Source organism: Ligilactobacillus ubinensis (assembly GCF_024160875.1).
Taxonomy (GTDB): Bacteria; Bacillota; Bacilli; order Lactobacillales; family Lactobacillaceae; genus Ligilactobacillus; species Ligilactobacillus ubinensis.
The window spans coordinates 30,675-88,345 of the sequence record NZ_JAIULA010000006.1 but is presented as its reverse complement, the minus strand read 5'-3'; the positions used below and the strand labels follow the sequence as shown (position 1 = coordinate 88,345).

The 57,671-nt window shown below is 33.6% G+C and carries 51 protein-coding genes (1 of these 51 only partly in view); 38 read left to right on the top strand and 13 right to left on the bottom strand.

Going from position 1 to position 57,671, the window contains the following annotated elements; all coding sequences use genetic code 11:
- The 6 genes from citD to LB941_RS04460 form a co-directional block, all read left to right on the top strand.
- On the top strand, positions 1-279 hold the 3' portion of the coding sequence (gene citD, locus LB941_RS04485) for a citrate lyase acyl carrier protein (protein ID WP_253359831.1). It extends 15 nt beyond the left edge of the window; 279 of the gene's 294 nt are visible here — the last part of the coding sequence; the start codon falls outside the window, past its left edge; its stop codon occupies positions 277-279.
- Positions 280-281: 2 nt separating this feature from the next.
- The gene (gene citE / locus LB941_RS04480; RefSeq protein WP_253359895.1) at positions 282-1,193 is read left to right on the top strand and encodes a citrate (pro-3S)-lyase subunit beta; all 912 of its coding nucleotides are present in this window, start codon (positions 282-284) and stop codon (positions 1,191-1,193) included.
- Positions 1,183-2,721 (top strand): citrate lyase subunit alpha, encoded by a 1,539-nt coding sequence (gene citF / locus LB941_RS04475; RefSeq protein WP_253359829.1) that lies wholly within the window; start codon positions 1,183-1,185, stop codon positions 2,719-2,721. The genes citE and citF overlap by 11 nt, the downstream gene beginning before the upstream one ends.
- A gap of 95 nt (positions 2,722-2,816) precedes the next feature.
- Positions 2,817-4,217, top strand: a complete 1,401-nt coding sequence (gene citG / locus LB941_RS04470) for a triphosphoribosyl-dephospho-CoA synthase CitG (protein WP_253359826.1) — start codon at positions 2,817-2,819, stop codon at positions 4,215-4,217.
- Positions 4,217-4,999 carry an alpha/beta fold hydrolase gene (locus LB941_RS04465; RefSeq protein WP_253359824.1) on the top strand — a complete coding sequence of 261 codons (783 nt, stop codon included), beginning with the start codon at positions 4,217-4,219 and terminating at the stop codon, positions 4,997-4,999. The genes citG and LB941_RS04465 overlap by 1 nt, the downstream gene beginning before the upstream one ends.
- A gap of 282 nt (positions 5,000-5,281) precedes the next feature.
- Positions 5,282-5,830 (top strand): TetR/AcrR family transcriptional regulator, encoded by a 549-nt coding sequence (locus tag LB941_RS04460; protein ID WP_253359823.1) that lies wholly within the window; start codon positions 5,282-5,284, stop codon positions 5,828-5,830.
- A 122-nt stretch (positions 5,831-5,952) separates the two neighbouring features.
- Here the strand turns inward: LB941_RS04460 and LB941_RS04455 are convergent, their stop codons facing one another.
- From LB941_RS04455 to LB941_RS04445, 3 genes are all read right to left on the bottom strand, one after another.
- Entirely contained in the window at positions 5,953-6,171 is a 219-nt protein-coding gene (locus tag LB941_RS04455) for a hypothetical protein (protein ID WP_253359822.1), read from the bottom strand.
- A 12-nt stretch (positions 6,172-6,183) separates the two neighbouring features.
- The gene (locus LB941_RS04450) at positions 6,184-7,953 is read right to left on the bottom strand and encodes an oleate hydratase (RefSeq protein ID WP_253359821.1); all 1,770 of its coding nucleotides are present in this window, start codon (positions 7,951-7,953) and stop codon (positions 6,184-6,186) included.
- Positions 7,954-8,098: 145 nt separating this feature from the next.
- On the bottom strand, positions 8,099-8,638 hold the full coding sequence (locus LB941_RS04445; protein WP_253359820.1) for a TetR/AcrR family transcriptional regulator: 540 nt from the start codon (positions 8,636-8,638) through the stop codon (positions 8,099-8,101).
- Positions 8,639-8,740: 102 nt separating this feature from the next.
- Here LB941_RS04445 and LB941_RS04440 point away from each other — a divergent pair, with 102 nt between their 5' ends.
- Positions 8,741-9,700 (top strand): NAD(P)H-dependent flavin oxidoreductase, encoded by a 960-nt coding sequence (locus LB941_RS04440; RefSeq protein ID WP_253359819.1) that lies wholly within the window; start codon positions 8,741-8,743, stop codon positions 9,698-9,700.
- A gap of 119 nt (positions 9,701-9,819) precedes the next feature.
- On the opposite strand, the gene LB941_RS04435 is transcribed toward LB941_RS04440, so the two are convergent.
- Positions 9,820-10,734, bottom strand: coding sequence for a LysR family transcriptional regulator (locus tag LB941_RS04435; protein ID WP_253359818.1), 915 nt, complete (start codon positions 10,732-10,734; stop codon positions 9,820-9,822).
- 353 nt (positions 10,735-11,087) lie between these two features.
- Here LB941_RS04435 and LB941_RS04430 point away from each other — a divergent pair, with 353 nt between their 5' ends.
- From LB941_RS04430 to LB941_RS04410, 5 genes are all read left to right on the top strand, one after another.
- Entirely contained in the window at positions 11,088-12,578 is a 1,491-nt protein-coding gene (locus tag LB941_RS04430; protein ID WP_253359815.1) for an FAD-dependent oxidoreductase, read from the top strand.
- Positions 12,579-12,621: 43 nt separating this feature from the next.
- The gene (locus tag LB941_RS04425) at positions 12,622-14,697 is read left to right on the top strand and encodes an FAD-binding protein (RefSeq protein WP_253359813.1); all 2,076 of its coding nucleotides are present in this window, start codon (positions 12,622-12,624) and stop codon (positions 14,695-14,697) included.
- 17 nt (positions 14,698-14,714) lie between these two features.
- Positions 14,715-15,899 carry an MFS transporter gene (locus LB941_RS04420; RefSeq protein ID WP_253359812.1) on the top strand — a complete coding sequence of 395 codons (1,185 nt, stop codon included), beginning with the start codon at positions 14,715-14,717 and terminating at the stop codon, positions 15,897-15,899.
- A gap of 387 nt (positions 15,900-16,286) precedes the next feature.
- Positions 16,287-17,723: a helix-turn-helix transcriptional regulator gene (locus LB941_RS04415; protein ID WP_253359811.1), complete on the top strand. Its 1,437-nt coding sequence runs from the start codon at positions 16,287-16,289 to the stop codon at positions 17,721-17,723.
- Entirely contained in the window at positions 17,698-18,714 is a 1,017-nt protein-coding gene (locus LB941_RS04410; RefSeq protein ID WP_253359810.1) for a zinc-dependent alcohol dehydrogenase, read from the top strand. Before LB941_RS04415 ends, LB941_RS04410 begins: the two co-directional genes overlap by 26 nt.
- Here the strand turns inward: LB941_RS04410 and LB941_RS04405 are convergent.
- From LB941_RS04405 to LB941_RS04395, 3 genes are read right to left on the bottom strand one after another with little or no spacing between them, the layout of a single operon-like run.
- Positions 18,698-19,147 carry a GtrA family protein gene (locus LB941_RS04405; protein ID WP_253359809.1) on the bottom strand — a complete coding sequence of 150 codons (450 nt, stop codon included), beginning with the start codon at positions 19,145-19,147 and terminating at the stop codon, positions 18,698-18,700. The two genes, LB941_RS04410 and LB941_RS04405, sit on opposite strands and share 17 nt — an antisense overlap.
- Before the next feature lie 28 nt (positions 19,148-19,175).
- Complete coding sequence (locus LB941_RS04400; protein WP_253359808.1) at positions 19,176-20,435, bottom strand: class-III pyridoxal-phosphate-dependent aminotransferase; 1,260 nt, start codon at positions 20,433-20,435, stop codon at positions 19,176-19,178.
- Between the two features lie 28 nt (positions 20,436-20,463).
- A complete protein-coding gene (locus LB941_RS04395; protein ID WP_253359806.1) occupies positions 20,464-21,705 on the bottom strand; it encodes a phosphotransferase enzyme family protein in 1,242 nt (413 codons plus the stop codon).
- A 330-nt stretch (positions 21,706-22,035) separates the two neighbouring features.
- Between LB941_RS04395 and LB941_RS04390 the strand changes: the two genes are divergently transcribed.
- From LB941_RS04390 to LB941_RS04345, 10 genes are all read left to right on the top strand, one after another.
- Positions 22,036-22,926, top strand: coding sequence for an ABC transporter ATP-binding protein (locus LB941_RS04390; RefSeq protein WP_253359892.1), 891 nt, complete (start codon positions 22,036-22,038; stop codon positions 22,924-22,926).
- Positions 22,926-23,681, top strand: a complete 756-nt coding sequence (locus LB941_RS04385) for an ABC transporter permease (protein ID WP_253359804.1) — start codon at positions 22,926-22,928, stop codon at positions 23,679-23,681. Before LB941_RS04390 ends, LB941_RS04385 begins: the two co-directional genes overlap by 1 nt.
- Entirely contained in the window at positions 23,681-24,778 is a 1,098-nt protein-coding gene (locus tag LB941_RS04380) for a sensor histidine kinase (RefSeq protein WP_253359803.1), read from the top strand. The genes LB941_RS04385 and LB941_RS04380 overlap by 1 nt, the downstream gene beginning before the upstream one ends.
- Complete coding sequence (locus LB941_RS04375; protein ID WP_253359802.1) at positions 24,771-25,376, top strand: response regulator transcription factor; 606 nt, start codon at positions 24,771-24,773, stop codon at positions 25,374-25,376. Before LB941_RS04380 ends, LB941_RS04375 begins: the two co-directional genes overlap by 8 nt.
- A gap of 92 nt (positions 25,377-25,468) precedes the next feature.
- Entirely contained in the window at positions 25,469-25,951 is a 483-nt protein-coding gene (locus LB941_RS04370) for a glutathione peroxidase (RefSeq protein ID WP_253359801.1), read from the top strand.
- 169 nt (positions 25,952-26,120) lie between these two features.
- A complete protein-coding gene (locus LB941_RS04365) occupies positions 26,121-26,879 on the top strand; it encodes an ABC transporter ATP-binding protein (protein ID WP_253359800.1) in 759 nt (252 codons plus the stop codon).
- A 24-nt stretch (positions 26,880-26,903) separates the two neighbouring features.
- A complete protein-coding gene (locus LB941_RS04360) occupies positions 26,904-28,694 on the top strand; it encodes an FtsX-like permease family protein (protein WP_253359799.1) in 1,791 nt (596 codons plus the stop codon).
- 53 nt (positions 28,695-28,747) lie between these two features.
- On the top strand, positions 28,748-29,116 hold the full coding sequence (locus tag LB941_RS04355) for a GntR family transcriptional regulator (RefSeq protein WP_253359890.1): 369 nt from the start codon (positions 28,748-28,750) through the stop codon (positions 29,114-29,116).
- Positions 29,113-29,979 (top strand): ATP-binding cassette domain-containing protein, encoded by an 867-nt coding sequence (locus LB941_RS04350; RefSeq protein WP_253359797.1) that lies wholly within the window; start codon positions 29,113-29,115, stop codon positions 29,977-29,979. The genes LB941_RS04355 and LB941_RS04350 overlap by 4 nt, the downstream gene beginning before the upstream one ends.
- Before the next feature lie 2 nt (positions 29,980-29,981).
- Complete coding sequence (locus LB941_RS04345) at positions 29,982-30,767, top strand: hypothetical protein (protein WP_253359794.1); 786 nt, start codon at positions 29,982-29,984, stop codon at positions 30,765-30,767.
- Between the two features lie 68 nt (positions 30,768-30,835).
- Here the strand turns inward: LB941_RS04345 and LB941_RS04340 are convergent, their stop codons facing one another.
- Positions 30,836-31,819, bottom strand: coding sequence for a C-terminal binding protein (locus LB941_RS04340; protein WP_253359792.1), 984 nt, complete (start codon positions 31,817-31,819; stop codon positions 30,836-30,838).
- Positions 31,820-32,152: 333 nt separating this feature from the next.
- Here LB941_RS04340 and LB941_RS04335 point away from each other — a divergent pair, with 333 nt between their 5' ends.
- From LB941_RS04335 to LB941_RS04295, 9 genes are all read left to right on the top strand, one after another.
- Complete coding sequence (locus tag LB941_RS04335) at positions 32,153-33,790, top strand: M28 family peptidase (protein WP_253359790.1); 1,638 nt, start codon at positions 32,153-32,155, stop codon at positions 33,788-33,790.
- Positions 33,791-33,794: 4 nt separating this feature from the next.
- Positions 33,795-34,631, top strand: a complete 837-nt coding sequence (locus LB941_RS04330; protein ID WP_253359788.1) for a dimethylarginine dimethylaminohydrolase family protein — start codon at positions 33,795-33,797, stop codon at positions 34,629-34,631.
- Positions 34,632-34,652: 21 nt separating this feature from the next.
- Positions 34,653-35,480, top strand: a complete 828-nt coding sequence (locus tag LB941_RS04325) for a transporter substrate-binding domain-containing protein (RefSeq protein ID WP_253359786.1) — start codon at positions 34,653-34,655, stop codon at positions 35,478-35,480.
- Positions 35,481-35,527: 47 nt separating this feature from the next.
- A complete protein-coding gene (locus LB941_RS04320; RefSeq protein ID WP_253359888.1) occupies positions 35,528-36,214 on the top strand; it encodes an amino acid ABC transporter permease in 687 nt (228 codons plus the stop codon).
- Between the two features lie 12 nt (positions 36,215-36,226).
- On the top strand, positions 36,227-36,964 hold the full coding sequence (locus LB941_RS04315; RefSeq protein ID WP_275979990.1) for an amino acid ABC transporter ATP-binding protein: 738 nt from the start codon (positions 36,227-36,229) through the stop codon (positions 36,962-36,964).
- A gap of 11 nt (positions 36,965-36,975) precedes the next feature.
- Entirely contained in the window at positions 36,976-38,274 is a 1,299-nt protein-coding gene (locus LB941_RS04310; protein WP_253359784.1) for an aminotransferase class III-fold pyridoxal phosphate-dependent enzyme, read from the top strand.
- On the top strand, positions 38,271-39,638 hold the full coding sequence (locus tag LB941_RS04305; protein WP_253359782.1) for an NAD-dependent succinate-semialdehyde dehydrogenase: 1,368 nt from the start codon (positions 38,271-38,273) through the stop codon (positions 39,636-39,638). The genes LB941_RS04310 and LB941_RS04305 overlap by 4 nt, the downstream gene beginning before the upstream one ends.
- A gap of 15 nt (positions 39,639-39,653) precedes the next feature.
- Positions 39,654-40,766 carry a histidinol-phosphate transaminase gene (gene hisC, locus LB941_RS04300; protein WP_253359780.1) on the top strand — a complete coding sequence of 371 codons (1,113 nt, stop codon included), beginning with the start codon at positions 39,654-39,656 and terminating at the stop codon, positions 40,764-40,766.
- A 415-nt stretch (positions 40,767-41,181) separates the two neighbouring features.
- Positions 41,182-42,024, top strand: coding sequence for a hypothetical protein (locus LB941_RS04295; RefSeq protein ID WP_253359777.1), 843 nt, complete (start codon positions 41,182-41,184; stop codon positions 42,022-42,024).
- A gap of 63 nt (positions 42,025-42,087) precedes the next feature.
- Here LB941_RS04295 and LB941_RS04290 read toward each other — a convergent pair whose 3' ends face one another.
- Both LB941_RS04290 and comA read right to left on the bottom strand, forming a co-directional pair.
- A complete protein-coding gene (locus LB941_RS04290) occupies positions 42,088-42,747 on the bottom strand; it encodes a histidine phosphatase family protein (RefSeq protein ID WP_253359775.1) in 660 nt (219 codons plus the stop codon).
- Positions 42,744-43,511, bottom strand: coding sequence for a phosphosulfolactate synthase (gene comA / locus LB941_RS04285; RefSeq protein ID WP_253359773.1), 768 nt, complete (start codon positions 43,509-43,511; stop codon positions 42,744-42,746). Before comA ends, LB941_RS04290 begins: the two co-directional genes overlap by 4 nt.
- Positions 43,512-44,069: 558 nt before the next feature.
- Here comA and LB941_RS04280 point away from each other — a divergent pair.
- Genes LB941_RS04280 through LB941_RS04270 form a run of 3 tightly spaced genes read left to right on the top strand, consistent with a single transcriptional unit; the run spans position 44,070 to position 46,860 of the window.
- Complete coding sequence (locus LB941_RS04280; protein WP_253359770.1) at positions 44,070-44,876, top strand: pyrroline-5-carboxylate reductase family protein; 807 nt, start codon at positions 44,070-44,072, stop codon at positions 44,874-44,876.
- A gap of 5 nt (positions 44,877-44,881) precedes the next feature.
- Entirely contained in the window at positions 44,882-45,652 is a 771-nt protein-coding gene (locus LB941_RS04275; protein ID WP_253359768.1) for a VOC family protein, read from the top strand.
- A gap of 20 nt (positions 45,653-45,672) precedes the next feature.
- Positions 45,673-46,860 carry a M20 metallopeptidase family protein gene (locus LB941_RS04270; protein ID WP_253359766.1) on the top strand — a complete coding sequence of 396 codons (1,188 nt, stop codon included), beginning with the start codon at positions 45,673-45,675 and terminating at the stop codon, positions 46,858-46,860.
- A gap of 76 nt (positions 46,861-46,936) precedes the next feature.
- Here the strand turns inward: LB941_RS04270 and LB941_RS04265 are convergent, their stop codons facing one another.
- The 3 genes from LB941_RS04265 to LB941_RS04255 all read right to left on the bottom strand — a co-directional run bounded on the left by LB941_RS04265 (position 46,937) and on the right by LB941_RS04255 (position 50,515).
- Positions 46,937-48,685, bottom strand: coding sequence for a putative glycosyltransferase family protein (locus tag LB941_RS04265; RefSeq protein ID WP_253359764.1), 1,749 nt, complete (start codon positions 48,683-48,685; stop codon positions 46,937-46,939).
- Between the two features lie 199 nt (positions 48,686-48,884).
- Positions 48,885-49,457, bottom strand: coding sequence for a M15 family metallopeptidase (locus LB941_RS04260; protein WP_253359762.1), 573 nt, complete (start codon positions 49,455-49,457; stop codon positions 48,885-48,887).
- A gap of 242 nt (positions 49,458-49,699) precedes the next feature.
- Positions 49,700-50,515 (bottom strand): hypothetical protein, encoded by an 816-nt coding sequence (locus tag LB941_RS04255; protein ID WP_253359760.1) that lies wholly within the window; start codon positions 50,513-50,515, stop codon positions 49,700-49,702.
- Between the two features lie 298 nt (positions 50,516-50,813).
- On the opposite strand from LB941_RS04255, the gene LB941_RS04250 reads away from it, so the two are divergent.
- The 4 genes from LB941_RS04250 to LB941_RS04235 all read left to right on the top strand — a co-directional run.
- Positions 50,814-52,394: a putative polysaccharide biosynthesis protein gene (locus LB941_RS04250; protein ID WP_253359758.1), complete on the top strand. Its 1,581-nt coding sequence runs from the start codon at positions 50,814-50,816 to the stop codon at positions 52,392-52,394.
- Positions 52,395-52,567: 173 nt separating this feature from the next.
- Positions 52,568-53,113, top strand: coding sequence for an NADPH-dependent FMN reductase (locus LB941_RS04245; protein ID WP_253359883.1), 546 nt, complete (start codon positions 52,568-52,570; stop codon positions 53,111-53,113).
- Between the two features lie 9 nt (positions 53,114-53,122).
- Positions 53,123-55,543, top strand: coding sequence for a flavocytochrome c (locus LB941_RS04240; protein WP_253359756.1), 2,421 nt, complete (start codon positions 53,123-53,125; stop codon positions 55,541-55,543).
- A 287-nt stretch (positions 55,544-55,830) separates the two neighbouring features.
- Positions 55,831-57,671 (top strand): KxYKxGKxW signal peptide domain-containing protein (locus tag LB941_RS04235; protein ID WP_253359754.1); only part of this gene is annotated, 1,841 nt, incomplete at its 3' end.

Sequence of the window (57,671 nt, the reverse complement as noted above, 5' to 3'; positions counted from 1 at the left end):
AGTGCAATTGCAGGCACATTAGAGTCTTCAGATGTACAAATAATGTTAAGTACGGGTAAAAACGGGTTTGAATTCGAATTGGAATCAGATGTAGCTAAGCAATTTGGCGATCAAATAAAAGAGACAATTGTAAATGTTTTAAAAAAATACAAGATAGAAAATGCTGAGATACGTGTGATTGATAAAGGTGCGTTAGATATGGTGATAAAAGCACGTGCTATCACTGCTGCTCAAAGAGCTTTAGATATAGTTGATACGCCTCAATGGGAGGTGCTCTAATGATGAAACAAAAAGAACGGTTACGTAGAACAATGATGTTTGTACCTGGAAATAATCCAGCAATGGTAAAAGATGCAGGAATTTTTGGTGCTGATTCAATAATGTTCGATTTAGAAGATGCAGTATCGATGTCGGAAAAAGATGCAGCGCGATATCTAGTATATGAAGCATTACAAACGGTGGATTATGGTGATGCTGAACTAGTTGTTAGAATTAATGGTTTGGATACACCATATTATGAAAATGATATTAAAGCAATGGTTAAAGCTGGAATAGATGTTATTAGATTACCTAAGGTTGAATCAGCAGAAATGATGCAACAATTAGAAGTTCTTGTTGAGAAAGCAGAAAAAAGTTTTGGTCGTGAAGTGGGTTCAACGAATTTAATGGCAGCTATAGAATCTGCTAAAGGAGTAGTTAATGCTTTTGAAATAGCAACTTCATCAAAAAGAATGATTGGTATTGCATTATCGGCTGAGGATTATACAACAGATATGAAAACACATCGCTATTCTGATGGTCAAGAGTTGCTGTATGCAAGAAACGTTATTTTACATGCAGCTCGAGCAGCTGGGATTGCCGCGTTTGATACTGTATTTACTAATATGGATGATGAAGAAGGCTTCTATCGTGAAACAGAATTGATTCATCAATTAGGCTTTGATGGTAAGTCTTTAGTAAATCCACGCCAAATTGAAATGGTAAACAAAGTATATGAACCAACGAAAAAAGAAATTTTGAATGCACAAGGTGTTATTGCAGCAATTGAAGATGCTAAGCGAAAAGGTTCAGGTGTCATATCAATGAATGGTCAAATGGTTGATCGTCCTGTTGTTTTACGCGCACAAAGAGTAATGAGACTTGCAATTGCAGCAAATCTAATTGATGAGGAGGGAAATGAAATTGAAGAATAATGTAGGACGTGAGATTCCTGACGAAATTTTAAAAGAAAAAGGCTATCAAAGTTTTCAAACTGTTGATTTTGGCAATTCAGTTATTCAAAGAGATGCGCCTAAAGTTCATGCTACAACAGAAAATAATAAAGTAGTTGATTCCTTACAGGATGTAGTTTTAAAAACGGTTAAGGACGGTATGACTATTTCATTTCATCATCATTTTAGAGAAGGAGATTATGTCTTTAATAAAGTAATGCGCCTTATCATCGATTATGGGTTTAAGAATTTGACATTGGCTCCGTCATCATTAACAAATGTTATGAATGAAATTGTAGTTGAAGCAATTGGTAAAGGTGTTGTAACAAACATTACTTCTTCAGGAATGCGAGGCACGCTTGGAGATGCAATTTCGCATGGCGCATTAAAAAATCCAGTTATTTTTAGATCACATGGTGGACGTGCACGAGCAATTGAATCAGGGAAAATAAAAATTGATGTTGCCTTTTTGGGTGTTCCGAATTCAGATGCAATGGGAAATGCTAATGGAATGGATGGTAAAACAGCATTTGGCTCATTAGGATATGCTTTAATGGATGCAAAATATGCTGAGAAAGTGGTTTTAGTAACAGACAATATTAAGCCTTATCCAAATACTCCAGCATCTATTAAGCAAACCCAAGTTGATTATGTGGTCAAAGTTGATGCAGTTGGAGATCCTGATAAAATAGGTTCAGGGGCAACTCGCTTTACAAAGGATCCTAAGGAATTAAAAATTGCTAAAACAGTGAATGAAGTAATAACACATTCTCCATATTTTAAAGAAGGATTTTCTTTCCAGACAGGTTCTGGTGGGGCAGCACTTGCTGTAACACGGTTTTTACGCCAATCAATGATAGCTAATCAGATTAAAGCTTCATTCGCATTGGGAGGTATTACGAAACCAACAATTGATTTACTTGAAGAAGGATTAGTTCAAAAAGTAATGGATGTGCAAGACTTTGATGAAGGCGCAGCTATTTCAATGCATAAAAATAAAAACCAACAAGAAATTGATGCTTCATGGTATGCCGACCCTGCAAATAAGGGGGCGATGGTTGATGCATTAGATGTTGTTATTTTATCAGCTTTAGAAGTGGATACGCAGTTTAATGTTAATGTTATATCTGGATCAGATGGTGTTATTAGAGGTGCAATTGGTGGTCACCAAGATGCAGCAACGGCAAAATTAACAATTATTTCTGCCCCATTGGTACGTGGCCGAATAGCAACAGTAGTTCCTAATGTAACAACAGTTGTGACACCAGGTGATTCTGTTGATGTAGTGGTAACTGAAATTGGTATCGCAATTAATCCTAAACGAAAAGATTTATTAAAACTATTGACTAAGATTCCTGGTGTTCCTGTTTTGACGATAGAAGAGATGCAGAAAAAAGCACAAGAAAAAGTGGGAATTCCTAAGCAATTAGAATTTACAAATCGAGTAGTTGCATTAGTAGAGTATCGTGATGGTTCGTTAATTGATGTTATTAATGAAGTCAAAGAATAAATAGAATACTAAGCCACGATGTAAAAGAATATTTTATGTTGCGGCTTTGTATTTTTATCTGTATGATTTTTGATATAGGAAAGAAGGATAGGTAATTGGAAATTTTTTCGAATGGTCGTGTTGTTAGCTTAGATGAGGTGTTACAAAACAAAGAGTGGAGACAAAATTATCAAGAAACGATTGAAACAAAGTATCCGAATAAGGTAGTACTTGGTATAAAGTTAAATATCCCAGGGCCAATCAAAACGAATGCTTCTTTGAAAAAAGTATTTGAATTAGGCTGGAATAAAATTATTAACTCTTTGAAAGACAAAAAGTTAGAAATTTTCTTTTTTAATCTTTTTTTGGATAAAATAACAGGACCTGAAGGGGTAGTAGTAGTTTCAGGAGATATTATTCCTGTGAAAAAAGAGATGATTACTTTTGAAAGCAACTTTTTATTGGGAAGGCTTTTTGATATTGATGTAATGTCAAAAACGGATAAGAATTATCAGCTTTCACGAACGCAATTAGGGTTTGAAGCACGTAAATGTTTGATTTGTGAACAAGATGCTAAAATTTGTGCAAAAACACAAAAACATACTTTAGCAGAGATATATCGTGAAATTGAAAAATTAATAGAAAAATATATGAAGCAAGATATTAAAAATGTGAAAATAAAGACAGTAGATGCGGCGCTTGCTGCACTTTTATATGAAGTAACAGTAAATCCAAAACCAGGATTGGTTGATCCTATAAGTAATGGCTCCCATTTAGATATGGATGTTTTTACTTTTATCGATAGTAGCCAAGCTTTGAGACCGTATTTTAGCGCTGCGTATGATTTAGCAGTGAATTTCAAGGAAAAAGATTTAACGCAATTATTTAATGAATTGCGAAAATTAGGAATGATAGCGGAAAAAGATATGTATGCTGCAACTAATGGAATAAATACACACAAAGGAGCAATTTTTTCTTTGGGCATTTTTTTAACAGCAGTAGCTTATCTAAAGAAACAACAGAATTATAGTATAATGGCACTTCAACAAACTATTAAAAAAATGTTATCTGAATTATTAGAAGACGACTTTAAAAGTATAAACATGAAGAATAATGGAGAGTTAACAGCAGGTGAACAGCAATTTTTGAAATATAAAACGCGTGGAATACGTGGTGAGGCAGTAGATGGATATCCTGTGGTTTTTAATTATGGATTGTCATATTTAAAAGCTTCAACAGGAAGTCTTAATCAGAGACTATTGGACACATTTATGTATATAGCGGAGCATACGAGTGATTCAAATTTAATAAAACGAGCACATTCTGTTGCAATTTTAACTGAAATGAAGAATTTTACGGCGCACTATTTTAAACTAGGTGGAAGTAAGACAAAAGAAGGAATCGAATATTTGTATAAACTTGATAAGTTGTTTATTGAAAGAAATTTAAGTTTAGGTGGATCTGCAGATTTACTTATTTTAACAATTTTTGTTGCTAAAATTGAAGGCGTAATTTGATGGAATTTAGAACTAGTGATTTAATTAAATTAACATATACAGATGATGGTGTAGGTGAGCCAGTAATTCTTTTGAGCGGATATTCAGGCATTAAAGAAGAATGGGAGAAACAAAAAAGCGAATTATTAAGAAACAACTATCGAGTTATAACACTTGATTGGAGAAATCATGGCGAGTCAATGAGAACAAGTAAAAACTTGCGAATATATAGATTAGCTGCAGATGTTTCTGAGTTACTTACTAGCTTAGAAATACAACAGGCTATTTTTATCGGACATTCAATGGGGGCAAGTGCTATTTGGGCATATGTGTCTTTATTTGGTGAAAAACATATAAAGAAAATAATTACAATTGATCAATCACCCAAACTTATTAATGATGAGAATTGGAAATATGGAATAAAAAATGTTTATTGGGATAACTTTTGGCTTAATGTTCCTCAAACGATGCGAATGCATATGAATAAAATACCTTTGGATGTAGATTTTGTTAATATGTTAAAGCAAAAAAGAGCAGATAATATTTTTGATTTTGAACTTAATGCACCATTGCTAGCTAACCATATGGAACAAGATTGGCGTGATGTAATCACTAATATTAAGGAACCACAATTATTCATTGCTGGAGAAGGTTCTCCATTATGGTCATATGAGTATGCTAACTATTGTAAAAAAATAGCGTATTATGGCTATAATGAGGTTTTAAGTAAGGCTGGACATTTAGTACATATGGAAAAGTCGGATGAATTTAATAGAATAATGTTAAAATTTCTCGAATTATAGAGATTCTATACTAAAAATAGTTGTTCTGTTGACAGGACAACTATTTTTAGTATGGTTTTCTACTAGCTTATTTCAAAGTATAATGACAAAAATTTATATTTTAAATCTAAATGATGAACTAATTTTAACAATATGATGTATAATAAATAAAAGTAAAATTTTTAACACTTATAGATAGCTAAAGATTTATTTATAAATTTGAAGAGAATGTAATGTGATGTCTGCAGTATGCTGATGGTACATGAAGTAAAAAAATAGAAGTTTGGAGGATTTCAGATACAAATGGACAAAAGAAGTATTAAAACGCAGGCCAAAGTTGAAAAAGCAATGCTTGATTTGATGCAAAAACAAAACTTTTCTGATATCTCTATTACTGATATTGCAAATCACGCAGAAATATCACGCATGGCTTTTTATAGAAACTATAAAAGTAAAGAGGATATTTTAAATAAATTTATTCAAGAAGAATATAATAATTTTGTTAAGGATATTTCGCGACAGAGTTTAAGCAAGTTGGATCAACTACTGAAAGTTTATTTTAATTACTTCAAAAGTAATCCACATGTTTTATCTGCAATTGTTAATGCAGCGATAGAGGGTTTTGCTTTGGAAAAGCAGAATAACTATTTAATAGATTTTTTTAAAAGTAAAATAAATGATGAACAGCCATCACGCTATGAAGTGGCATATTACTCCGGCGCTATTTTTTCAACATTATTGTATTGGCGCAATACCAACTATCAACTTTCAGTTGAAGAAATTGCAACTAGATTAGCAACAAAAATTGAAAAAGATCTGCAAAGAAATATTAACTTAAAAAAAAGTGAGTAGCTATGATTAACTAGCTGAGTTTATTATAGATAGCATTAAAAATGGAATAATGGTTAATTGGTAACATAACGTAAGCGATGTTACTAAAAAAACCATTATTCCACTTTTATTTTGTCAAGTAATTATAGTCCATGACCTGAGGTTTGGGTTTCACGAATATATACTGGATCTTCATCCGTTATAGTTGAAGATTTGTCACAGCATGCAGGCTCATGGTGATGGCAACAATGATTTTTATTGCAACCATGTTTTTGATGCTTTAACATTGAGCCAATGCTATTACCTACTGCAGCACCTGCAATAAAAGCTAATGGGATTATGGGTAAGTTATTTTTTTTCATGGAATATTCCTCCTAGATTAAGTGCTCATCTCTAAAGATTTCTTCTAAATAAGTACCTTTAATTTTCTTCAAAAAGGCTTCAAGTCCTATTTGTTCAACTTTATTTAATGGTAGTTCTTCTAAACTTTTTTTATCGTTTAAGTAGTAAATAGAGCTTAGGATAGTTCGAATATCATATGATGATGCAAAAACTTCAGGGACACCACGATCAATATCTAATAATTGATAAACAGCTTCCATAGCAGTTCTAACTGAGTATTCAGTCGTAAAAACAGTATCTTTTTTAGTTTCAGCAAAGTTACCAATAAAAGCAAGATTTTGAGAACCCTCAGGGACAACTAAAGGCCGATCCCCTGTTTTTCTTGGCATGAAATAAGAAGTAATATATGGCATATGAATAGGAATTGAATTTGCATCTTTAGCAATATCAGCGATTTGATCTTCTGGAACACCAATATGATAAAGAAATTCTTCGCATAATTCTTGTCCATTGCAATCTGTAATTTTCTTTTGAATGTAATTTCCAGGTTGATCAGAGAATAAACCGTAAAGCCAGACAATTAATTCATTTGGGTTTTGTTGTTTAAAGTGTGGTTGACGACTGATTGAAATACCTAAAAGCCAATTTGAGTCTTTAATTGATACAGGACCACTAGTAACAATTGAGCCACTATGTGGATCTTTGCCGGTAATTTTTTTGATATAAGGAACAATACGGTTATCAGTAAAGGTACATGTAGCTGAAATTACCCAATTTGCTTCAGGAATATTTTTGTAGAATTTAGCAGGATGACCAAATGACGGATCTTGTTCAGCTAATTTTTCCCAAAGTTGCCAACTTGCTCCGATTGCATGTTCTGTTGGGGCTGGATGATTGTTATCACCATAAGTTGTGCTTTCTGTGATGGAGCCGTTTGTAACAAAAACAAAGTCATCAGGAGTAAGGGATAAGGTTTCCTTTTCGCCAGCAACAGTCATATCTAACTCAGTCGCAATTTTTTGCCCAGCAGTACGATTAACAATAACATTATTAACTATTGTGTCGTATTGAAACTGAACTCCCTTGTCTTCAAGGTATTTAACCATAGGTTTAACCAAAGATTCGTATTGATTATATTTAGTGAATTTTAGAGCGGACATGTTTTGCAATGTGCCAACATGGTGAACAAAACGTAATAAATAGCGTCGCATTTCTATTGCGCTAGCCCATGGCTCAAAAGCAAACATTGTGGACCAATATAGCCAAAAATTTGATTTGAAGAATTCGCTTCCAAAAACTTCGTTAATTTTAATATCTCCTAGTTTTTCTTCAGAGGTTAAAACTAATTTAGCAATTTCTTCAACTGCTTTTCTTGAAAGCGTTAGTTGACCATCAGTTGCAATTTTTTGCCCACGATTTTCAATGGCGCGTGTTTTTGAGTAACTAGGGTCTTTTTTATTGAGCCAATAAAACTCGTCAAGAACTGAAACATCAGGGTTTTCTAGAGTTGGAATAGAACGGAATAAGTCCCATAAAGTTTCAAAATGGGGTTCCATTTCACGACCACCACGAATAATATAACCACGTTGCTCGTTTAAAATACCATCCATACTACCGCCCGGAAGCTTTAATTCTTCTAGGATGTGAATTTGATTACCGGGAACTTGACCATCACGAATTAAAAAGACAGCAGCTGCCAGTCCGGCTAATCCAGAACCAACGATGTAAGCAGATTTTTTGTCTGCATTTGCTGGCTTTTTAGGATGAGCAAAAGCTTCATAATTACCACTACTATAATACATGAGAATCCCTCCTTAATGGGAAAAACAAACGCTGTTAGTTACACCTGTAACTAAACTGAGTATAGGCTCAAATCGAAGATTTTTCAATATAAATTAACAATAAAAAGTTAAAAATTTACTATATTAAATTAAATATTCATAATTATTACTGAATTATAGATAGTAAGCCATTAGAAACACAGTTATCAATGAGATCAACGATAATTTCAGCAGAAATTTGTTCTTGCTTTAAAGCCCATGAAATAGTGGTGAGTGCTGATACAGCAAATAATTCGGAAAAGTAATCAATTTTATAAGTAGGAGCACTAGACTTTAGAAGCACTTGTTGCTTAATAATCTTTTTGATGCGTTCTTTAAATTCTGCAACAAAATTGAAGTTTTTGGCTTGAAATGAAAGTAAAAGTTTCATTTCAGAAGAGTGGGTAAGAAATAATTCGACACCCTTTAAAGTAGAAAGATCATTAATTTTAGTTTTATCAATAAAAGAAGTTGATAATGAGTCAAGAATGTCAGCTACGATTAAAAAGAAGGCTTCGCGAGCTAAATCATTTTTACTGTCAAAAAATTGATAAAAATATGTTCTAGTTAGGTGCGCTTCTTGCATGATTTGGGTAATCGAAATTTGTTCATAATCATTATTTTTAATTAAAGTTAAAAAGGCTTGAATAATTTTATTTTCTTGCATTAATTTTCCCTCATTCAAAATAGACAGATGACCTAAAATGTCTACTGGTTTTTTCTCTGTAATATTATAATACAGCTATCAAATTGTATAGGAGTGAGCAAAGTGGAAAAATTAGCAGAAATTTTAGGAACAAAATATCCGATTATTGGTGGACCGATGGCATGGACCTCAATGTCAGGTTTGGTCAGTGAAATTTCAAATTCTGGGGCTTTAGGTGTTTTAGGTGTAGGATTTGCACCAACAGAGGTTATTGAAAATGAAATTAAATTAACAAAAATGAAAACAGATAAACCTTTTGCTATAAATGTCACAATTAGTCGAGAAGCGGATGATAATTTAAACAGAATAACAGCGATTGCCCGAGAATATAAATTGAAATTCATTTATGCAGATAATTTTGAAGGACTCAACGAAAAATTAACACAGAAATGGTTTAATATATGGCATGAAGCTGGAATAAAGATTTTAGCAAAGATAGCAACGAGTAAAGAAGCAATTGTAGCAGATAGATGTGGTGCTGATGTAATTATTGCTAAAGGACGCGAAGGCGGTGGACATATGACCCAAGTTGGGACATTAGCATTGGTGCCTGAAGTAGTTGATGTAGTTACAAACGCTGCTGTAGTGGCATCTGGTGGTATTGCTGATGGTAGAGGTTATGCAGCAGCTCGAATTCTGGGTGCAAGTGGGATTGAGATGGGAACAGTCTTTTTAGCAGCCAATGAAGGTGAAGTGCATGAAAATGTAAAACAAGCGGTTATTCAGGCAGTTGCAGAAGATTTAGTAATGACAGGTTACTCTATGCAAGCACCATGTTGGCAAATAAAAAATCAGCTATCAGATGAGATTAATCAAATTGAGAGACAATTATCTCCGCAACAAGCAGCCTTGAAAGTTAGTAAATTAGCAAGTGGTTCACTAAAAATTGCTTCTGAAACAGGTGACGTTGAAAAGAGAGGGGCAGTTATGCCAGGACAAATTGTTTCGTTAGTAACAGAAAAGCAAGCAGTAGCAAAGATTATTGAAAATATCTATATAAATGGTACAAAGAAGTTAATTTAAGCAGCTAGAATTGTAAGAGATTATTAGTATTTTAGTGAAATTAAAAACATACAAGAATCAAAAGTGAAGCTTTATAAATTATTAATATACCTAATGAGTTATTTAATTAAATTCAAAGATTAATTATTTTTATGCGAATGGAGATTGATCCCTTTTAAGTAATATTTAAGACCATTTTGATTGTTTTCCTTTCGATAAACCAAATGAGTTGCATAGTATTGCTGAACTTTGTTTTTAAACAATGGAATTGTTTTGATATGATCCTCAAATGCTAGAAGTTTGTAAACAGTATTAGGGTATAATGCAATTCCTTCATTAAGTGCGATTGATAATTGTAATTGTTCAAGTGTTTGTACTCGAACAAAAGAGTTATAACTTTTGTTAGTATCCATTATTCTTTGTATATAACTTTGTTCCTTTAGAGAGTCATCAAGTGCCCAATAAATGATTTTTTGATTACATAAATCGGAAATATCTAAATGTTTTAGGTTGCTAAGAGGGTTAAGTTTATTAATTGCGAAGTTAATCGAATTTTTTTCTAAAATGCAATCTTCAAGTTCTTTTTCAAATTTATTATGAATGTTGTAATTTGTTATATAGGCACAGTCTAGGTAACCCTGTGATAGATCAGATAATAAATGGCCCACACTTTCTTCAGAGAATGTAATGTCTAATTTCGGCATATTGTGAGAAGTATAAGTTAAGATATTCTTGATTATTGAGTTTAGGTCAAAAGCAGTTGGATAGCCAATGCGTAATCTATTATTATTAGCACTGGCAATTTTTTTTAATTCTATAATATTTAAATTTAATTTGTTGACAATTTCTTGAGCCATATTTACGAAAATGTATCCAGCATCAGTTAAAACAATTTTATTATGACTTCTATAAAAAAGTTTAACTCCCAGTTCAATTTCAAGACGTTCCATTTGTTTGGATACGGTTCTTTGAGATATAAAATTTTTATCAGCAACTTTTTGAAAGCTTCCAGCTTTTGCTGTATCTATAAAATTAAGTAGTTGTTCTGTTTCCATACGAATGACTCCTTCGTTTAGAATAATATGTTATTTATTAATACATTATAGCTATCGTTTTGAAGTAGTTAGTGCTAAAAATTGATTGTGAAATTAAATTCTATATTTAGATAATAAAGGTAGACGATGAGAATAGTATTTGATATGTTTTTAAAGTTTAGCAACGTACTATCATGAATATTTTGGTGAATACCCGCAATTAAATTTCGGCAGGAGCATATATGTATCATACTACAATATAAAAAATACAGCTATAATAAGTTTGTGAACATTTTTACTTTTTGTATAAATTGTTTCCTTGTAAAGAAAAACCTATGTTTTTAAATAATTATATATTACTGGGAGTGATTTTGATGACAGATATTTATAATTTTGATGTTGTTGTGGCGGGTTCTGGTGGTACTGGATTGTCAGCGGCACATACAGCAGCGCAAAATGGATTAAAAGTATTAGTTATAGAAAAATTAAATCAAATTGGAGGAAATACACGAATTTCGAGTGGCTTTTTTGCAATTGATACAATTGAACAAAGGAAGCAAGGAATACAACTAAGTTATGATGAAGCAGTTAAGCAATTGATGGAATATAGTCATTATTTAAATAATGGCTCTTTGGTTAAGCAAGTAGTAAAGAATGCGAAACCGACACTTGAAGAAATTAAAAAGATGGGCATGAAAATTAAACTTAATCCGGTAACTGAGACAACACAATTTGCGCATCGAAATAATCTATATGCTGGTGGTTCTTATCATATGTATGAAGATAAACCAGAAAGTTATAAGAATATACAAGATTATATGGAAAAAGAAGGAGTTGAGTTTTGGTTTGATACTTCCTTTGAAAAATTGTTACATGATGAAAATGGTACAATAATCGGCGCCCAAGTAACTAATAATATAGGGGAAATAATTAAAATAAAGGCGAAAGCAACTATTATTGCTACTGGTGGTTTTGGAGGCAACAAAGATAAAGTAGCTCAAGTCATGAAAACAACAAACTTAAGGACACTAGGGGTTCCAAATATGGGTGAGGGATTAGATGCTATGGAAGAGGCCGGTGCAGTAGATATTGATGGTACTGCTTTAATACATGCAGCACAGTTAGCAAAATCTGCAGTTTCTAAAGAATCCAATAAGCAACATTTAGCAGGCTTTTCAAATTCACCAATAACCAGATTGTTGTTGACACCTTTACTATGGGTTAATGATTTTGGAACTAGATTTACTAATGAAGATGTTGTATATGACACTGTTAAGTGGGCAAATGCAGGTTGGTCAGTGGGAGGTAAATATTTTTTAATTGTGGATTCGAGTACATTGAAGGATTATGATATCAAACCACAATTAGAAGTTTCAAAAGCTGGTCCAGGAGCATCAACGGATAAGGGTGACTTTATTAAATTAGCAGATTTAGCAGTTGAACAAAAAACAGCATTCAAAGGAAATTCTATTGAAGAATTAGCTGAAAAAACAGGAATGAAAAAATCAACTTTATGTAAAACAGTAGAAAACTATAATAAGATAATTGAACAAAATGAAGATACTGAATTTTCAAAATCAAAAGATTCATTAGTCTATGACATTAAGAATGGTCCATTCTATGCATTTATTGCACAGGTCGCGTATTTAGGTACAATTGGTGGAGTAAGAACTGATAGTCATATGCGAGTTCTAGATAAGAATTTAAATATCATTAGAGGTTTGTATACTGGTGGAGCAAATGCAGGTGGTTATTATGAAGGACATAGTTATCCGGCATATGAAGGATTAGCATCAGGATTTGCTTGGACTTCTGGACGATTGGCTGGATTAGCTGCTGTTAAAGATATTCAAAATAAAGAATAGCTACTGTTGCATCAAATCGTATTTAAATTAAGGAGATGTCAAAATGTCAAATGATGTATCGAGAGATTTTTTAAAGAATCCAGGTGGCTTTTCTGGAAATAAAAAAAGTAAATATAAAAATGGCACATATACAGCATTTGCAAATGGTATTGGAGGAAGAGTAAAAGTAATTTTAACCGTGGATTCTAACAATATCACAAATATAATTATTGAAACACCAAATGAAACACCTGAATTAGGACAAAAAGCAGCGCCAAAATTAAAAGAAGAAATTTTAAAAAAGCAATCTACTGAGGTTGATGTGATTAGTGGAGCTTCCGTTACATCAAAAGCAGTTATTCAAGCAGTAAATAAGTGTTTGGCTCAAGCAAAGGGAGAAAAAGTTGAAGCAACTGAAAAGAAAGTTGATAAACCAGGATGGTTAGATGAAGAACCAGTGATTGATGATTCAAACATAACAAAAACAATAATAGCGGATATTATTATTATGGGGGGAGGAGATTCAGGTGCAATGTGCGCATTTGCTGCTGCAGAAGAAGGAGCAAGTGTTGCAGTTATCGAGGAACAAGCTAAAGATTCTATATTTTATTATGGGTTGCATGATATAGCTTCTATTAATTCAAATTTTGCAATTAAAAGAGGTGCCCCTGAAATAAGAAAAAGCGAATTTATTGCAGAGTATCAACGTAGATCACATAATAGAACGAATCCTAGATTGATAAAAAAATTTGTTGATAATAGTGGTGAAATGATAGATTGGCTAGTTGCACATTCGCCTAAAGAAGTAGTTGATAAGGCTGTAATTCATAACGTGGACTTCCTAAAAAATTATGATTATTTACCTCGTGGAAAAGAAGTTAATAAGTTCACTTCGTGGTGTGGAACGGTACAATTTGACTTTAATGCTGCCGCAACAACACTTGTTGAACAGGCAGAGAATAGAAAAGCAGAATGGTATTGGGAAACAAGAGGTGTAAAACTACTTGTTACTGAAAAAATTGTTCAGGAAAAAGCAGAAAAAACTGATAGTACAGGGAAAGTAAGTTTTTATGATAAAGATGTCACTAAAAAAGTAGCAACAGGGTTAATAGCTAAAGATAAGGCAGGAAATTATATTAAATTTGTTGCTAATAAAGCCGTAGTTTTAGCTGGTGGTGATTATGGTGGTAACCCTGAAATGTATGCGGCATTACAAGATGAAAAACGTGAACTTTATAAAAGTCATGATCTTGATACCAGTGAATTAAAATGTGCTGGTTTTGGTCGTGATGGCAGTGGTATAAAAATGGCTATGTGGGCAGGAGCAACAATGGATCCAGGCCCTAGGACATTGGTAGATCCACAAGTTGTTTTAGGTTCTGAAACATATGCAAGTAATGTTCTGCGTTGGGGTGCTAGTTTTCATGGTGCTGAAAACCCATGGGGATCTCCTTTTGTATGGTTGGATAGTAGTGGCAAACGATTCTCTGATGAAACGTTTTTAGGAGTTTTTGGGATGCGTCAGAGAGTGGAAAGAATGAAACCTGGAAGATATTATGCTATATTTGATAGTCATTGGTCAGAATTAATGTCTAAAATGACACCGGAACATTTTTCTTTACCTGTTGGCAAAGAAGATGATGCTGATTTGCATGAAATTTTTAATTCATGGGTGGAACGTGGAGCATTGGGTGCTAAAGAAAATGAAGGAGATTCCGTTTGTGCTTGGGGTGCAGATACTTTGAGTGATTTATTAGATTACATGGGATTTGATCAGAAACATAAAAAAACAATACAGAAAGAAATAGTTAAATACAATCAGTATTGTGCTAGGGGAGAAGACGAAGACTTTGGTCGTGATCCTAAGTTGTTGTTGCCGGTAGATAAAGGACCTTTTTATGGTATGTATTGTGTTGAAGAAAAACCAATGACAGGTACAGTAACTTTAAATGGAGTGAATATTGATTCCAATCAAAAAGTATTAGATGGAAACTATAATCCAATAGAAAAATTATATGCCACAGGAAACAATAGTGGTGGCCGATTTGCAATAGAATATTGTACTCCAATGCAAGGTTTAACATTAGGTCTTGCCATGACTCTGGGAAGAGTTTTGGGTATTGAATTAGCCAATATGTAGAAGGAGTGAAGTATATTATGAAAGAAGCAAAAATTAATACTGATAATTGGTCATTCAAATTAGGGATTTTATCGGTATCGTTGTTAGCACAAACAGCTCCTTTACTTTCAGTAGCGACTCCACAACTTGAGAAAGCTTTTCCTAATATGAGTCAAGAAGCGATAGAGGAGTTATCTTCATTACCTAATTTAAGTGTTGTCTTTTTGATTCTATTTTCAACAGCTATTGCAAAAAAAATAGGTATCAAGAAAACTGTAATGACAGGACTCTTCCTATTTTTAATTGGAGGTGTTCTACCTGCGTTTCTAAATAATTATTGGGCTATTGCAGCATGTCGTTTATTAATGGGGCTTGGATTTGGACTATTCAATCCATTTTCAGTTTCAATGTTATATATCTTTTATAAAGATGAAGATTTGAGTAATATGCTTGGATATCAAAATTGTTTTCAAAATTTAGGTAATGCTGCTTTTGGTGTATTAATGGGCGTTTTAGTATTAGGTGGATGGAGAGTTGCATTTATGGGATTTGCAATTGCTATTATTCCATTATTGTTATTTGGATACAAGGTACGTATTCCAGCGGATAAAGATGAAACAGCAGCTGATTCAAGTTCAAAAAAAGAGAAGCAAGCAACGAATGCACACGTATTTGCAATTGCAACATTGATGTTAATAGGCATAGCATTGTTTATGGTAATGACGATAAAATTACCATCATTTGTTGTTACTGCTAAAATTACCTCTACATCAGTTGCTTCTTCTGTATTGGGAGGAATGGCATTAGTGTCGATGGTTTCAAGCTCAATTTTTGGTAAAGTGCAACATATATTGAAAAATTATATAATGGGAATTGCATTGTTAGGTATATTTATTTCCTTCATAATAGTTGCAAATTCACATACCTTAATTATTATGATTTTAGGTGTTGCAGTTGGTGGATGGTTCTTTGGTTGGGTATTTCCACAAGGATTCTTTAGGCTAGGTGAAGTTGCGCCAAAAAATTCGGGAAATTTAGCAACTTCGATAGTTTTGATGTTTGTTTCTTTTGGGGCTTTCTTATCACCAATAGCTACAAACGGAATAGCGCAATTATTTGGTATGGGTAGTCCAGCTGGCGTTTTTACAGTCAGTGGTTATATTTTTGCAATTGTAGGAATCGCACATCTTGTTTATACGGCTATTGAATATAAAAGAGCGTAGTTGATATAAGCGGACAAAAGTAAAAAATATAGTAAAGGGGCATCTGAAGTTAGTTAGACTAATTTCAGATGCTTTTTTAGTGATTAATTTAAAAATGTATTTTGAATAAAATTGCATTTTATATTAATATAAAATAATTGTATAGCGTTGTATAAGACTTACTATAAAATAAAGTCTATAAGGAGAATATACCATAGTGACGTTGCTTTTATATATAAATGATTAGCAAATACATTTGACATATTCAAGATAATTCTTGACACTAATTGTTTTTTAAACTAGAGTATTCGTAAATAAACATAATTATGCAATAAGCGGTTATGTGGAATATAGTAAGATAACTATTCTGTTTACGGCAGAGTCAATAAACTAATTAAGGTGATTGCTATGTATAACATTATTGTAATATCGGAAAACCGTGGATTGTTAAAGCGTATATGGGAATTTCTAAGAAATCAAAAACAGTTTGTTAGTCACCTAGTACCTTTTAGTACAGATGCAGTTGATTTTTTTTACACCAATCATGCAGATTTAGTTATATTAGATACATCTGTTTTGCTACCATATCAAGAAATTATAACTTCTTTCAAGACAGCTCCGTGGGAGTTTGGAATTATTCTTTTAAATGAATCAGATAAAACTACTGAATTACAACAAGTTGTTCAGCTGCCAATTGCTAATTTGAATATGAGAAACTTGCTTGAACTTATAGATAAATTAATTATCTATCATACACCGCGGAAAAGTAAAGTTTTTACAATTGATTTAGAATGGCTAAATATTAAAAAAGTTACATTGTTACATGACACGTATCATATGCTGTGGATAAAAAGCTATCTTACAAAAATAGAAGACAACTCATTGCGAAAACTAAAAAAGCAATTAGTCGAATATTGTCAGCTTCAAATTATAGAATATACGACTTCAGAGGCTTTAATCTTAATCAAACGCTCTGAAATAAAACAACGAATTAATTTTAATCAAGTTCGACAAATGATAACAACCTTATGGGGAGTAACGAGCTTATTTGTTTATGAAAAAAATATTGCCTGGCAAAATTTACAATCGGAAATATACTATTTGAAAAAGGTCCAACAACGTAGCTTTTTTTTGAGTGGCCAAACAATGCAAATGCCAATAACTGAGAAAAAATATTCTACTAATGTGTCAAAAGCGGTTGCTGAGCAGTGCCTAGCATTGATTAAAGCATTATTTGGTGGCGATTTGGATATTGCACGACAACTATTGCAAGATATATATTTACATTTGGTTAAACAAAGTTGTGATTTTGTGGTTCTAGAACATGTTAGATTAAGTTTGCGTTTGTATTTGCAATTAAGTCATCGAATCGAACGAGTATTGCTTACCTTTCAAAATTTCTCTTCTATCGAAGAAGAGTTAACTTGGATACTAACTAATGTGACACAGATGAAACCTATAGTGTATCGTTCCCCTTTGATCAAAGAAACACTATGTAGTTGTATTGATGTGATATGGTTACATTTTCAAGAAAGTTGGTCACTTGAAAATGTTGCAAATAAAATGGCGATTAATAAGATATATTTAAATAGAATATTTAAAGAGCAGTTTAAGTACACTATTTTAGAGGTGATTAATTGGTTACGATTAGAAATGGCGAAATCGCAATTATGTTACAGTTCAGATGCAATTGCTATAGTAGCGGCGCGAGTGGGTTTTCAAGATGTAAGTTATTTTGGTCGTTTTTTTAAAAGAGCGTGTCAATTAAGTCCGAGTGTTTATCGAAAAAAGATGCAACAACAGTTAGAGGTGAAAAAGTATGAGAGCGATTTGGCATCAAAGTAGTGGAGCGATAGAATTTAAAGAAGTTGTAGAGCCTCAAATTGTTAGTGTTGAAGATGTAAAGGTTAAGGTTGCTTACTGTACAATTGGTATCCAAGACTTGAGAATGCAACGTGCATGGGATTTTTATGGCAAGGCAGGAATTGCGGGTTATGAGATGGCTGGAACAATTGTTGCTATAGGCAATAAGGCGAAAACAGCTGGTTTTGAAATTGGGCAAGCAGTTTCAGGAACAGTGGTGCATTTTTGTGGAAAATGCTTATATTGCAAGCAACATCAAGAACATAATTGTTTAAACCTACAGATTAATGGAGGTACATTGTGTGATTATCTTGTTTGGAAAGCAGATCAACTAATCAAATTGCCAGATAGCCTATCTTTTCGGATAGGTTGTCTGTTAGAACCTGTTGCTGTAGTAAATATGGCGTTTGAAAAATTAGCGATAACTGCAAATGACAACGTTTGTATTTTTGGTGGAGACTTTAATGGTTTAGTTTTATTACAATTAATCAAGTTATTTACGACAGCTAAAGTAACGATAGTTGAAAATAAAAAGAATAATCAAGAGCTAGCTAGAAAATTTGGAGCAGATTATATTGTTGATTTTTACAGTGATAATTTTGAAACTGAATTATTGCAAATATCAGATTTTACAGGATTTACCAAAACAGTATTAACGGTTTCTGCATATCCAGATTTACTTAATGTTGCTATCAATGCAACAGCGCGAGGTGGCACGTGCTTGACGACAGTATATTTTGATCCACAACAAGAAATTACAGTTAACTCAATTAAATTTTTTGCGATGAATCTTACTTTAACAAGTTCTTTTTTGTATACAAAAACACTGCTGCAACAGACAGCAGTGTTATTACAAAAAATGAAATTAGATGATTTAATTAGTCAAGAATATTCTTTAACTGATTTTCTTGATGCATACTCAATTGAACAACAACAGATGTTTCCAAGGATTGGAATTAAAGTTGATTGTTGAGATCAGGAGTATTTTCAACCGAGATATTTCTAGAATCAATGGATCTGCCAAATACAACTAAGCGTTGGTAAAGATATTCAGTAATCCCATTTAGCAGTAGGTTCATAATAGTAACAAGATACTGATTCCATTGGAGTGTGGTTACTAAATAATTACCTAGCAAAGTGGATGTAGGAGTGAAAACTAGATAGTATACAAATACCTTTGTCATAGCAACTAAAATATTGTTATTTGATTTAAAAGTAAAGCGACGATTTAAAGTGAAATTCCAAATGACTGATAAAATTAGCGCAATTAAGTAGCGTTCCCAATAATGCAAACCGGTAAGTTGTGTCAAGATAGTAAAAGTTCCTATTTCTACGATTCCGGCTGAGGTTGCAAAAGTAAAATACTTTAAAGTACGTATAAATTCTGTTTTTCCGCGTTCTTCCATATGCTATCCTCCATCTTGATTGACTGTGTTAGTTAGCAGGGACTTGCAACATCTCTGCTGCTTGCGTTAATGAAATATCTAATATAGCAAGTACTTTTTCTGCAGTGTTCTTTTCCATTAACAATCCCGGTTTAAATTGTAAGACTGATTTATCGAAATTAGCCATTACAGCCCAAACGCCATTTTTAATTAAAGCTGCCATTAAAGCTTGACCGCCATACGGATGAGCGGTTTTTAATCCCATAATAACGCCACATTGACGTACTTCAACTAGAAAATCTTGATGCTTTGCTTGAATTTGTTTTAGGCCTTTTTCAAATAAATCAGTTAGCATAGCAACGTTACTTATTGTTTCCGGTCTTGTTAGTATATCCATAACTTTAGATGATACGATACAACCAAGTTCAGTTCCGTTAAAAGAAGAGGTGTGGGCAAAGCCGTCTTCTTTCATCCAACCAGCGGCTTGCTCATTCATAATGATTGCGGACATAGGATAGTAGCCACCAGATAATCCTTTGCCAGTGACAATCATATCTGGGGTTGCACCATATTTACAGCAGCACCACATCTCGCCACTACGTAATAAACCAGTTTGAACTTCATCAGCAATGTATAAAGCGCCGTATTGATGTGCCAGTTTTTGAACATTTATGTGATAATTTTCGATGGGTAATGGAAAGCCAGCTGTAGCAGGAATTGTTTCAATTAAAACGGCAGCAGTGTCATTTTTTTTGAGAATTTCTTCTAACTGTTCTAAATTGTTATATTCAATATGGGTATAAAATTTAGGATCAGGAGTCATGTTAAAATAGGTGGCTAGGTCAGGATTCCCAGCTTGCATAGATATTCCTGAACCACCGTGAAAAGAACAAGATAGACTGATTAAACGTTGCCTACCAGTAGCCTTTCGAGCAAATTTAACAGCAGCATCAATTGCTTCACCACCTCCATTTAGTGTGAAAACATAGCGCATATTACTTGGAGAAACGGCTAGTAATTTTTCGTTTAATTCATTTTTGAATTCAGAAGGAAAATAGTGATTGCCTGCATCAACTAATTCAGCGCCCGCAATTAGCGCATCTTTTATTTCAGAATTTCGATGTCCTAAGTTAAAAACGCCACCGTTTGAGTGCATATTGATATATTCGTGGCCGTCTAAATCTTTAAAATAACTTCCTTGACGTTCGCCCATAGCTATTTCAAAGCCAAAGGATCTAAACATCTCTACTCTACCAGGGTTCCAAATTTTTTGTGCTTCGTCATAAATTTCATGTGCTGTTTTCTTCATAGTATAAATCCTCCGTGTAGGTTGATATTTATTGGTAAACATTTGAGTGAGTTTCTGTCACTGTTGAATCTGATAATGAATAATTTTTCAAATATCGTTTTGCTAAGCCGATAGTTCCCTTGGCGAAAAAGGCTAAAACATCGTCAGTTAATTGGACGGTTTCGCCACTTCCTTCAAAAACCATCCCTAAACGATAAAAGAAACCTTGCAATAAACCAATTCGTCTCATCATGATGAAAGTCCAGAGTTCTTGAATGTCTTCTGGGGTTAAGGGACGCACCTGGGTATAACCTGTAATTAGTTCTGATAGTACTTGCTCAATATCGGGTCTATGTTCTGTAAAAGCTACTACACTGGCTAAATCATACATAAACCACCCCATGCCACAGTCATCAAAGTCTAAGACTGTAATTTGATGATTTTTTTGTAATAAATTAGCGGCTCTCAAATCACTATGAATCATGCCGTAGCGATCTTTTGATTTGCCATATTGTTCTAGACGTTTTTTGATTAACGTTACGCAATCATCTAAAATATTTATTTCAGATATTTTTAGCCAATCTGTGTTGTGATAGTCAAAATTGTAAAAGTTATTTTTCTTGCCAAAAGTGCCAGCAAAATCCCACTCAATACGATTGTAAAAACTAGGATAGGTCCATTTTTGTGCAGCTGTATGCAAAGTGGCTGCAATTTTTCCAATTTGTTGATATAGGCTCCTATCTTCGCTAGTTAAAGTTGTTTTTTGAGGATTGCCTAATAATATTTGTAAATTAGCAGCTAAACGAAATATTGGATTGGTAAGAAAATTTGGTAAAGAATTGCAATATGAAATGATAGCTCCTAGTTTTTCGTTATCATCGCTTGAATCAATTGGGGCATGACCAGAAGAATAATTAAAACAGACTACATAACGTTTTTCGCTTAGAGTTGGAGTGGTAATTGCTTCAATGTAATTATTATTAATTGATTTTCGTGGACACGTTACGGATAATTTAGTTGTTTTTTGAAGGTTTAGAATCCAAGTTAGTTCTGTATGAATATTGTCGTAACTTGCATATTCTAAACGATGGACACGTAGAATGACTTTGTCCATACCAGGGTATTCTAAACTAAAAGTAGCATTTTCTGTAAAATTAAGTAGTGTTAAAGTCGCATTAGATGGGTAGCCCCATAACAATTTGGCTTTTTCCCCGACATCTTTTAGATGTTGTATTTTTTCAGGAAAAGTTAATTGGTTAAAAAGGTAGTTATTGTTTTCTCTATTCTCCATAGATGATCTCCTCCATGATTCAGTTGTAACTTTTTAAAAGTAAGGCTTAGGAAAATAATAAGGATAATTAGGCGAAAAAAATAGCGTAAATTAGCAACTTTTTAGTTTTTGAATCGGACAATGTAAACTTTTATAACATATTACGGCCTATTTAGAATGAGGTAGCCCTTTTTTATTATAAAATGTAAAAAAAATAAGCGATACATGTAATTATTTATAACATTGATTTTTTGAAAGATAAATACATGACAAATATCATGATCGATTGATTATAATAGCTACTAGGAGATTTTAGGCGAAAAGTCGTATTGTTTAGATGGAGGTGAAATGATGAATAAAATTGTAACAACGAGACAATTAAAATTTAGCTATGGGAAAAAAGAAGTTTTGAAGAATGTTAATTTAACTATTAATAGTGGTGAGATTATTGGTTTGACTGGAGAAAATGGTGCGGGAAAAACAACGCTTTTGAATGCCTTGTTAGGTTTGCTGCCATCAAATGGACAAGTAGAAATCTTAGGCGGTAAACCCGGTGGAAAAAAAGCACGTCAGAAAATAGGTTCAATGCTGCAAGGAGATATGGTTCTTGATAACGTAACTGTAATTGAAATGTTAAATGAAGCAGCCAGTCAATATGATGAACCGCTAGATGTAGAAGAATTACTACAAAAGGTAGACTTGAAAAAACATGAAAACAAATTATTAAAAAATCTTTCTGGTGGTTTAATGAGAAGAGTGACATTTGCAGTTGCATTAGTGGGAAATCCAGATTTATTATTTTTAGATGAACCTACTGTGGGGATGGACGCACAAGCACGAAAAGTGTTTTGGCAGCGAATTGAAGATTTGCGAGATGCTGGAAAAACAGTTATGATTACAAGTCATTATTTGGAAGAAATTCAACAGACGGCGGATAGACTATTAATTTTGCAAAATGGAGTACTTACTTTCCAGGGAACTTTACAAGAACTGCAAAATAAGTATAAAAAAACTGTTATTCGTTTTAAAACTAAATTAGCATTAAAAAAATTTCAAAAAATGGCAGCAGTTATTTCAAGCGCTCAAACAGATGCAGAGTGGATTTGTTTGAATAGTGAAGATGGAGATGAAACACTAAAAGCTTTAGTGCCCTTTTTAGGAGAAATAAGTAATATTTCAGTGCAAAGAGAATCACTGGAAAACATTTTTTTGAAGATGACAAATGAAGAGGAGTTAGCATAATGAAGATATTTTTAGGACAATTAAAATTTGATATTAACCGTATTTTTATCAGAAACTTTTCTTTTTTGTTTTTTTCTTTATTGATGCCAGCTGGATTTTATTTGCTCTTTACTAAAGTTATGATTACTGGGACTGGAACTGAAGTTCAAAAGTTCCAATTGACATATATGGGGAGTATGATTATATACAGTGGGATAATATCCGCAATATTTGGAATTGCTTCACTTTTGAAAACAGATCGGGATAAAGGCTTTCTGTGTTTTTTGCAGTTAACGCCGCATAAAACGAAATATTATTATTTTTCTATCTATATGTTGATTATCTTGCTCAATTTAGTAGCAAGTATTGTTTTGCAAATGATAGCGGTTGTGTTTAATGGAGTTAAAATTAATTTTACTCAAGTGCTGCAATGTATGCTAATTGTAGTAATTGGTCAGTTGCCAATGGTGCTATTAGGTACTTGTCTTTCTTACTTGAAGAAACAGGAAACTCTTAATGTAGTAAGTAATGTTATCGTTTTTCCGTTAGCTATCGTTAGTGGGCTTTGGTGGCCATTGAGTGTTATGCCGACTTGGTTACAAAAGATTGGACAAGTCATGCCTACTTTTTTTGCTAATGATTTGCTGAGTGAGGTATTATTAGGTGAGAAACTCAAATTGACAAATTTTATTGGAATGATTATTTGGATTGTATTGGGGCTTATAGGAGTAGCAGTAGTTCTAAGATTTTATAGAAAACAGGAGTTATCGAGTTAATGCTTGGAAAAATAAAGAGTATGGATTGGTTCTCATATATCTGGTTCATATACTTACCGTATTCTGCAATAGAATATTTGCCAATAAAGAATATTAAAGATGGATTTTGGCTGTTAATGATAGTTTTTTTTATAATAATATATATATTAGTTAATGAAGTGACAAAGTATCGAATAGTTACAATCCCGCTTGAATTATTGATAACAGGAGCTTTTGCATTTTTCTCTTTTAATTTCTATTTGATAATTTTTCCAGCTTGGCAAGTTTCATTTATTTTAGCGCGTTACCCTCGAAAGTACTATCAATTTTTTGCGATAAGCTATTATCTAATTCTTGTGATTAGTTTTTTACGTTTACAGTCTGTGTATCCCAATGTGTGGAGACAAGAGGCTATGATGGGGATGATATTTCCTGTAGTATCACCAATAATTGCTTATGCTTTTGCTTTCTCGATTTATAAGCAACGTCAATTAAATCAAACGAACCGCAGGCTGGAGGCTATTATTCGTCGGGGTGAACGTGAACGGATTGCAAGAGACTTACATGATACTTTAGGACAGAGTTTTTCAATGATTACAATAAAAACCGAGTTGGCAAAGAAATTATTACTTAAAAATCCAGCGAAGGTTGTTGGTGAGTTAGAGGACATTGAAAAGACAAGTCGCCAAAATCTAAAATTAGTTCGAAATATTGTCAATGATTTACATAAGCAGTCTTTAAGTGAAGTTTTGTTAAATCAGGCTAAAAATTTATCTGAAGCTAATATCTTGTTTTTTTCAAAGGGAGAAGAACAGGCAGGGGAATGGCCAACAACTATTCAAGATAGATTTGGAGCAGCGATAGTTGAAGCGGTTAGCAATATTTTACGGCATGCTAAAGCTCACGAGGTTCAGCTCATTTTTAGTTATGAAGGCGATTTTTATCAAGTAGAAATTATTGATGATGGCAATGGTGGAAACTTTGATGAAAACAGTTCTAATGGTATTAAGGGAATGAGAGCACGGATGCTTGAAGGAAAGGGAAATCTGCAAATATATCATAATAAAAGAGGTACGCATGTTTTAATGACACAGTTAAGGGTGAATAGCTATGATTAAACTATATTTAGCAGAAGATCAGAGTATGTTAAATTCGGCATTGACGCAATTATTGGAATTAGAAGATGATTTTCATGTTGTAGGCAGTGCAACAAACGGAGATTCTGCTTGGAATGACATTCAAAAGCTTGGCGTGGATGTTGCAATTCTAGACATCGAAATGCCTAAAATGACAGGTTTAGAATTGGCAAGTAAAATAAATGCAGCAAATTTAGCGATAAAAGTGGTAATTTTAACAACGTTTGCTCAAAAAGTCTATTTTGAACAAGCTGTAAAAGCACGAGTTGCTGGATATTTACTTAAAGACAGTCCTAGTGATGAATTAATTGAAATAATTCGGGAAGTAAATCAGGGTCAAACAGTTTATGACCCTGATTTGGTAGTTAATATGCTATCAGCTGATAATAATCCATTGACTACACGTGAGATGGAAGTTTTGCAAGAAGTTGGGCGAGGATTAACGACAAAAGAGATTGCAAATGAAATGTTTTTGACAGAAGGAACGATTCGTAATTATTTATCTGCAATTTTTAGTAAATTAGGTGCAAAAAGCAGAATTGAAGCAGTTCAGATTGCTAAGAGAAATGGCTGGAGTTAATTTTTGTATAAAGTTACATTTTGTAAGCTTAATTTATTGGCAGATATTATTATAGAAGTTATAATGGTAAAAAATGAGATAGAGGCGATAAAATGACAACAATATATGATTTTGATGTAACTCTTGAAAGTGGTGAAAAACATTCATTGGCAGATTATAAGGGTAAAGTTATGTTGATTGTTAATACAGCAACTAAATGCGGTTTAGCTCCTCAGTTTTCAGAACTAGAAGAAATTTATCAAAACTATCATGAAAAAGGGTTAGTTATTTTAGGCTTTCCATCTAATCAGTTCAAACAAGAACTTGCAAATGGCCAAAAAGCAGCCGAAGCTTGTCGGACAACTTATGGTGTAACTTTTCCGATGCATGAATTAACTGTTGTAAATGGTGATGAGACTGCACCGTTATTTAAATATTTGAAACAAGAAGCACCTGGTCAATTAGGTGAAGCAATAAAGTGGAATTTTACTAAGTTTTTAGTAGATCCAACAGGTAAAGCACTAAAGCGATTTGCCCCAACTACCAAGCCTAAAGCCTTTGTTAGTGAAATTGAAGCATTATTACCAAAAATATAATTACTAGATATTTAGCTCTTAACTAAAAGACGGAAGCCTTTAGTTGAGGGCTTTTTTGATGTTTTAAAAAATTTGATAAAAAAATATTATAAAAAAGGCTTGCTAAAATTTCAATCTTGTTATATGGTTAGTTACGCAAGTAATTAACTAATTAACAAGGAGAACAATAATGAATAATGTTTCGGTAATTCAAGCGCAAAATTTAAAGAAGGTTTATGGGCATAAGCAAGAAAAGAAATATATGGCATTGCAAGATGTTTCTTTAGAGGTAGCAGCTGGAGATTTCGTTGGTGTTATGGGGGCATCAGGTTCGGGGAAAACCACATTGTTAAATATGCTGGCAACTTTTGATCGCCCTACATCAGGGACGGTTAGAATCGCAGGTAAAGACGTTACGGCATTAAAGGGGAATGCTTTAGCTGATTTTAGGGCTCAGCAAATGGGATTTATTTTTCAAGATTTTAATTTGTTAGATAACTTGACAATCGCACAGAATATTTCTTTACCTTTATCTTTACAGGGGAAAACTTCTAAAATTAAAAGATCTGTTCGCGAAATTGCAGAGTCATTGGGAATAAAAGATTTATTAGACAAATATCCTGCACAACTATCAGGGGGCCAAAAGCAACGTGTGGCTTGTGCGCGAGCTTTGATTAATAAACCGCAAATTTTATTTGGAGATGAACCATCAGGTGCTTTAGATTCCAAAGCAGCACGTAGTTTGCTGGAATTATTGCAAAAGATTAATAGTGAACAAAAAACTGCAATTTTATTAGTAACACACGATGCTTTTTCAGCAAGTTTTTGCCGTCGAATTATTTTTATCAAAGATGGGCAAATTGGCCATGAATTAGTTCGTCAACCAGGACAAAGCAGAGTGGAGTTTTATCAATTGATTCTTGAGCAATTAGGGACTTTTGAACAGTAATCGGAATTTAAGGAGGAAGAAATAATGCTGTTTAAATTAGCATTTAGTAGTATTCGGCACCGTTGGAAAGATTATTTGTTACTGTTTTCGGGATTAGCTATTTCTAGTGCAATCTTTTATTTATTTGAAACAATAGCATCTAATTCAAGCTTTTTACAACTTAATGGTCAAACTGTTTCACATATGATTGGATATGTTTTCTCGTTTGGATCAGTTCTATTATGTTTATTAACTTTAATTTATTTGAATTATGCTAATTCATTTTTATTAAGTATGCGTCAGCGTGATTATGGTTTGTTTATCATGTTAGGGACACGAAAAAAACGAATTGGACGTTTGATATGGTTAGAAACCATGCTTTTAGGGGCAGCTGCAACTATTTTAGGGGTAATTATAGGGGTAGCTTTAAGTATGGGATTAAGTAATCTAGTAACTAACTTTTTAGGGGCAGCAGCTAGACACTATCAACCATGGTGGTTACCAGCATTTGGCTGGACACTTGTAGTTTATTTAGGCTTGTTTTTCTTGGCCGCGAGTTGGAATACAGTGATGATGACGAAAAAACCAGTTTTGCAGCTTTTAAAAGCAGAACGTCAGAGTGATTTTCGTGTTAGCAAACCAATTGTATTAATGGCACAATTAATAATTGGTTTGATTTTATTAGTGATAGGTTACTATGTGATGATGCATCCACTTGTATACAAACAATATACAATTTTGATTGCGTTAGTAACATTGTCTGGGGGGACATTTTTACTATTTAAAGCAGTTATTGTTAGTTTATTACAATGGCTCATCAAGTTGCCTGTAGCGAAAAAAGGATTAAATGGTTTTACATTAGCACAGTTACGGTTTAGAGTGGCAGACTATACTAAGGTTTTAACTGGGATTACAATGATGTTTGCAATGGCTTTAGGTGCGATTACTGTCGGGAGTAATTTGCATAAAACAATTGAAAACAATGCGCGGGTTGCAGGGGCATACGACTTGCGAATAGTTGATCCAAGTACAAAACAGCTTAGTTTAATTAAACAGTTGTCGCTTCAAGAAAAAAGAGAGTATACTTTTAGTAAACAGGGGGATAATTTAATTTTTTCAACACAACAATTTGCAAATCAACAACTAGAGACTGTTCAAAGGGGTGAAACAGTTTCTGATTATACAATGAAGAAGATTGCAAATAGTGATACGTCGTTGTTAACACTTGCGTTGACAAACTATTTAGGGGAAGCTGGATCAACAAATAATAAAATTGTTATTCAAGCAAATAGTACAAAGACTGGTAGCCAACATAAGGTACTTTTTATAAGAACAAATGGACTAGCAGCCAATGCTAAAGTATTGAAAAAGATAGCTAATATAGAAAAAAATAAGTATTCAAATACAACTAATCTATGGTTAGGAGCTTGGACTAGTTACGAACAAATAAGTATACTTTATTCAGGTCTAGAATTTATGGCAATGCTATTAGGAATTTCATTCTTAGCGATGTTAGCTAGTTGTTTAATGTTTAAAATTTTATCAGGAAGTTTTGCAGATATACCACGTTACCAGTTGTTACGTAAACTAGGTACGCGTGAAGGTAAGTTACGTTCTGCTGTGAGACGTGAAATTTCAGTATTGTTTATCTTACCAGCTATTCTAGGTGTTGTGCATGTTTTATTTGGATTAAAATTATTCAGTACAATAATTGCGAATCCATATCAACAATTATGGATACCATTTGGAATTTTTGGGTTAATATATTTTGCTTACTACTGTTTCTTGAGTGTGATATATCAACGAATTGTTTTGAAAAAAGAAGTTGACAAGTGATGACAAAACTCGCTATGCTTAATGTTGCTATTGATAATTATGAGGTGAGCAGAATGCAGTTCAATTTTAATAGTTCCGAACCGCTCTATATGCAAGTAGCTGATCAAATTAGAGAAGCAATTTTTACGCGAATTTATGTAGCGGGAGATCAGATTCCATCAACAACGGAAATTTCACGGAATTATCATATTAATCCGGCAACTGTTCTAAAAGGAATGAATATGCTAGTAAGTCAAAACCTGATAGAAAAAAAACGAGGAATAGGGATGTTTGTTGTTTATGATGCTTATCAAAAGATTGTAGATCAACGACGTAATGAATTTTATCAACAACGAGTTATAGAGTTGGTAAAAGAAGCGAGACGTTTAAATATATCAGAAGATGAGCTAGTAAAACTCATAGAACGGGGGTTTGGACAATGAAAGGAATACAAATCCAGGGAGTAGAAAAAAGTTTTAGCAAGAGAAAAATATTGCAAGAGCTTGATTTTACATTTGAAGCACACAAAATTTATGGGTTGCTAGGGCGTAATGGTGCTGGAAAAAGTACATTATTAAACATTATTACAGATAGAATTTTTGCAACTTCAGGACAGGTAATAGTTGATGGTGAGGTAGCTAAAAATAATGATGCTGCTTTGAGCAAGATTTATTTGTCTAGTGAAATGAACGCTTATCCAGCAAGTATTCGTTTAGAAAAAATATTCAAAATGACAGAATTGTTTTACGGAGATTTTGATTATACTTTGGCGAATAATCTGGCTAAACAATTTGATTTAGACTTACAACAGAAGTTTGGCAAGTTATCCACAGGTTATCGAAATATTTTTAAATTCATTGTCGCCTTAGGTGTGCCGGCAGAATATATCTTCTTAGATGAACCCACATTAGGCTTAGATGCAAATCATCGTGATTTGTTATATCAAAGCTTATCAACTAGCTACATTGAGCGTCCACGAACATTTGTAATCGCAACGCATTTAATTGGTGAAGTTGCTAGTTTGTTGGAACGAGTAGTGGTGATTGATCAAGGGCAGGTCATTATTAACGGTGATCTAGAAGATGTATTGGAACAGTCGTACTTAATTAGTGGTCCAGAAAAGGAAGTTTCTGAATATACAAAAAATTTGAATGTTATTGGCAAAGAACGGTTAGGTAAAATAAGTAGTTACTATGTTTACGGCAAGTTGGATGATGAGTGCTTTTTGCCAGATGTGGTAACGATTGAACATCTTGATTTACAACAACTATTTATTCATTTAACTAATCCAAGAAAGGAGCAATAGCCATGTCTGAGCGTAAAAACTGTGTTACAAATTATTTATTACAAAATATATTGCGCCAATTAGGCTATGTTTTTTTATGGGTAGTAGTAGGGATAATTTTAGTGCCTATTATTGTGATGCTTCTTTCTGGACATGCTAGTCAAATTAACGTAGTTTCGACACTGAAAAATTTTGAACTAGGAGTAACGTTAGTGGTGATTTTAGCAGCTATTGGAATGCGTAACTATGATGATTTTCGCTTGTTAATTCAAAATGGTATTTCACGGAAAACTTATTGGGGTGCAAAGACGATAGCGCTATTTAGCGCAACCATTTTGGCGCAACTGCTAGGATATTTTTATAATTTCTTTAGTAGTAGTGTTTTTCATGGAGAAAGTTGGCAAGAGTCATCGGTATACATTAATTTATACGGTAATTTCTTTTCATCAAATATCCTGAATAAATTGTTTGCGATTGTCTTTTCGGTGATGATGTCATGTTTTATCGTTTTTGCTGCTAATTTAATAGGAAATTTTTTCAGCCTGTTTACGCGCAAACAGAAATATTTGATGTTAATAGCAGTAATTACTTTGTTGGTAGTTACGTTTATGCTCTTTATTAGTTGGGCAGATCAAAATGTAAAACAGGCGGGGGCACTTTTTAGTCTTTTAATAGGTTATGAAAAAAATAGGGATCACAGTGGAGCAAATAACCCATTGGTACCATTTCTTAATTTAGCAATTGGAAATGTTCTTTTCCTTCTTGGAAATTGGTGGATTACTATGCATCTGCAAGTACGAGATGAATAGAAGTAATTAAAATATAAAAAATCGGATTAGATTGAAGTTCAGTCTAATCCGATTTTTTACATTTTAAACTAATTAACGAAGTTATCAATTTTTTCATAGTGGTGTTCAAAAAAATTAACGACATTTTCGCAAGATATTCTCTCTAATTCGTAAAGAGATGTTTGTGAATAAAAAGCAGCGTGGGGGCTTAAAAGGACATTAGTTCTATTTAAAAGTGGATTATTATCCAATGTAGGATGTTCACTTCTCAAAACGTCCAGAGCAGCTCCGCTAATTTTAGCAGTATCAAGTGCATCTATAAGTGCACTTTCGACGACGGATTCACCTCGAGCGACATTAATGAAATAAGGTTTTTTTTCGGACATTTCATTAAAAGCGGCCGCATCGAAGAAATCACGAGTGGAGTCATCAAGCCGCATGTGATTAGAGATAAAGTCTGCTTGCTGATAAAGTTCAGTTGTATTAACAAGTTTAATCTGCATTTTTTCGGCAATTTCAGACGGGAGATAAGGATCATAAGCGATGACAGACATACCTAATGCTTGGGCGCGTGTAGCAACTTTTTGGCCAATTCTACCAAGACCTAAAATGCCAAGACATTGTCTATTTAGACGAACTGGCGGTGTGAAGATAGCATTGTCCCATATTTGTTGATTGTCTATAGCGTGAGTATAGCCTTTTAGACGTTTAGAAAGAGCAAAAATCAAAGCTATTGTGAACTCTGCAACATCGTCACTGCAATAATCAGAAACTGTACAAACCTTAACGTTATGATGAGTTGCGGCGACTAAGTCAACGTTGTTATAACCCGTTGCATCAATAGAGATTAATTTCAAATTAGGTGCGTATTTGAGTAAGGTTTCATCAATTTTAATAAAAGCAGTAATAAGGGCATCTGCATCTGAGAGTTCAGCTAAGAACTTTTCTTTGTCTGTATCATCATAGACACAAAAAACAACTTCCCAATCGGGATGTCTATTTTTTAATACCGAAACTTCATGTTTTCTTCCAGCTAGTAAACCAGTCGGATAATCTGCTAAGACGACTTTCATAAATATTTATTCCTTTCTATACATAACCTTATGTTAAGTCAAGTAACACATAAATGGTGTTGATGTTAACTACAGCTAATTCAAAATATGCATTTTTGAACTGCTTAATATAAATATTTTTGTGAATTATTAATAAATATTCAATATTTATATAATTTTTAGTGAATAATGTTCGTTTAAATAAGAAAATATATTTAATTATGAATAATTCATTCGTATTATACACTAATGAATTATTAAAATAAAGATGTAATGTTTATTGACATCAAAATAAAATTGAAGTAAACTAAATAAGAAATAAATGGCTATTAAGTGATAAAAGAAGGTTTTTAAATGAGAAATAAATTTGATAATTCAAATAAAGTAACGTTGGTTGAAAAAATAACAAGAGAATTGGTTGCTGTTAAAAGTATTAATGGGACTAATGGAGAAATTCAGGTAGTAAAAAAAGTAGAGGAAATATTACGTGATTTTCCAGTATTTAAAAAGCACCCAGAGTGGGTTTGGACGCAAAAACTACCTAATGATCCTTTAGGACGTCAAAATGTCTTTGCTTTTTTACCAAAATCTCAAACAAATAAAACCGTTATTTATCATTCTCATCTAGACACTGTTGGTGTTAAGGATTTTGGAGCATTGGAACCTCATGCACTAAATTCTGAAAAATTGACTGAGTATTTTAAAAACTATACAGAAGATGCAGATGTAAAAAAAGATGCAGAATCAGGTGATTGGTTATTTGGTCGCGGAGCATTAGATATGAAGAGTGGAGATGCTGTTAATCTGAGTAATTTATATTATTTTAGTCAACATCCAGAAGAACAAACGGGAAATTTGGTATTTATGGGTAACTGTGTTGAAGAAAATGACCATAGTGGTGTTATAGCAGCATTATCTGAATTGCAAAGATTGAAAGATGAAAATTACTTAGATTACCAAGTAGCGATAAATACTGATTTTATAAGTCCTAAATTTTCTGGAGATAAACAAAAATATATTTATTATGGCGCAGCTGGAAAAGTTCTAACTTGTTTTTATATTAAAGGGATAGAAACTCATGTTGGAAATACGTATGCTGGACTTGATTCTACTTTAATTGCTAGTCATATTAATGTTTTGCTTAATAATAATCCTGATTTTATTGAAAAAATTGCTGGTGAGGAAATTTTACCTTCATCATGTTTGATGTTACGAGATCAAAAAGATTTCTATAATGTCCAAACAGCTAAAAAAACATATATGTATTTTAATACTTTTACCTATGCCAGACCTGTAGCCGATATTTTATTTCAAATAAAAAATGCAGTAAAACAAGAATGTGACATATTAAATACACAAGCGAAAAGACGCTATGCTAATTTCTTGGAGCAGTTACATTTTCCAGAGCATAAAGAAGAGCAAAAACTTAAAGTTTTTACTTTTGCTGAATATATTGAGTATTTAAAAACAAAGGGATTAGATACTAGAACCTTAATGCAAGATTTTTATAAGGAACATCAAAATCTGGATAAAAGAGAAGCTGGTTTTGAGCTGATAGATTGGCTTGATACACAAGTAAATGATGGGATAGCTAAGGTGATTTTGTTTGTTGCACCACCTTTTTGCCCACACAATAGTGTTGAAAAAACATCACATGTCTATACGAAGCTGCAAGCAGTTTTAGATAGTGCTAAAAATGATGAAAGATTTGTTATGAAACAATTTTTCCCGTATTTATCTGATAGTAGTTATTTGAAAGTTGATGAAAGTGAAAAGGAATTAGAGCTTATGCAAGCGAATTTTCCTTTAGCGAATGAACTATATCCATTACCTTACGATAAAATGCGAGAGTTGAATATACCAGCTGTAGATATAGGGGTTTATGGAAAAGGCGCTCATACTTGGAAGGAGCGAGTTTATAAACCTTATTCATATGAGGTATTGCCACCAATTATTAGAGAATACACCAAGAAAATGTGGAAAGAGGAGTAAAAATATGTTTGTCAAAGATGGAACTTCAAAATTAACAAAAGTTTTAACTTGTCCACCTACTTTTTTAAAGAGAGCAGCACCAATAAATGAGATTTCTAAATTGCATCCAGAACCATTGCAACAAGAAATATTGTTAGCTGAATATCAACAATTACTAGATGCATATGCAAAAGCCGGAGTGACAGTCGAAAAATTGACACCTACAGTGGATATGTCTAATGCTGTTTTTGCTAGAGATTTTGGTGGATGTGTTAAGGAAGGTTATATCTTAGGCAACTTTAAAAAAGAGATTCGCTTTAAAGAAAGACAAGCTTATGAAAATAAGATGCAAGAGCTAGGAGTACCTAAACTTGCTGAAGTAACAACAGGGTATTTTGAAGGTGGAGATTTTGCTTTTTTAAGAGAAAACGTTGTTGCAGTAGGCATTTTAGATCGCACAGATCAACAGGGATTTGAAACAATAAAAAAAGCACTTGAGCCATTAGGTTACCAAGTGTATTCAGTTGTTGCAGATGCGCGTTATCTTCATTTAGACATGTGCTTTAATCTGGTAGATGAGCATTTAGCAGTTGCATATAAGGAGGGGTTGCCAGCCGAATTTTTGGAGTTGTTGAAAAAACTAGATATAGAAATAATTCCTGTTGAAGAAGAGGCTATTTTTAAACATGGATGTAATTTGGAAAGCATAGGTGAGCATAAAGTAATATCTCTGCAACAAAATAAAGCTGTAAATGATGCTTTACGCTTGCGAGGAATGGATGTTATTGAGTTGGATATATCAGAAACGTTAAAAGCCGGTGGGGGACCACATTGCATGACATTTCCATTGCAACGTGGCTAACTTGAATTGGAGGAAAATCTTATGAAAAAAAGTATGTTCAAAAAAGTTATTGGAATTATAGGGATCACGATGGTAGCAGGGCTTGTTTTGGCGGGATGTAGTAGTAAGAGCTCAGATAAGAGTGTTACAAAGATTCAAAATAAAAAAACTTTAGTTGTTGGAACATCAGCAGATTATGCACCATTTGAATTTCCAATAGTAAAAAATGGTAGTAAGCAAATTGTAGGATACGATATGATGCTTGCTAAGAAAATTGCAGATAATTTAGGGGTCAAGTTAAAAATAGTTAATACAGAATTTCCTTCTTTGATTTCAGAGTTAAAAAACAACAAAGTTGATCTTGTTATGGCGGGAATGGTTTCAACTGCACAACGTAAAAAAGTGGTGGCATTCTCAAAGAGCTACTATACTGTCTACAATGTTATGTTAGTACAAAAAGATAAAGCAAATGACTTTAATACCATTTCAAGTTTGGCTAATAAATCAATTGGAGCACAACAAACAACTACTCAAGAATCGATTGGCAAGAGTCAATTGCCAAAGAGTAATTTAGTGACAGAAGCATCATTGACAAGTTTAACAACTGAACTTGCAAATGGCAAACTGTCAGGTGTTATTGTTGAAAAAGCGATTGCTGATAACTATGTTAAGACATATCCTGATAAATATGCAATTGCTAAAGTTAAACTAACAACACCAAAGGATGCTCGTCAAATCAATGTTGCTGTACGTAAGAGTGATAAAGCGTTGAAAAACAGAGTTAACAAAGTTATTACTAAGTTAAAGAAGAGTGGGCAATTAGATAAGATGTTTAAGAAGGCTGAAGATTTACAAGCCAAATATAAATAGAAAAAATTAGATGAAGAGTAAGAAGAGGCTATAAAGGGTGTGAAATGATGTTTAATTTTCTTGAAAAGTACTATCCACTTTTTTTACAGGGAACCGCTCAGACGATTATAATTTCATTGATTGGGATAGCATTTGGCATTTTGTTAGGATTTATTGTAGTTATGATGCGAATGTCGAGATTAAAAGTCTTATCAGGAATTGCTCGGGTTTATATTGCAATTGTACGAGGAACACCAGCGATGATCCAGGTAATGTTGATTTATTACACGTTAGCTCAATTTTTAGATATCCCATCAATTCAATTTTTGGGTTCGACATTGGATAGAGTGATTCCTGGTTCTATTGCCTTAGGAATTAATTCAGGAGCATACACAGCTGAAATATTTAGATCCGGGATTATTTCAATTCCAGTGGGACAGACAGAAGCGGGTATTTCATTAGGCTTAAGTGAACAAACTACAATGAAATCAATCATTTTACCGCAAGCTGTGAGAAATATTTTACCAGCGTTAGGCAATGAATTCATTTCACTTATCAAAGAGTCATCCGTACTATTTTATATTGGTGTTCAAGAAGTTACTGCACAAGCGTTAGGAATCGGTGGAACTTTATATAACTATGTACCACCATTGATAGTTGCCGCTGTTATTTACTTCATTTTGACTTTCTTGTTGTCCCAATTGATGGAATTCATTGAAAAGAAAATGGGTGCTAAATATGCCCACATTAACTAGGAGGGCTAAGGAATGGAAAATATTATTGAAGTTAAGAACTTGCGGAAAGCGTATGGCGAAAATGTCGTTTTAGAAGATATTTCGTTTACAGTTGGTAGAAGCGAAAAAGTTGTTTTGGTCGGGCCTTCAGGCGGTGGGAAAAGTACCTTGTTACGTTGTTTGAATCGTTTAGAAGACGACTATTCTGGTTCAGTTTTATTTGAAGGTGCTAGTGTTAGTGGAGCTGCAAAAGAAGAATTACGTAAATTACGACAAAAAATGGGCGTTGTTTTTCAACAATTTAATCTTTTTCCTAATATGTCGGTTTTAGAAAATATTATGTTTGCACCAGTTAAGCTAAAAATTGATAATCAAATAGATGCTAAAAAACATGGTCTGGAGTTATTAGATCAAGTAGGGTTAGCTGAAAAAGCAGATGCTTATCCACAATCGCTTTCTGGCGGACAACAACAACGTGTTGCTATTGCAAGGGCGTTGGCAATGAGGCCAGAAGTAATGCTTTTTGATGAGCCAACATCAGCGTTAGACCCTGAAATGGTGGGAGAGGTTTTATCTGTAATGGAAAAACTTGCAAAAGAAGGGATGACGATGATTATTGTTACACATGAAATGTCATTTGCTCGTGATGTTGCAGATAAAGTAATGTTTATGGATAAAGGTCGTATTGCAGATGTGGGAACATCGGAATATATTTTCCATGAATCAACAAATCCACGAACAAAAGAATTTTTAGCCAAGGTTATGGCATAGGAGGAAGAGTTATGGCGACGTTATATGAACGTTCTCTAAATGTTTTACCACCAGTTGCAGCACGAGCAACAAAATTGGGTGTTACAGAAGGCGAAGGGTGCTATTTAATTGGTGAAGATGGTGAACGATATTTAGATTTTGCTGCTGGAGTGGCAGTTGCTAATTGTGGACATAATAATCCACAGATAGTAGCTGCAATTGAAAAGCAGTTGCATAAATTAGTGCATGGTGGCCATAATGTTGTTTATTATCCTGCCTATATTGAATTGGCTGAAAAACTTACCGCACGAGTGGGTAAAGTTGGAGAATATAAAGTTTATTTTTCTAATAGTGGTGCTGAAGCCAATGAAGGCGCAGTTAAACTTGCATTAAGTGTAACGAAACGACCTGGGATTATTGCATTTAACAGTTCATTTCACGGACGAACTTTATTAACAGCCTCGATGACAGCATCAAGTGCAGCTTATCGTAAGAACTACGAAGCAGTTTTACCAACGGTTTATCATGTTGATTTTCCAGATGTTTATAATACAACACTTAGTGCTGATGAAGAAATTGAACGTTGTTTAAAACAACTTGATTTGCTTTTTCATAATGTAATTGTACCTGAACGAGTTGCTTGTATTGTGGTTGAACCAGTACAAGGAGAAGGCGGTTATTTACCTGCACCAGCAAAGTTCTTAGAGAAACTTAGAAAAATTTGCACAGATAATGGCATTTTATTGGTTTTTGATGAAATTCAAACAGGATTTGGTCGAACTGGTCGTCTTTTTGCAAAAGATGTCTATGGGGTGCAACCAGATATAATGACATTGGCAAAAGGTATTGCTAATGGGATTCCTTTAAGTGCAGTAGTTGGAAAAACTGAGTATATGGATCAATGGCTTCCTGGAGCACATGGGGGTACATTTGGAGGTAATCCTCTAGCGTGTGCCGCTGGAATTGAAGTTTTAAAGATAATGGATGAAGACTTTTTAGAAAATGTTCGTATAATAGGCACATATTTCAGACAAGAGTTAGAGAAACTACATCAACAATTTCCTAATGTAATTAGTAGTGTTCGTGGAATTGGTTTAATGAATGCATGCGAATTTCGTTCAGTAAGTAAAGAACCACTAACACAGTTAGTTGCCGATATTCGGGAAAAAGCTTTAGCAAAAAACTTGATTTTATTGAACTGTGGTGTTAATCATAATGTTATTAGGTTAATTCCTCCATTAGTTGTTACTAAAGAAGAAATTAATCAGTCTATTGCAATAATCAAGAGTAGTATAGAGCAGAGCTTAGAAAAAGAGGCGGTGGCTAAATGAGTTATACAGTAACTAATCCATATAATGGAGAGGTCGTTAAGCAGTACCCAGATGCAAAAGAAGAAGAGATTAGTCAGGCATTAGATGCAGCTGAAGGATTCTATCAACTGAACAAAAAGATAAAGCCTGAAGTTAGAGCAATCCAGCTAAAAGCATTTGCAGATGTGATGGAACAAAACAAAGAAGAACTTGCAAGAAAAGCAGCAATTAATATGGGTAAATTATTGCGAGAAGGTCGAGGCGAAGTTGATTTATGTGTCAAGATTCTTCGCTATTATGCACAACAAGGGCCGAATTTATTAAAGCCTAAACCATATATTTATGAAATGCATAAAGAGGCTTTTTTACACTATGATGCAATAGGAACAGTGCTAAGTGTTGAACCGTGGAACTTCCCTTATTCACAGGTAATCCGTGTTTTGGCACCAAATTACTTAATAGGTAATCCAGTCATTTTAAAGCATGCAGGTATTGTGGCGGGTTGTGCAGAATTACTTGAACAGCTGGGTGATAAAGCAAAGTTAGGCACAGGCGCATTTAAAAACTTGTTTATTACACATAAACAAGTGGAAGAAATCTTAGCTGATAAGCGAGTTCAAGGAGTTGCTTTAACGGGTTCAGAAAAAGCAGGAAGTATTATTGCACAACAAGCTGGTGCAAACTTGATTAAGTCAACCATGGAGTTGGGTGGTAGTGATGCTTTTATTGTACTTGATGATGCTGATTTAGATAAGACAGTCAGCGATGCGGTTGGCGCAAGATTAAGAAATTGTGGTCAAGTTTGTACTTCGGCTAAGCGTTATATTGTGGAGGAAAAAATCGCCGAAGAATTCACAAAGAAAATCAGTAAGATTTTTGAGGAATTAACAATTGGTGATCCGTTAGATGAAGATACGCAGTTAGCACCGCTCTCATCTGCAAGTGCGACTACAGATTTAGATAATCAAGTTAAGCGAGCAGTTGAAAATGGGGCTAAAGTTGTTGTTGCTGGTGGTAAAGTTGAAAATGCAGCGGGTAACTTTTTTAAGCCTGTAATTCTAACAGATATAGTACCAGAAAATCCGGCTTATTATGAGGAATTTTTCGGACCTGTTGCGCAGATACATGTTGTAAAAGATGATGAAGCTGCTATTAAATTAGCTAATGATTCTAATTTTGGCTTAGCTGGTGCAGTATATTCAAGTAATCCTAGACATGCATTAGAAGTTGCAAGACAAGTTGAAACAGGTCAGATATTTATCAATCAACCTTCAAGTGCCCACCCAGAGTTACCGTTTGGTGGTATCAAAAATTCTGGTTATGGTCGTGAAATGAGTGATATTGGGTTATATGAGTTTACCAATCAAAAAATAATCGTGCTTTAAAGAAAGGTGATTTCTATGTCAGACTTACGTTTGAGAAAAGAAGTTGATGATTGTCAACCATATATTGCTGGGCAAACAGAGGCAAATGTACTCAAGCGCTACAATCTAGAGAAAGTTGTTAAGCTAGGGTCAAATGAGAATCCTTTTGCACCCTATGAGAATGAACGGTTAGCAATGTTAGAAAGCCTTTCGTACTTAAATAGATATCCAGAAGATGATTATGTAGATTTAACGCAAATAATTGCTGATAAAAATGCAATAAGCTTTGAAAATGTTGCCTTAGGAAGTGGCGCAGGTAACGTAATTGAAACAACGGCTCGCTTACTTTTAGATGAAGGTGATGAGGTTTTAATTGCTAAACCAACTTATCGGTTATATCGAGAAGTTTCACGTTTAATGGGTGCTAGTGTTAAAACAGTACCAGTCCAAAGTGATTTTAGTTACGATTTAAAAGCGATGAAAAATGCGATAACAGCTAAAACAAAAGCAATTTGGCTATGTAATCCGAATAATCCAACGGGAGTAATTAACAACCCACGCGAGATTGAAAAGTTTATTGAAGATGTTGCAGATGATGTTTGGGTAATTGTTGATGAAGCATATGCAGATTTCATTGAAACTGACTTAAGACCTGAATTGCTGTCACGTATTGATAGTAAAAAGGTGATTGTTATTAGAACGTTTTCGAAATTTTATGGTCTCGCAGGAGCACGTGTGGGTTATATTATTGCGAATCAAGCTGTTATCAAGGCTTATAATACGATTACAGAACCATTTTGTGTTAATCGAACAGGTTTATTTGCTGCTCAGGCTGCATTGACAAAGGACCAAGCGCGAGCAAAGGAAGTGAAAGAAATAATTTTAGCTCAAAAAGAAGATATTGGTATTCAGCTACAAGAACTGGGTTTTCAAGTAATACCTTCAGGAGCTAACTTTATTTTTGCAAAATTGCCTGAACCATTCTTAGCATTGAGTTTTTGTGAAGCTTTAATGGCAAAGGGAATTATAATTCGTGAATGTGATGCTTGGGGATATCCAGAATATGTTCGAATTACAATTGGAAAAAAAGCAGAAAATCAGGCTATGCTAACAGAAATTAAAAATATTGTTTCAAAAGTAATTTCATAAAGATGTTTTAGTGGGCTATCATATTTTGATAGCGTGCTAAATAGGGGATCGTACTTAAGACGACGATCCCGCATTTAGCACCTTTTTAAACCTTTATCGATATGAGAGACATGGTGAAAGCTGTGTCTCTTTTTTAGTTAAATATGACTGTAGTAATTAGTTGTAATAAATATTATAATATCATTAAATAATTTAGGGATTATTTTTTCGTTAATAATAGTCGATATATTAACGAGAATGCTGTTGCTGAAAAAATTATTTAAATGGGTGCAATCTCTGAGAAATGATAGGTAATATGCCACTAAATAATAAGTAAATAAAACAGTTAATAATATATCTTATGAAATGAAATTAATTACATAGTAATTATACTGAGTTAATAAATAATGGGGATGAAAGAAGAGGTAGAAGTATAATGGGAAATGTTAAGCTAATTGGATTAAGTATAGTCGGTTTATTTATAGTAGGTGGGGCAACTTATGGTAGCTTAAGTGTTTATAATAGTCGTATTAATGCATCAAAGATAAATATTTCTATCAGAGAGGTGAACAGAAAATATGTTGAATTAAGCAGTGAAAAAAACGATAACAAGAAATTAAAGGCTTTGGAGAGTCTTGAACAAGAATATACGAAATATTTGAATTCAGGAAATACAAATTCTAAAATCACGATTGAATATAAGAATGATATTACACGAGCAAAAAATTATTTTAAAAAACAGGTAGACAAAAAAATTACGCAGAATACAACTAAAAAACTGGGCGATGAAAAAGAAGATTCATTAACAGCTAAAATCAAGAATTTAAAGAAAATTTCAGCAAAAGTTACAGCACAATGTGGTATTGTCTATACGTCTAGTGAAGTAAAACGCTATAATAAAAAAATAGATAACTTAATAGCAAAATACAATAAAAAAATAAGCGACTTAGCTAAAGCTACAAGTTCGCAGACGCAAGTATCTAGTACTGCAACATCTTCATCAATTAACACAGCAAGTTCTACTCAAACTACATATTCTAGTTCTACAATGGCTAAATCAGAAATCGCAAGTTCTTCAAGTTATACGGGGACAAAGACTTCAACAAGAACCAGTAGTATTTGGGGAACGTATCATTCAGCAATGACCAAGGCGTATTCAAGAGCAGAATCTGCAAGTGTAGGTAATAATGAAGAAAATGCGGGCCAAGCATCAGAAGAAACAACAACTGCAATAACTAGTAATGAAGAAAATGATACAACTAGTACGAATGCTAATTAATATAGGGTATACCGATTACACAAAAAAACTCAATGAAGCATATCTGCTAAATTGAGTTTTTTATTATAATATTGAAGTGTTTTCCTGTGCAATAATAGGATGTTTTAGAAAACCTGTTTCATTGTAGCGCTCAAGAAGGTATTTTTCATTTCTTAAAGTACAGACAGAAAGAGAGAGATTGGCCAAACCACCTAAATTTTCATTAGTAGTTAGTTGTTTTATACCAAGTTGGCTAATTGCCCCATGAGAAACAACAAGGGCTGTTTGACCATCTACAAGGTTAGTTGTAATTTTTTTAATACCATTGCAAAAACGTAAGCGCGCTTGTTGGAAGTTTTCAATATTGAATGCTTGGAGTGTTGGATCGTCTTTACGCAAAGAAAAACTTTTAAATTCAGTAGGATACTTTGCTAGTATTTCATCTTTGAAACATCCTTCCCAGTCTCCAAACGAAAGTTCAGCTAGTTCTGGTAAAGTATTAATTGGTTGTTGTTTCAAGTTTTTATGTGACTTAGTAATTAGTTCAGCCGTTTTTTTAGCGCGACTAATGGGGCTGGAGTAAATAGAATCGATTTTAAAAAGTTGCAAGTAGTTAGCTAAGGCAGCGTAATCTTCTAGATATTCAGGTGATAAGAGTAAAGGACTATCTGCATTTGCACCTTGAAACTTTTTTGCTAAGTTCCAAGTGGTTTTGCCATGACGAACAAAAATAATTTTTTTCATAGCTGTCCAACTGTATCAGCGCGAAGGCCAGTGCGTAATGTCTCAAGTGAAATGGCATCACTAGTTGCAATATTACCTAAGTTAATTTGTGCTCCAAATTTTAAAATAAGATCAACTTGTTGATTTTTAAGTGGAGCTTCAAAAATTAGTTTTTCAATTCCGACACTAGCTAACTGCTCTAGTTCTTTTTCAATGATATTACCAGTTGAGTCATAAATACCAATATTTTTACCCGCTTCACGAGCTTCAATAATTACTAAGTCAGCACCATTGGAAAGATCAGCGTTAATTTCAGTTAAACGTTGTTTGATGCTTAGCTCATGATCCAAAGTCGGATTCTTTTTTCCTACTTCAGAAATGATTAGAAAACCAGCCTGACGTGCTTGTTTAATTATGTTAGCACGTGTTGAGGCAGAAATGACAGTGGAACCATCACTGACTTCAATTCCTGTAAAACCTAAACGTGAAGATTCTTCTAAAAACTCAGAAAGTTTATTTTGCAGTAAAGCAACTTCGAGCAAGGTTCCACCGGGATATGTAGTTATATTAGCAGAAGAATAGAGTTTATTCTTTTTAATAATTAATTCTTGAGTTGCAGTGGCAGAAGTACCCCAACCAAATTTAATGAAATCAATATAGTCACCTGCGGTTTCTATTAAATCAGTTGTTGCATGTAGTCCGAGCCCTTTGTCAAGAACCATCGTTAGACCGGTATGATGAGCTTTAGTATGAGGGACTTTATCTAAAAAATGATATGCGTGCATAACTATGAACCTCCTGAAAAATAAGTATCTAATGTGAATTAAAACAAAATGTTAGAATGGTTGCAAGCTATAAATAGAAAAATCTAAATAATTTCATGAAATTCATAATTTAGTAAAAATTAATTAGTTAAAAAATACAATTAAGACATTGATTACTGCAAATTTATGTATATGTGCAAAAAGTTATTGACATCTATTTTGATAGAGATTAGAATGCATGTAAGTTACTAATAAAAAATTAATAAAAATCTTTTGAAAAGAAGAGTAACTAGTGTAATTAGATACAGAGAATCTGGAGTGCTGAAAACAGATACTAATAAAACTAGTGAAGATGAACTTTGAAATTAGGAGTACTTGGTGAGAGCTGGGTATTCGGTAGGAACCGTTAACTTCCCAAATATTTAGTTAGTGGCTAAGTATTACTGAGGCGCTGTATATGCGTAAAAAAGGGTGGTACCACGGGTTATCGCGTCCCTTGTTTATCAGAGATGATAGGCAGGGGGCTTTTTTTATTTGTTAGCTAATTTTAATATAAATAACAATATGGAGGAAAATATTATGACTATTAATGTTTATACAATTGGTGGAGGACAAATGTCAGAAGCTATTTTAAGGGCTGCACTAAAAAGGAAAATTGTAAGTTCTCAGAGTGTAACAATAACAGATGTATCTGAAAAACGTGTAACTTATCTAAAGAAAGAATATGGGTTTAATGCAGTGCAAGCATTTGATGAAAATGCAGCGACACAGGCAGATATTGTGTTAGTGGGAGTGCGTCCTCAAGATGATTGGAAAGAAGTATTAAGAAGAATTGGTGAATTACAAACAAAAGCGCAGATTATTTCTATTATCGCTGGAGTGACATTGAAACAATTGGAAGCTGCTTTGAATAGTCAAAGAGCGCAAGTAACACGGATAATTCCCAATACGTTAACCGATACAGGGTTTGGTTATAGTGGAGTTTGTTTAGGTGAATATGCAGCTAAGGAGATTGTTACACCTTTTATCGAAAGTTTTGGAAAAGTAGACTTTATTCCTGAAGCACAAATTGATGCATATACAGGTTATGCAGTTTGTGGCCCTAATTATGTTTATAATTTTTATTTAGCTTTGACTAATGCAGGTGTTTTAGCGGGATTATCTAGACAACAGGCAAATAAGATTGCATTAGAAAATATCAAAGGTGCTGCTGCATTTTTGGAAGATACTAAAAAACATCCATACGAATTATTGGATACAAATAATTCAGCAGGTGGTTGTGGAATTACATTGCAACATGAAATTGATGCATCAACTTTTGCAGCAGGATTACAAAATGCAGTTTTGGCTGCTGTTGATAAGGCAACAGAATTAGGAGGTGAATAAGAAAAATGACAATCTTAAATTGGGATCATACAATGATTAGTACAAATAATGCTGCAATTGTTGCTGAACAGTTGCAACAACAAGGAATTATATTTAAAGCTGGTGGAGTTCATGAAAAATGGGGGACAAGCAATTTTTTAGGCTATTTTGGCTTGAATTATATTGAATTAATTACAGTAGCTGATGAAAAGAAAGCTAGCACGATTACTAGAACAGACGGTAGCGCGGTCTATGATGCAATTCAAGACTTTTTTGCAAAAAAACAAAGGCTAAACACCATTGCATTACGTTCTAGTGAGATTGAAAGTACACATAGCTATTTAAAAAAAGTAGGTTTTCCGGTAAGTGAAATTGAAGAAGGTAAACGAGTAACTCCTGAAGGGGAAGTTATTAAATGGAAGATATTCTTTATCAATGATGTTATCGAAACGGATTTTCCATATCCGTTCTTTATTCAGTGGTCAGGTTCTGATGAACAACGGGAGAAGAATTTGCGGGAAAATCAAGTAATTATTGAGCAACCAGCAGGTAAACTATTAGTTAAGAAAGCTATTTTTGAAATAGATGATTTTGCTAAAATTATTCCAATCTGGGAAAAATTATTAGAGCAAACAGCTACAAAAAAAGACGAAAACTATGAGTTTACAATTAATGATAGAAAATTGGTTTTCGTAAAGGGAAAAAATAATCACCTAAGAGAATTGAGTTTTGCAGGTGCTAATAGTGAACTAAAGGGTAAGCAAATAAAAATTGATGATATCATCTTTAATTTTTAAAAAGAAGAAAGAAAAATTTAATGACAGGTTTGTACGAAGGTGAAAAAATGAGTAACAACGAGTATCTAACACATTTAACAGAAATCACAGAAATACGGCACTATCTTCATCAGCATCCAGAAGTGTCAAATCAAGAATTTGAAACGACGAAAAAAATTAAAGAGCTTTTAGCTAAATGGGATGTTGAAGTCCTTACAACAAACCTTAATACGGGGTTACTAGCAGAAATAAAAGGGCCAACGAAAGGACCAATAATTGCGTTACGAACAGATATTGATGCTTTACCAGTGCAAGAAAAAACAGAATTAGCATTTAAATCACAGACAGCTAATGTAATGCATGCTTGCGGTCACGATTTACATATGGCTAGTTTGTTAGGAGCTATTCGTTATTTTAAAGAACACCAAGAGTTAATAAAAGGAACAATTAGATTCCTGTTTCAACCAGCAGAAGAAACTGGCAGTGGGGCTAATCAAGTTTTAGAAAAAAATGTATTAGCTGGGGTTCAAGCAATCGTTGGATTTCACAATAATCCTAATATACCAGTGGGAACGATTGCTTTACAAGCAGGTCCGATGATGGCTGGGTGTTATAAATTTGAAATAAAAATAAAAGGTAAAGGGTCACATGGTGCTAAACCTGAAAAGAGTCGAGATCCAATTGTAACATTAGCAACTATTGTATCGAGTTTACAGACTATCGTAAGTCGAAATATTAATCCACAAGATGCAGTTGTTGTTAGTGTGACACATGTTAATGCTGGTAGTGTTTGGAATGTAATTCCTAATGAAGCTGTTTTAGGTGGTACAGTCCGCTTGTTTAATTTGCAGAATACAGCTATTGTTAAGCAACATTTAGATGAACTTGCACAAAACATTGCTGCAGCTTATGGACAATCTGTAAGTATAGAGTGGGAAGAACGAACATTACCTATTGCTAATGATGAAAAGCTGACACAGGCTGTTTTAAGTAACTTAAACGTGCCGGTTATTAAGCCAACTTTATCAATGGCTGGAGAGGATTTTGCTACATATCAAAAGGAAATTCCGGGAGTATTTGCATTTGTTGGCTCAAATGGTAAAACAAACGCAGCAGATTGGCATAATCCTAATTTTGTAGGATTAGATGAAACTATTCCAACAGGAATTGAATATTTTGTTGAGAGCGGCTTAGGACTACTTCAATATTTAAATCAAGCAGATAAATGATAACAAATTGTCAAATATAATTTAAAGAGACTTACTAAAATAGATTGATTGTCTAATTTAGTAAGTCTCTTCAATGTTAATTGTAAATAGATTTCTTTCTCTTTAAATATGAAATTAGTGTCAATATCCACGTGAATAAAGCCAATACGGCGAGAAAATCAAGAAAAAGTGATTTTTGATTCGTAATTTGAATTTTGTTTAGCCCTTTTGTTACAGATATTTTAAGCGTGCCTCGCTTTGACTCAGATATTTTTGTTGAAACACCGTTTATTTTTAATGAATATTGGTGTCCCTTATAATATATAATAGGTAAATCAATTGTTTGTTTTTTCTTACTATAGTAAGAAAAGGAAAGAATATTATTTTGATAACTTGTTTGGGGAAGCTTTGTTCTAGTCCCATCTTGTGCAATAATAATTCTTTTTTTAATAGATTTCTTATGCTTATACGCAAGTTTTGTATAATAGTCAGTACTTTTAGATGAATGCTTTTTCTGACTAAAAAACTTTCCATACTCGTCTAAACTAACTGCATATTTAGTTGAACCAACATTTTGATTAGTTGTTTTAATCACTTTGTATGTGTGACTCTTATGATAAAAGGTATATAGTTCAGCGCTTATACTAGGAAGAACAAGTAATAATAGTATGAATCCTATTCTGAAATTTGCTTGTTTGTGATTAGCGAAGTTGAGATATGATTTGGTAAGATCATCAACTATCCAAGCAGCTACAAGTGCCATGAAAACGCCGGCTAGGCCTAATAAACGCCAAGGAAATTGAATAATTGCAATTGGTGTTTTTTGAAATAAAAACCATGGAAAAAAGGCAGTTGTGCAGATCGTGATTAAAAGCATTGCACCAAATGAAAAACGCTGAATTTGGGGCATTTTTTTCCATAGTATAATACCTAAAATGAAAATAACCAAGAAAATAATACCAAGTGTTTTTGAAAGATGATTATTTAAACTAGCGACAATATAACTACCTAAACTAGCAAGTTTTCCATCAGGTGAATGCATCAAATTGAATTTTTTAGGAAAGTGAATTTGATTATTAATAGAGTAGTTTATGATTGGATAAAAAACGAATACTGTTTGGAGCAAAAAGATTCCACACATTTTGATCAGTTTAACTATTTTTTCTTTGGTAAATAAATGTTTAAATAAACAAATGAAACAAAAGAAAAGTAAAACTGTGCAAATAAAAACAAGTGATAAAATATGGGAGTAAGCTATGATAGTTAAACTAAGTGCACCTAGGTAATAATATTTACCATCTTCAAATAAAAGATTGAAGAAACCATACATGGCAAGTGGAAAAAACATTAAGGCAATCCATTCGCCTAGATCAAATCTGATAAATAGATCAGTCATGTGGTAGATAGAAAAGTTATAGATAATAGCAAAATAAGCGCTTTGAGCAACATTTTTTTTAGTGAATAAGAGCATAGCTTTATAAGCAGTAAAAAAACCAATGTATGTATAAATTCCAAGTCCAATATACAGGGCAATAGCTGCATTAGGTATTATAAAACGTAAAAGAGCAAAAGGAATAATAGTTATCATTGGATAAAACGATTGAAACATGCCGCCAACATTTTGAAAACTCTTAAAACTAGGAAAGCTTAGTAGACTGTTATGTTCTTTTAAAGCCTGATAGATGCCATTAATGCGGTCGGTATGGAACTTCAAATCATTTGCATTATAAACCAAACCTTTATGTGCAAAAATAAAAAGGCTGATAAACGACAGAATGATGAAAAAAAGATGCAAAAAAATAGTGGTTGATTTTAATTTAATATTAGATGATTTAATATTTAACAATAAAATAACCCCTCTCATTCAAATTATAAAACATATAAAGATTAGCATTTAAGAAATAAAAAAGACCAAAGTTAGCTTGAATTTTAGCTAACCTTAGTCTTCTTTTCGTTTCTGAAACCTTTTTAAGAGAAAATAAAATACTGTTAAATAGAAATTAAGCTGTAGTTCATCCTATGTAACAGTATTGTTAAATAATTGTTTATTTGTTTTTTATTTTTTTAACATATTGTTCTAGCGTTAAATGATGATGGTAGATATATTTAGCGGCTTTTTTGCCTACATAACGATAGTGCCATGATTCATAACTAATATGGGTGTATTTTTTACCATCTTTAGGATAGCGTAAGATCCAACCATATTTCCATGAATTTTTGGCAAGCCATTTGCCTTGTTTTGTTTTTGCAAATGCTTGAGTTACATCACTGCCAGCCTGAATTTCGCTAGGAGTTAAAAAATCCATGGCTAATCCTGTTTGGTGTTCACTTGCACCAGGGTTATTTACTGTTTTGAGTGCAGTTTGTTTGGCTTTGGCATAAGACAGCCCTTTAGAAGATTCTAGTTGACTAATATTACGATTGAGCACACTTACTTGTTGTTCGTAGGAACGATAGCCAGATCCTCCAACTAATTCAGCTCCCGCAGCTTTAGCAGCCGCTGTTAACTTGTCATAGCTTGATATGACACGAGAGTCCAAGCGCTGATTATTATCGACACTGGTTAGATTGGGTACAAAGCTTGAGGATAAGCGGTGATTTACATTAACTAAGAGCAATTTCCAATTACTTGAACTACTTGCGCTGACTGTTGCTGTTGTTAGTATAAAAAAACAGCATACTCCAAAAAAGATACCTAATAATTTATTTAATTTTCGCGTAATTACACATCCTATAATTGATTTATTATTTTCAATAAATTACCTTAGCATATTAAAAAAAGAATGTAAACAAATATGGAGTGCAATTTTTAAAGCGAGTTTTCAAATATTGAATTTAAAAGACGATATTTTATATCTTATTATTTTCTGTTATCAAAAAAGATAGCACATATACGACTTAAACTATTACCAATAATAGACCAAATAAAGGAAATGAACATGACGATAAGAAACCAAGATAAAGTTGTTGAAAGTATGGAGCTAATAAATGATGATAAGCCAAAATAGAGTAAAATAAACAATAAAACGGAGAGAATAAGATATAGTTCAACTGTTGCAGCGACTGCACTTTTAAAATCAGCGGTACTAAGGTCAAAACCACCAATTGTAATGTTAATACTAACAACGATCCAAATGAAAAACAAACTAAAACTTAAAATAGAAGTTGTTGGTATCCTTAAAGAATTAAATCCATTTAGTAAAATTGAAAGAGATAGTCCATAGTGTCTAATATTTAAACTTACTGTTTGTGCTACTTGAAACCAAGTAGGATTAAGTAACTTTGTAAGGCCAATCAAAACAGCGGTACATCCCCAGATTGGAGCTGTTCCAATAAATGCATTACCTAGATTTTGAAAAAGATTTCGTTTGTTCCAAGTATGATTAACATAGCCTAAAGTCCGATCCATATTTGTGTTAAATTTCCAAGGCATAACCAAAAGTTTGAAGTTAGTAACACGATGTGAGAATAATAAAGCAAAAACTAAATGGCTAGTTTCGTGGATAATAATGCCTAAACCGCCTAAATAGATTTGCGAGGTAGTTCCCCAAGTGTTAGCGATTATTTGTTTTGTGTTGCGATTGATTAAAGTTAATAAAACAACACAGATTAAAGGAATCAGTAATATTAACAAAATATCAAATAATGTTGTACTAAGTATTTTTGGAATATTCACAAGAAACAGCCTTTCTAAAATAATTAAATTTAGTATATGGGAAAATATTGAAATCAAGTATTGAATGAAAAATAATTAAAGATATTCTTAATAATTGAAAATGACATCTAAATAAAAACGCCGGCTATCTATATCTGTTATCAATATAAATAAAGTTAACAAAGAAGGTTCAAGCAGATTCTTACGAGATAGTTAAACAAATTAATCTTGAAAAAAAATAATCAAATATTATACTAGGTAAGATGGACTCCTTTTTAGGTGTTTACGATATTTTTTGTGGTAGTGAAAGGAAACAACTATGAAAAACAAGATGTTGTCTGGGGCATTTTGGATGTCCTTTGGAAGCATATTTTCACGAGTCCTAGGTGTATTGTACATTATTTTATGGTTAGCGATGTTTAAAACAACGCAACAACAGTATACTGCGCAAGCACTATACAATGCAGCATACACACCATACGGACTTTTTTTAGCACTTGGAACATCTGGTTTTCCAACAGCTATTTCTAGAAAAATTGCTTTGTATAATTCGCAGAATCGATATTTAGATAGTAAGCGCCTGTTTAAAGCAGGAATCTTGTTTATGTCTATTTCAGGGATAGTATGCGGAATATTGTTTTATCTTGCAGCACCCATGATTGCGAGCAATTCACCGGTTATGAGTCAAGGTGCAGCAACATTTGTATTGCGTTCACTAGTACCAGCGTTAATGATTTTACCTACAATGAGCATTATTCGTGGATGGTTTCAAGGACATCAAGATATGAAACCATTTGGTGTCTCACAGCTGATTGAGCAATTTATTCGAGTTGTTGGTATTCTGACCTTTACATATGTTACTTTTTGTGTGATGAATAAATCATTAACACTAGCAGTTGCACTGAGTACTTTTGCGGCCTTTATCGGAGCAATTGGAAGTTTAGTTTACTTACTTAAATATTACCGGCGAAAGAAACGATTGTATCGCTGGCAAGAACGGCACAGCTTGCCTGCAACTAATATTGATGTAAAGGGATTGTTTTTGGAAATTGTAAAAGAAGCTGTTCCTTTTGTATATGTTGGTGCGGGCGTTACTTTAAATCAATTGATAGATCAGTTTTCTTTCAAGCAGATCATGCAGTGGGCATCGAATTATGGAATAACAGAGATTCAAAATATGTTTACATTATTTTCTGCTAATCCTGGGAAAATAACAACGATTGTTACATCGCTGGCGACTGCAATTTCAGACACAACACTGCCAATAATTGCTGGCTTAATTGGCAATCGGAAAAAAATTTCAAGTACAGTAGGGGATAACTTCAAATTATTAACGGTATTGTTAGTTCCTTTTGTAATGACGTTGGCGGTTCTTTCGATTCAAGTCAATACGATTTTCTTTGGATATAATTTAAAAGGCAGCATCTTAATGAAATATGCTATTTTAATAAGTTTATTGTTATCGCTATTTTTAGATATTACTACGTTAATTCAATCGTTAGGAAAACATAGATTGGCGATTATTTTGCTTTCTTTTGGATTGATTGTTAAAATAGTTCTTCAAGTGCCAATGATTTGGCTTTTTCATGAATACGGAGCATTGTTGGCAACGACAGTTGCTTTTGGAATAATTGTATTCTTAGGCTTTTTATATATGTGTAAATATCATTATAATTATGTTGATAATCTCAATGAATGGCGGCGTATTTTTATCGGCGTTGGATTGTACACAATTGGAATTATATTTATTTATAAAGTTGTAGCGTTTATTCCATTATCACATGGTAAAATAAGTGCAGTCATTTTTTGTATGATATTTGGCATTTTAGCAGCTATTTATTATTTGATGTTAGCATATATTTTTAAATTTAAAGAAATTGTATTTAATATGAAAAAATAAATTCTTCACAAAAAATAGAAAGAGCCTTATACTAGTAAGGTAAGCGCAGCGGATAGAGCAACGATTGCTTAGTGCAGGCGTTGTTTTTTACTTTTTTGTTGAAAACGCTATATATATGTTGCAAAATCTATGCTTGCAGATAAATCACAGCACACAGAAAGGATTGTTCAATGATGAAATTGATTGGAATTGTAGGGACAAATGCGGATAAATCAACGAACCGAACATTACTTCAATACATGCAAGAACACTTTGCAGATCAAGCTAAAATAGAAATTTGCGAAGTAAAAGACATACCTGTTTTTAATAAACCTAGTGAAAGAGTAGCTCCAGAGCAAATTAGGCAATTGACAGATAAAATTACTGCAGCCGATGGGGTAATTATTAGTACACCAGAATATGATCATACAATCCCAGCTCCGCTATCAAATCTCTTAGAATGGTTAGCATATACTACGCAACCTTTGCAAAATAAACCAGTAATGATTACAGGTGCTTCTTATGGTGTTTTAGGTACATCACGAGCCCAAACGCATTTGCGCCAAATTTTAAATGCACCCGAATTAAAGGCATTGGTTCTTCCTGGGAAAGAATATCTTCTGGGACACTCTCTTCAGGCTTTCAATGATAAAAATGTACTTGTAGATACAGATAAAGCGCAAGAACTTGATGAATATTTTGCTAATTTCGTAGATTTTATCAATAAAGTGAAAGGATAGGGGATTTTAATGAAAATTCTTGGAATTATTGGAACCAACTCTGAAAACTCGCCAACACGCTTATTAATGCAATTCATAAAAAAGCAATATGATGAAAAAGCAGAGATAGAGTTAGTTGAAATAAAAGATGTACCTATGTTTAACGAGTCAAAGGACCTTAGCGATAAAGAACCCTTTATATCAATTCGTAAAAAAATTGAGGCTGCTGATGGGATAATTATTGGAACTTCAGAGCATAATCGTTCAATTCCATCATCATTGAACAGTTTTTTAGAATGGTCCTCCTTTAGTGTACATCCATTTGATGGCAAACCAGTAATGCTAGTTGGAACTTCAATTACTCGTCAAGGTTCTGCTAGTGCACAACTGCACTTACGCCAAATTTTGGATGCTCCTGGTGTTAATGCAATTGTATTACCAGGAAATGAATTTTTACTAGGTGATGCTAAACATGCTTTTGATAATGATGGAAATATTGAAGCGCAAAGAACAGTTGACTTTTTAGGAACTTGTTTTAACAACTTTTTGCGTTTTGTAAAAGTAGCGGATGTATTACAAACACCTGATGAAGTTCGTTTTGAACCAGGAGACTACAAGGTTACAACTAAGGGACATAATGGTGAACTACCAATGGTTGTGAGCTTTTCAGAAGATCGAATTGAAGATATTGAGATTGATACTACAGGCGAAACACAAGGAATTGCAGATACAGTATTTGAACGTATTCCACAGGCAATTATTGCAGGTCAAACGTTAAATATTGATGCTGTTTCAGGTGCCTCCGTAACAAGTAATGGGGTTGTTGATGGAGTTGCGCAAGCAGTTAAATTAGCTGGAGTAGACCCTAATATCTTAAAGAAACGTCCGAAACCAAGCGCTGATACAGTAACAACACCATTAGAATATAAAACAGATGTTGTCGTTGTTGGTGGTGGTGGTGCTGGTTTAACGGCAGCAGTCAATGTTTTGCAAGCTGGCAAGCAAGTGATGGTTGTTGAAAAATTTCCAGCAGTTGGTGGGAATACAATAAGAACAGGTGGGCCAATGAATGCGGCTGATCCTAAATGGCAGAATACTTTTGCTGCATTACCAGGTGAAAAAGAAACATTAGAAGAAATTTTGAATATGGATGAAGCAGAGATTGATGCTGAATACTTAGCTGATTTCCAAGAATTAAAAAAGCAGATTAAAGCATATATTGATAGTGACGGTAAATACTTGTTTGACTCTGCTTTATGGCATCGAATTCAAACGTACTTAGGTGGCAAAAGAACCGACTTAAAAGGCAACGAGATTCATGGTCAATATGATCTAGTTAAAGTTTTGACGGATCATGCACTTGAATCTGTTAAATGGCTTGAAAGTATTGGAGTTGAGTTTGACCCTGATGAAGTATCAATGCCAGTTGGAGCTAAATGGCGTCGCGGACATAAACCACTTAAAAATCAAGGGTATGCATATATTTCTGCTTTACAAGATTTTGTTAATCAAAATGGTGGCAAAATTTTAACAGATACACCTGTAAAGCATATTTTATTTGAAAATAATAAAGTTACAGGAATAGTAGGCTTAAATGCAGATAATCGAAAAGTTATTATCCATGCAAAAGCAGTTATCCTTGCTTCTGGAGGATTTGGAGCTAATACAAAAATGGTTCAGAAGTACAATACGTATTGGAGCAAAGTTGATGATAATTTGGCCACATCAAATTCACCAGCTATCACTGGTGATGGTATAAGACTGGGCCAAAGTGTCGGTGCGGATCTTGTCGGTATGGGCTTTACTCAGATGATGCCTGTATCTGATCCTGAAACAGGAGAACTCTTTACCGGTTTACAAGTGCCACCTGCAAACTTTGTAATGGTTAATCAGCAAGGAAAACGTTTTGTGGATGAATACGAGAGTCGTGATGTATTGACACAAGCAGCTATTGATAATGGTAGCCTATTCTATTTAATTGCTGATGATGAAATTAAAAAAACAGCTTACAATACTACTCAAGAAAGCATTGATGAACAGGTTAAGGCTGGAACTTTGTATCGCGCAGATACGTTAGCAGATTTAGCCAAACAACTTGATATTAAACCAGCTGTTTTTGAAGAAACAATAGCAAAATATAATAGCTATGTTGATGCTGGAAAAGATGCTGAATTTGGTAAAGAGGTCTTTGATCTCAAAGTTCAAAAAGCTCCATTTTATGCTACACCACGTAAACCAGCTATGCATCATACAATGGGTGGTTTAAAGATAGATACTAAAACGCATGTATTAGATACAGATGGGGTAATAATCGAAAATTTATATGCTGCCGGTGAAGTAGCAGGTGGGATTCATGCAGGAAATCGTCTTGGCGGAAATTCATTGAGCGATATTTTCACATATGGACGAATTGCAGGTAAGACAGCAGTTAAAGAAACCTGTGAGAAATAAGAACTAAAGTAACATCTATTTTTTAAATAGGTGTTATTTTTTTGTATAAAATCCAGACCAGTAATTACTAGCTAGAAATTTTATATTTTGTTAGTTACTTATTTTTGACAGATTAACTTAGAATGAATAATTTTAATATTTACCTTTTTGAATATATAATATATAAGAATTTGGTTTTTAATTTTTATAATTCTTTATAAAATAAAAAACCCTAAAAATATCCGAGATGCTAGTCTTATATGGTATGTATTACATAGACTGTATTAATAGAAGGAGAGTGTTTCAGGGTGAAAAATAAACATAGAGGTTTATATACGGAATCCGATAGAAGTACACATGTTAAAATGTATAAAGCTGGTAAGCAGTGGGTTAGTTCTTTGATATCAGACATTGGTCTTTTACGGATATTTGGTGGAAAAGGTCTATCTGAAGTTAATATGGAAAAAGTTACAGGCGGTGCTAAAAGGGAGTTAAAGACGACGACTGCAGCTAAAGCGGTTGCTGCAATTGGAGCATTTGTTGGCGGAGGATTAGTAACAACAAGTAGTGCTCTTGCAGATACAACGAATACAGCTGTTACTAAGACCGTAACAGCCGATTCTACCTTGGCAGTTCAAGATAGTACACAAATTAATGGTAACTCTGTTTCTCAAAGTAATAGTGATTCGCTATCTTTAAGTGAAAGTGAGAGTATCTCAAGTAGTTTAAATGAATCTGTGTCACAGTCAACTAGCGCTAGTGTCTCAGAATCAACAGGGAATAGTATATCTGATTCGACAAGTACAGAATCAGTTTCAGAATCTTCAAGCTCCAGTATTTCAGAATCAGTAAGTTCAAGTATTTCAGAGTCTGAAAATGTAGAATCTACTTCTGAGTCAGCAAACTCAAGCATTTCAGAATCCGAGAATACAGGATCAGCTTCAACAAGCGAATCTGAAACTGGAAGTGTGACATTTGATGAATATAAGAGCAATGTTATTAGTTACTTATCATCTAATAACATGCTAGAAAATATGTCAGTTGACTCAGCTGATTTCCAAAATGCATTAAGCTCATCATACGCAACATTATCTTCGGCACCTAGTACAGATGCAGGTACGCCAACAGGTAATGCATTGTGGATGATATTATATTTAACAGCTGGCTTTACCAATCAACCATCAGATATTAATACAATTGTTAATACGACAGCAACAACAACGGCAACAACAACAGCATCTGCTGCAGATATTGCTACAGGTGCATGGTTTACAACTTATCAATGGTATAGATATGATGCTACAACAGGAAAATGGAGTGCAGTTAGAGGGGCAACATCAGCTACATTAACTGTTAATCAAAGTCAAGCAGGAACATATTATTACCAACTAAGAGCGCAAATTAAGGATTTATTATTCACTCGTTACACAATGTGGTCAAGAGTGGTAACAGTTAATGTTGCAAAACAAGAGGTTAATGCTGATAAAGTCGTAGTGTATACTGATGATAATTACATTTGGGTCAATGATGGAGCAACTAAGGCATATGTTTCCGTTGAACCAGAAAACTATACAGGAACAGTTAAATGGTCATCTAGTGCAACTAATATCGCAACTGTAGATAAGTATGGAAATATAAAGGCTGGCTCAATAGCAGGAAAAGTAACTATTACTGCAACTATCGTAAATCCAGATGGAACAACAGTAAAATCATCAGTTACAATAACTGTTGGTAACGGATTAGAAAACCAAAAGGTTACAGAAGGTAATACTGCACAGTTTGTAGTTCAAGGAACACCGGATGTTTCAAATATAGCAAATGCAAGTGTCGTTTACGTTTGGCATAAGATAGATGCACAAACCGGTGAAGATACTATTGTACAAACTGGCAGTTCAGCATACTATAATGTTAAAAATGCAAGTTTAGCGGATAGTGGTGATCGGTATTATGCGGTTATAACAATCAAAGTATCTTCTTTAAGTGAGAGTTATAAAACGAACACAGCAACTCTAACAGTAGTAGTGAATTCTACATCAAGATCGGCAAGTACAAGTATATCGGAATCTACGAGCACATCAATAAGTGAATCTAATAGTGCATCAACATCAGCGATTGTGTCAGAATCTACGAGTGAATCAGCATCAATGAG

Bases quoted from the DNA above. Each gene is read 5' to 3' on its own strand.
- LB941_RS04405 (WP_253359809.1), bottom strand. From the start codon at position 19,147: ATGGAAGAACGCGGAAAAACAGAATTTATACGTACTTTAAAGTATTTT.
- citE (WP_253359895.1), top strand. From the start codon at position 282: ATGAAACAAAAAGAACGGTTACGTAGAACAATGATGTTTGTACCTGGA.
- LB941_RS04295 (WP_253359777.1), top strand. From the start codon at position 41,182: ATGGGAAATGTTAAGCTAATTGGATTAAGTATAGTCGGTTTATTTATA.
- LB941_RS04315 (WP_275979990.1), top strand. From the start codon at position 36,227: ATGGAAAATATTATTGAAGTTAAGAACTTGCGGAAAGCGTATGGCGAA.
- LB941_RS04455 (WP_253359822.1), bottom strand. From the start codon at position 6,171: ATGAAAAAAAATAACTTACCCATAATCCCATTAGCTTTTATTGCAGGT.
- LB941_RS04305 (WP_253359782.1), top strand. From the start codon at position 38,271: ATGAGTTATACAGTAACTAATCCATATAATGGAGAGGTCGTTAAGCAG.
- LB941_RS04325 (WP_253359786.1), top strand. From the start codon at position 34,653: ATGAAAAAAAGTATGTTCAAAAAAGTTATTGGAATTATAGGGATCACG.
- LB941_RS04345 (WP_253359794.1), top strand. From the start codon at position 29,982: ATGTCTGAGCGTAAAAACTGTGTTACAAATTATTTATTACAAAATATA.
- LB941_RS04465 (WP_253359824.1), top strand. From the start codon at position 4,217: ATGGAATTTAGAACTAGTGATTTAATTAAATTAACATATACAGATGAT.
- LB941_RS04390 (WP_253359892.1), top strand. From the start codon at position 22,036: ATGAATAAAATTGTAACAACGAGACAATTAAAATTTAGCTATGGGAAA.
- LB941_RS04320 (WP_253359888.1), top strand. From the start codon at position 35,528: ATGTTTAATTTTCTTGAAAAGTACTATCCACTTTTTTTACAGGGAACC.
- LB941_RS04380 (WP_253359803.1), top strand. From the start codon at position 23,681: ATGCTTGGAAAAATAAAGAGTATGGATTGGTTCTCATATATCTGGTTC.
- hisC (WP_253359780.1), top strand. From the start codon at position 39,654: ATGTCAGACTTACGTTTGAGAAAAGAAGTTGATGATTGTCAACCATAT.
- LB941_RS04375 (WP_253359802.1), top strand. From the start codon at position 24,771: ATGATTAAACTATATTTAGCAGAAGATCAGAGTATGTTAAATTCGGCA.
- LB941_RS04385 (WP_253359804.1), top strand. From the start codon at position 22,926: ATGAAGATATTTTTAGGACAATTAAAATTTGATATTAACCGTATTTTT.
- LB941_RS04395 (WP_253359806.1), bottom strand. From the start codon at position 21,705: ATGGAGAATAGAGAAAACAATAACTACCTTTTTAACCAATTAACTTTT.
- LB941_RS04370 (WP_253359801.1), top strand. From the start codon at position 25,469: ATGACAACAATATATGATTTTGATGTAACTCTTGAAAGTGGTGAAAAA.
- LB941_RS04340 (WP_253359792.1), bottom strand. From the start codon at position 31,819: ATGAAAGTCGTCTTAGCAGATTATCCGACTGGTTTACTAGCTGGAAGA.
- LB941_RS04355 (WP_253359890.1), top strand. From the start codon at position 28,748: ATGCAGTTCAATTTTAATAGTTCCGAACCGCTCTATATGCAAGTAGCT.
- LB941_RS04425 (WP_253359813.1), top strand. From the start codon at position 12,622: ATGTCAAATGATGTATCGAGAGATTTTTTAAAGAATCCAGGTGGCTTT.
- LB941_RS04430 (WP_253359815.1), top strand. From the start codon at position 11,088: ATGACAGATATTTATAATTTTGATGTTGTTGTGGCGGGTTCTGGTGGT.
- LB941_RS04350 (WP_253359797.1), top strand. From the start codon at position 29,113: ATGAAAGGAATACAAATCCAGGGAGTAGAAAAAAGTTTTAGCAAGAGA.
- comA (WP_253359773.1), bottom strand. From the start codon at position 43,511: ATGCACGCATATCATTTTTTAGATAAAGTCCCTCATACTAAAGCTCAT.
- LB941_RS04450 (WP_253359821.1), bottom strand. From the start codon at position 7,953: ATGTATTATAGTAGTGGTAATTATGAAGCTTTTGCTCATCCTAAAAAG.
- LB941_RS04335 (WP_253359790.1), top strand. From the start codon at position 32,153: ATGAGAAATAAATTTGATAATTCAAATAAAGTAACGTTGGTTGAAAAA.
- LB941_RS04400 (WP_253359808.1), bottom strand. From the start codon at position 20,435: ATGAAGAAAACAGCACATGAAATTTATGACGAAGCACAAAAAATTTGG.
- LB941_RS04270 (WP_253359766.1), top strand. From the start codon at position 45,673: ATGACAGGTTTGTACGAAGGTGAAAAAATGAGTAACAACGAGTATCTA.
- LB941_RS04410 (WP_253359810.1), top strand. From the start codon at position 17,698: ATGAGAGCGATTTGGCATCAAAGTAGTGGAGCGATAGAATTTAAAGAA.
- LB941_RS04310 (WP_253359784.1), top strand. From the start codon at position 36,976: ATGGCGACGTTATATGAACGTTCTCTAAATGTTTTACCACCAGTTGCA.
- LB941_RS04435 (WP_253359818.1), bottom strand. From the start codon at position 10,734: ATGGAAACAGAACAACTACTTAATTTTATAGATACAGCAAAAGCTGGA.
- LB941_RS04275 (WP_253359768.1), top strand. From the start codon at position 44,882: ATGACAATCTTAAATTGGGATCATACAATGATTAGTACAAATAATGCT.
- LB941_RS04360 (WP_253359799.1), top strand. From the start codon at position 26,904: ATGCTGTTTAAATTAGCATTTAGTAGTATTCGGCACCGTTGGAAAGAT.
- LB941_RS04290 (WP_253359775.1), bottom strand. From the start codon at position 42,747: ATGAAAAAAATTATTTTTGTTCGTCATGGCAAAACCACTTGGAACTTA.
- LB941_RS04245 (WP_253359883.1), top strand. From the start codon at position 52,568: ATGAAATTGATTGGAATTGTAGGGACAAATGCGGATAAATCAACGAAC.
- LB941_RS04460 (WP_253359823.1), top strand. From the start codon at position 5,282: ATGGACAAAAGAAGTATTAAAACGCAGGCCAAAGTTGAAAAAGCAATG.
- LB941_RS04420 (WP_253359812.1), top strand. From the start codon at position 14,715: ATGAAAGAAGCAAAAATTAATACTGATAATTGGTCATTCAAATTAGGG.
- LB941_RS04445 (WP_253359820.1), bottom strand. From the start codon at position 8,638: ATGCAAGAAAATAAAATTATTCAAGCCTTTTTAACTTTAATTAAAAAT.
- LB941_RS04415 (WP_253359811.1), top strand. From the start codon at position 16,287: ATGTATAACATTATTGTAATATCGGAAAACCGTGGATTGTTAAAGCGT.
- LB941_RS04330 (WP_253359788.1), top strand. From the start codon at position 33,795: ATGTTTGTCAAAGATGGAACTTCAAAATTAACAAAAGTTTTAACTTGT.
- LB941_RS04250 (WP_253359758.1), top strand. From the start codon at position 50,814: ATGAAAAACAAGATGTTGTCTGGGGCATTTTGGATGTCCTTTGGAAGC.
- LB941_RS04240 (WP_253359756.1), top strand. From the start codon at position 53,123: ATGAAAATTCTTGGAATTATTGGAACCAACTCTGAAAACTCGCCAACA.
- LB941_RS04365 (WP_253359800.1), top strand. From the start codon at position 26,121: ATGAATAATGTTTCGGTAATTCAAGCGCAAAATTTAAAGAAGGTTTAT.
- LB941_RS04280 (WP_253359770.1), top strand. From the start codon at position 44,070: ATGACTATTAATGTTTATACAATTGGTGGAGGACAAATGTCAGAAGCT.